Below are 41,704 nucleotides of genomic sequence, written 5' to 3' on the forward strand. Positions count from 1 at the left end.
CCGCCGCCCCACGCCCCCCGGCCCGCCGATCCCGTCCGGCGAGCGGAAGGCTGTCCGGCCGTGCGGCGCGCCGGGTGGCCATCGCCGCCAGCGTCACCGCCGCCAGCCCGGCCGCCGTCGTCACGGCGTGCACGCGGATCCGGCCGCGCCCGGCCCCGGTGACCGCGCGCCACCCGGGCCCGTGCAGGCGCCGCATCAGCGCGTCGTCGGCGTTGCCCCGCTGGAAGCGCACGCTGGCCCAGAACCCGTCCCGGCGGACCGGATGAGCCGTCATCCGCTCGCCGCGCACGAGCCCGTACCCCGCCCGCGTCACCCGCAGCGCGAGGTCGGCGTCCTCCCGGTACGCCCGCGGGAACCGCTCATCGAACCCGCCGACGGCCTCCAGCACGGCCCGCCGGTAGGCCATGTCGGCCGTCACCCACAGCCCGTCCATGAGCCCGGCCGTGTGCCGCTCGCCGTCGGCAGGCCGGCGATCGGACGGCAGCGGCACCACGATGCGCCCCTGGCTGCCCGCCACGTCCTCGGGCAGGTCCACCAGGTCCTTCCAGATCGCCTCGGCCCACCCCGGCTGGGGGATCACGTCGTCGTCGAGGAACACCACCCAGGGCGTGTCCGCCGCCCGCCAGCCGGCGTTGCGGGCGGCCGCGGGCCCCCGGCCACCAGATCGGACGACTCGTGCATGCTCGGGTAGATCAGACAAAACGGCGAGTGGCGTCACGCCCTGCTCCTTCGAGTGGCTGCCACCGCCAGAACGGAAAGTACCCACGCGAGCGCGATCCGTAACCGCGTGGCGATCGTCCACCACGATCACCGGCACCCCGGAGTCCACCGCCGCCAGAGTGTCCCGCAGCGTGGGCCGTCCGATGGTGGGGATCACGACGGTGATCACGAAGCGAGCACCTCCCCGCGCCGCACCAGGTACGGCCCGAGGACGAGGACGTCCACCGGTGCGGACCCGAAGCATTCGAGCGCGTCACGGGGATCGTCGACCATGGGCCGCCCGGCGGTGTTCAGGCTCGTGTTGACGATCACCGGCAGCCCCGTGCGGGCCTCGAACTCCGTCAGCACCCGCGCCATCAGCGGCTCGGCGGCGGGGGAGACGGTCTGGATGCGCGCGGTCCCGTCCACGTGCACGACGGCCGGGATGCGCGCCGCCCAGTCCGGTTGCACGTCGTGCACGAACAGCATGTACGGCGACGGCACGGGGCCGCGGCCGAAGATCTGGCGGGCCCGCGACTCCAGCACCATCGGCGCGATCGGCCGGAACTGCTCGCGCCCCTTGACGTCGTTGAGCCGCTCGGTGTTGCCCGCGTACCCCGGATGAGCCAGCAGCGACCGGTGCCCGAGTGCGCGCGGCCCGTACTCGGCCCGTCCCTGGAACCAGGCCACGATCTTGTCGGCGGCCAGCTCGGCGGCCACCGCCGCGGCCAGGTCGGCGGGCCGGGAGTGCGGCACCTTGGCCACGTCCAGCCACGCCCCGAGCTCCTCGTCGGTGAAGCCGCGCCCCAGCGCCGCGGTCGGCATGGGGCCGGCCGGCTCGCCGTAGGCCTGCGCCAGGTGCAGTGCCCCGCCGAGGGCTGTCCCCGAGTCGCCCGCCGCGGGCTGTGCCCACACCTCGTCGAACGGCCCCTCGGCCAGCAGCCTGGTGTTGGCCACGCAGTTCAGCGCGACGCCGCCGGCCAGCGCGAGCCGCCGCTCGCCGGTCCGCCCGTGCAGCCAGCGCACCAGCTCCATGAGCACCTCCTCCAGCCGGGCCTGCACGCTGGCGGCCAGGTCGGCGTGGTCGGAGGTCCACGGGGTGCCCTTGGACAGGGCTTTGGCGTACACGTTCCAGTCGACCGGCTCGACGCGGAACCCGCCGTCGCCGGTCGTGTAGATGACCTCGCGCAGCGCCTCCAGGTGACGGGGCTCCCCGTAGGAGGCCATCGCCATCACCTTGTACTCGTCGCTGGAGCGCAGGAAGCCCAGGTGCTCGGTGACGTCCTCGTACATGAGGCCGAGCGAGTGCGGCAGCTCCTGCGTGGCCAGCGCCTCCAGCTCGCCGTCGCGGTAGCGGCCCGCCAGGTGCGAGACGTTCTCGCCCCGGCCGTCGCACACCAGCACCGCGCAGTCGCGCCCCTGCGTTGACCACTGGGCGGCCAGCCCCGCCGAGGCGGCGTGGGCCACATGATGCGGCACGTACGCGACCCGCCCCGGGTCCAGGCCCGGCAGCGCGGTGGCCAGGAACAGGGGAGCGCGCACCGCGTACTTCGTGCGCAGGTCCTCCCACTCGCCCTCCGGCCGCCGCACGACCAGGGAAGGGTCGTAGGAGTAGGCCACGACATCGATGTCCTCGGGGGCGAGACCGGCCTCGCGCAGGCACCAGGCGGCGGCCTGCTCGGGCAGCTCCCACGCCGAGAACGCCAGCGGCCGCTTGCCGTGCTTGCGGCGGCTGAAGCGCTCCTCCTCCGCCGCGGCGACGATCCTCCCGTCGGCCACCAGGGCGGCGGCCGGGTCGTGGAAGATCGCGTTGATGCCGAGAAATCTCATGCTTCCTCCCCCACGCGATGTCGAGAACCGCTACCGAGAGAAGCGGTCCCCAAACATCCGGCAAGCCCAGGAGATGCGGAAACAGGCGCAGTCGCCTGCACTTGGTCACGCTAAGTAGTTGTTTGCCGGGATTGCCCCCGGGTAGCTGCCGGACATGCGACGGAGGTGAAAGGTGTTCGAAAAGCGACGTCCCGGCGCCGTGCTCTTCGACCGGGACGGGACCTTGATCAGGGACGTGCCCTACAACGGCGATCCGCGCCGTGTGGAGCCCATGCCGGGGGCGGAGGAGGCGCTGTGCCGGCTGCGCCGCGCCGACGTGCCGGTGGCCGTGGTGACCAACCAGTCCGGCGTGGCCAAGGGCCTGGTGTCCCCCGACGAGATGGACCAGGTGAACGCCAGGGTGGAGGAGCTGCTCGGGCCGTTCGACGCGTGGGCGATCTGCGTCCACGACGACGCCGACGGCTGCACCTGCCGCAAACCCGCGCCCGGACTCGTGATCAGGGCCGCCGCCGTGCTCGACGTCAGCCCCCGCGACTGCGTGGTCGTGGGCGACATAGGCAGAGACATGGAGGCGGCCAGGGCCGCCGGAGCCAGGGGCATCCTGGTCCCCACCGAGGTGACGCGGCCGGAGGAGATCGAGCAGGCCCCCGAGGTCGCCGACGACCTGACCGACGTCGTGGACCGCGTGCTCAGCGACGTCGAGAGCCCTGTGCCCGCCGGAGCTCGCGTCTCGGCGCCGTGGGCCCGCGCGATGGGCTGGAGCCGCTGGTGAGGATCCTCATCTGGCACGTGCACGGCTCGTGGACCAGCGCCTTCATCCGGGGCGGGCACGAGTACGCGCTGCCTCTCGTCCCCGGCCGTGGTCCCGACGGCCGGGGACGCGCGGACACCTTCGACTGGCCGGACGCCGCCCGCGAGGTCCCGTGGGACCGGCTCCGCCACGAGCCGGTCGACGTGGCCGTCTACCAGCGGCCGCACGAGATCGGCCTGGCCCGGGAATGGCTCGGCCGCGACGTGCCCGGCGTGTACGTCGAGCACAACACCCCGGCCGGCGACGTGCCGCGCACCCGGCACCCGCTGGCGGACCGGAGCGACATCACGCTGGTCCACGTCACCCACTTCAACGAGCTGTACTGGGACAACGGCAGGGCGCCCACGCGCGTCATCGAGCACGGCGTCCCCGACCCCGGCCACCTGTACACGGGCGAGCTGCCCCGGGCCGCCGTCGTGGTCAACGAGCCGGTTCGCCGCACCAGGGTCGCCGGGACCGACCTGCTGCCGCGCTTCGCCGAGCGGGTGCCGCTCGACGTGTTCGGCATGAAGGTGGCCGGGCTGCCGTACGGAACCCACGAGGACCTGCCGCAGCACCTCATGCACGCCGAGCTGGCCCGCAGGCGCGTCTACCTGCACCCGTACCGGTGGACCTCGCTCGGGCTGGCCCTCATCGAGGCCATGACCCTGGGCCTGCCGGTGGTGGCGCTGGCCGCCACCGAGGCGATCGAGGCGGTGCCGCAGGAGGCCGGGGTGCTGTCGACGAAGGTGGACGTGCTGGCCGGCGCGCTGCACGCGTTCGTCGAGGACCCCGAGAGCGCCGCGCAGGCGGGCAAGGCGGCGCGGGCGGCGGCGCTGGCCCGCTACGGGCTCGGCAGGTTCCTGTCCGACTGGGACCGGCTGCTCGCCGAGGTCCGATGAGAAATCTGCTGAGTCGACCGCCGATGTGGTGGGCCGCGTTCACGGTCCACCACAGGTAGCAGGGACCGCACCTACCGCCTGGACCAGGCACGACAGCGGGGCGGCAGTCCAGCGAGCAGGTTTCTTGCTGGTATGACCCCCGAACGCATGGGTAGGCGCGAAGGTCATGATGATGATGCTCGACTGGACCCGCAGGGCCGCCTGCCTCGACCTGGACCCGGAATTGTTCTTCCCGATCTCCATGGAAGGGCCGAGTCAGTCGCAGGTCGAGCGGGCCAAGGCGGTGTGCGACGGCTGCCCCGTACGTGAGCCGTGCCTGGAGTACGCGCTCGCCACGCGGCAGGCGTACGGCGTGTGGGGTGGCACCGACCCGGTGCAGCGGCGTGAGCTCACCCTGCCGGCAGAGCCGCCGCGAGAAACCGTTCCCGCTCGGCCGCTTCGAGGTGGTCGCTGAACAGCACGCCGTCGAGGTGGTCGGCCTCGTGCTGCAGCACCCTCGCCAGCATGCCCAGCGCCCTCATCGTGATCGGCTTGCCGAACATGTCGCGGCCACGCGCCGTGACCATGTAGGAACGTTCCAGCGGCCACCACACGCCGGGCGCCGACAGGCACGCCTCGTCGGCGGTGACCCGCCGCTCCGACAGCTCCAGCCGCGGATTGACCAGATGGCCTGATCTGCCGTCGTACGCGTAGACCACCACCCGCACCGGCTCCCCGATCTGCGGGGCCGACAGCCCGGCTCGGCCGGCTCCCGCCCGCATCGTGGCGGTCAGCGACTTGACCAGCCGCCGCAGCTCCCGATCGAAGTCGCGGACCGGCTCCGCGACCGAACGGAGCACCGGATCATCGAACGTGCGAATAGGCCGGACCGTCACCCGTCACTCCCCGATAGGCGGCGTCGTCACGACGAACGTTTCCCGCGATCGCGCGAGCCAACCGCGAAGGTCCTGCCTTGTAGCACAGCGGTAACAGAAGAGACTCAGGGGCGAAACCACCCGAAAGCAGTATCGGAGGGTGATCTCACTTGCGTCACACGCGCCTGTGATGCCTGGCCGAGTGCTCGGGGCCCGGCCAGGCATCCTTGAACACCTGGAGGTGACGGTATGAGTGCGCTCCCCCTAGAGGGCATCTCGTCCCCGGAAACAGCGCCCGACGCGCTGTCGGGCTTCACCATCGGCGTGACCGCCACGCGGCGCCGCGAGGAGTTCGGCGCGCTGCTGGAGCGGCGCGGCGCGCGTGTGGTCAGCGCGCCCGCGATCCGGCTGGTCCCCCTGGCCGAGGACACCGACCTGCTCGCCGCCACCAGGCTCGCCCTGGAGGCGCCGCTCGACGACGTGGTGGTCACCACGGGCGTGGGCTTCCGCGGCTGGATGGCCGCCGCCGAGGGCTGGGGGCTGTCGGCCGACCTCGGCGAGCACCTGACCACGAGCCGCCTGCTCACCCGCGGGCCGAAGGCCAGAGGAGCGGTGCGGGCCGCCGGGCTCAACGACTACTGGACCCCCGCCACCGAGTCGTGCCAGGAGGTCAAGCAGTACCTCCTCGCCCAGGACCTGCGCGGCCGGCGCATCGCGGTGCAGCAGCACGGCGAGCCGCTCAGCGAGTTCGTGGCCGAGCTGCGCCAGGCGGGCGCCGAGGTGATCGAGATCCCGGTCTACCGGTGGCTGCCGTACCGCGACATCTCGCCGCTGCGCCGCCTCATCAGCCAGACGATCTCCGGCTCGGTCGACGCGGTGGCCTTCACCAGCGCGCCCGCCGTGCACGCCATGCTGGGCGCGGCGCGCGCGGAGGGGCTGGAGGAGGCGCTGCTGGCGGCGTTCAGCGGGTCCGTCGTGGCCGCCTGCGTGGGGCCCGTCACCGCCGAGCCGCTGGTCTCGCGCGGCGTGCCGACGCTGCAGCCGGAGCGCTCGCGGCTCGGCGCGCTGGCCCGCGCCCTGGCCAGGCACCTGCCCGAGCACGGCGTCACCAGGCTCCTGGCGGGCGAGCACCAGCTGGAGATCCGCGGCCACGCCGTGGTCGTGGACGGCGAGCTGCGCCCCCTGCCGCCCGCCCCCATGGCGGTGCTCAAGCGGCTGGCCGACAAGCCGGGGCACGTGGTGTCCCGCGCCGAGCTGCGTACCGTGCTGCCGGGCAGCATCGCGCGCGACTCGGCCGAGCACGCCGTGGAGATGGCCATCACGCGGCTGCGCCGCGCGCTCGGCCCGAGCGGGATCGTCGAGACGGTCGTCAAGCGCGGCTACCGGCTCGCCTGCCAGTACGAGGTGGGGATGTGACGCCGGCACTCGTCCTGGCCGCACACGGAACACGCAGCTCCGCGGGGGAGGAGACCCTGTCCGCCCTGGCGGAGACGGTCAGGAGGGCCCGTCCCGGGCAGCGGGTCGAGCTCAGCTACCTGGAGATCAGCTCGCCCCTGCTGTCCGACGTGCTCCCCGCCGTACCCGGCCCCGTGGTCGTGGTGCCGCTGCTGCTGGCGGGCGGCTACCACGTCCACATCGACCTGCCCGAGGTGATCGCCGAGCACCGCCCCGACGCGGTGGTGGCCGGCTGGCTCGGCCCGCACCGGCTGCTGACGTCGGTGCTGGCCCGCAAGCTCGCGCGGGCGGGGCTGCGCGCCACGGACGCGGTCGTGCTCGGCGCGGCCGGCTCCTCCGACCCGGCCGCCCTCGCCGACGTCCGCGCCGCCGCCCACCAGCTCGCGGTACGCCTGGCGCGACCGGTCACGGCGGCCTTCGCCTCGGCCGGCTCCCCGTCGCTGGAGGAGGCCATGGAGCGGCTCGGCTCGACGCCGGCCGCCCGCGTGGCGATCGCCTCGTACGTGCTCGCGCCCGGCTTCTTCCACGACCGCCTGGCGGCGGCGGGCGCGGGACTGGTGAGCGAGCCGCTGGGCGCCGACCCGGACGTGGCGGCGCTGATCTGGCACCGCTACGACGAGGCCCTGCGCGGCCGCCGCACCGTGCCGCAGACCGCCCGGGCGTCGTCGTAGGGCTTGGGTCGCCCTAGGACGAACTGGTCCTACGGCGGCCTAGGGCGTCAAGCTACGGCGGGCGTGGCCGGGACGGGCTCGAGACGCAGCTCGCGCACGATCTCCCGGGCGCTCGCCTCACGCGACGGGCTCGCGTCGGCGCCGACGAACATCTCGATGTAGGCCCGGTGGAAGCAGCCCGCGATCAGCAGCCGGGCGCTGGCGTCCGGGTCGACGTCGGACCGGACCCGTCCCAGGCGCTGCTCGGCCGCCAGGTAGGCGGCCAGCGGCGCGGTCTCCGTATAAGGGCCGAGCCCGGTGTCCTTGATGGCCTGGCGGAAACGGACCGTCACGTTGGGCGAGGTGAACGCGGGCAGCGCCGCGCTCTGCACATCGATGTAGTAATCAATGCCCGCTCGCGCAATCGGCAGAAGATTGTCTGATACGCACCCTTTTCCAGTGCTGTGGGCTAGATCGTGAAGGATGCTAAGCCAGAGCGGAAGCCGGTCCTGGAGCAGGGCGAGGAAGTGGTCCACAGGACCGCCTGTGCGGTCCTCCCTGAGGGAGACGGCCATCTCCAGGATGCGCCGCCGGGTGTCCTGACTTCTTTGGTGCGGGTCTACATGGGAAGTCGCCATCGCGTGCCTAACGTGCGCGGTCAGTGGGTAGGCATCACGGCGCGAAGCCGAGTTTTTTGCGTTTATCGGGATAGAAGGCGTGAGTCTGGGGTCCCAACTTGGTTGCAATCTTGTATGGTCCCCGATTATTACCCGAAATCGCGAAAAATTGTCGGTTTTAATCCCTGAGGGTTAGCTGTCAGTGTCGCGGCGGGAGAGGCTCGCGGTGCTGCCGTGGACGTCAGCCGTCGGTGTCGCTGTCGCGTCGGCGCAGGTAGCGCTCGAACTCGGCGGCGATCGCGTCCCCGCTGGCCTCGGGCAGCTCGACGGCGTCCTTGCGCTCCTCGAGCTCCTTGACGTACTCGGCCACCTCGGTGTCCTGCGAGGCCAGCTCGTCGACGCCGTGCTCCCAGGCGAGGGCCTCCTCGTCGAGGTCCCCGAGCGGCATCGGCATCTCCAGCACGTCCTCCATGCGGCGCAGCAGCGCCAGCGTGGCCTTCGGGTTGGGCGGCTGGGCCACATAGTGCGGCACGGAGGCCCACAGCGAGATCGCATCGAGCCCGGCCTGGCCGAACGCGTGCTGCAGCACCCCGACGATGCCCGTCGGGCCCTCGTAGCGGCTCAGCTCGAGGCCGGTCGAGCGGGCCAGCGTCGCGTCGGTCGCGCCGCCGAGGATGGGCACCGGGCGGGTGTGCGGCGAGTCGTTGAGCAGCGCACCCAGCATCACGGCCAGCTCGACGCCCAGCTCGCGGCAGATCTCGATGATGTCGGCGCAGAAGGAGCGCCAGCGCATGTTGGGCTCGATGCCGCGCAGCAGCACGACGTCGCGCTCGCTGCCCGGGGGGCGGGCGCGCAGCAGCCGCGTCGTCGGCCAGACGATCGACTGGGTCAGCCCGTCGTTCATCTCGACCACGGGACGCGTCACTTGGAAGTCGTAGTAGTCGTCGGGGTCGAGCGCGATGAGGGGCTCGGCCTTCCACGCTGATTCGAGATGGGCGATCACGCCGCTGGAGGCCTCGCCCGCGTCGTTCCACCCCTCGAACGCGGCTATGAGCACCGGGTCGACGAGCTCGGGGAGCCCTTCGAGCTCAATCACGTGTCGCCTCCTCTCTCCATCGTCCCGCTTAGCCTATGCGGTAAGGAGGCGTCAGCGTCACCGATCTCCCTTCGAACGCCCCGCCCCGCATGCCCGGGCCGCCGCCTCCACCGGATCCCGGCCCAGCGGCGAAACCGGCCGCCCCCTCCGATGCCGCTCCGCCCACAAGGCCCCGAACGCGGGCGTGTCGAGCCAAACGGCACCCCACATTGCGCCCGCCGTTCTGGTGCCGCCCGCTGCCTTCATGTCGCGCCGCGTGCGGTCCTTCCTGCCGCGCCGTCCGCCGTCTCCGTGTGCCGCGTCCGGTGTCCTTCACGCGGCGTGATTCCCTCCTCACGATGCGCTCGCGCAGATTCAGGGTTGGGCGGCATCCCGCGCGTGTGCCGGGTCAGCGTCCGCCCTCGGTGGTGTGCACGATCAGCACGTCGCAGGAGGCACGGTGGGAGACGCCCGAGGGCACGGAGCCGAGCAGCCGTCCGGCCAGGCTGTTGAGCCCGCGGTTGCCCACCACGATCAGGTCGGCGCGGTGCCTGGCGGCCAGCGTGACGAGCACGTCCACGGCGTCGCCCTGCTCGGCGGTCAGCAGGACGTCGGTGGCGCCCGCCGCGATGGCATGCTCGCGCGCCGCCCGCAGCGCGTCGTCGGCCGGGGTGGAGCCGCTCACCTTGTACGCGAGCTCGCCGAGCCGATCGGCGGCCGCCGCGCGCTCGCTCTCCCGCATGGGCAGGTACGCGCAGGCCAGGACGAGGACGGCGCCGGTGGCAGCGGCCAGGGACGCCGCCGCGGAGACGGCACGGAAGGAGGAGGCCGACCCGTCGGTGCCGACCAGCACGGTGCGATAGGCCATGGAGACCCCAATTGGACGCGACGTTCAATTGACTACCGGCAGACTAGCGCCCCCTCGCTCACGCGAGCACCGCCCGTACCATCTCCCATCCGCACATACCGCCACGACCCACTCGAACGATCTTCATGGTGGGTTCGAACAGGGCCCGGGGCGCACCCGATAAGCTCTATGCCCATGAGCATCTCCCCGTCCTTCCGAGAAGTGTTGTCTCAACGCGTGATCGTCGCCGACGGCGCGATGGGCACGATGCTTCAGGCCCAGGACCCGACGCTCGATGACTTCCACGGTCACGAGGGCTGCAACGAGGTGCTCAACGTCACCCGGCCCGACATCGTGCGCGGCGTCCACGACGCTTATTTCGCCGTCGGCGTCGACTGCGTCGAGACCAACACCTTCGGCGCCAACCTCGCCGCCCTCGGCGAATACGACATCTCCGATCGCGTCTTCGAATACTCCGAGGCCGGCGCCAGGATCGCCCGCGAGTCCGCCGACCAATGGTCCACTCCGGACCACCCGCGTTTCGTGCTCGGCTCGATCGGCCCCGGCACCAAGCTGCCCACGCTCGGCCACCTGCCCTATTCCAGCCTCCGCGACGCCTACCGCGACAACGCGGCGGGCCTGATCGCGGGCGGCGCCGACGCGCTGATCATCGAGACCTGCCAGGACCTGCTCCAGGTCAAGGCCGCCGTCATCGGCGCCAAGCGGGCCGCCGAGGCGGCGGGCCGCGACGTGCCGATCATCGCGCAGGTGACGATCGAGACCAACGGCGCGATGCTGCTCGGCTCCGAGATCGGCGCCGCGCTGACCGCGATCGAGCCGCTCGGCGTCGACATCATCGGCCTCAACTGCGCGACCGGCCCCGCCGAGATGAGCGAGCACCTGCGCTACCTCGCCCGCCACTCCCGGCTCAAGCTCAGCTGCATGCCCAACGCCGGCCTGCCGGTGCTGACCGCCGACGGCGCCTACTACCCGCTCTCGGCGCAGGAGCTGGCCGACGCGCACGACACGTTCACCCGCGACTACGGCCTGTCCCTGGTCGGCGGCTGCTGCGGCACCACGCCCGAGCACCTGCGCCAGGTGGTGGAGCGGGTGCGCGGCAAGGAGGTCGCGCGCCGCCGCCCGCACCCCGAGCCGGGCGCGTCCTCGCTCTACCAGACCGTGCCGTTCCGGCAGGACACCTCCTACCTGGCCATCGGCGAGCGCTGCAACACCAACGGCTCCAAGGCCTTCCGCGAGGCCATGCTGGCGGGCCGCTGGGACGACTGCGTGGAGACGGCCCGCGACCAGGCCCGCGACGGCGCCCACATGCTCGACCTGTGCGTCGACTACGTCGGCCGCGACGGCGTGGCAGACATGAAGGAGCTGGCCTTCCGCTTCGCCACCGCCTCCACCCTGCCGATCATGCTCGACTCGACCGAGCCGGCGGTGCTGCAGGCCGGGCTGGAGATGCTCGGCGGCCGCGCCGCCGTCAACTCCGTCAACTACGAGGACGGCGACGGCCCCGACTCCCGTTTCCAGAAGATCATGCGTCTCGTACGCGAGCACGGCTCCGCCGTGGTCGCGCTGACCATCGACGAGGAGGGCCAGGCCCGCACCGCCGACTGGAAGGTACGCGTCGCCACCCGCCTCATCGAGGACCTGACCGGCAACTGGGGCATGCGGGTCGAGGACATCATCGTCGACTGCCTGACCTTCCCCATCGCCACCGGCCAGGAGGAGACCAGGCGCGACGGCTTGGAGACCATCGAGGCCATCCGCGAGCTCAAGCGCCGCTACCCGGGCGTGCAGACCACGCTGGGCCTGTCCAACATCAGCTTCGGCCTCAACCCGGCCGCCCGCATGGTGCTCAACTCGGTGTTCCTCAACGAGTGCGTCAACGCCGGGCTCGACTCCGCCATCGTGCACGCCTCCAAGATCCTGCCGATGGCGCGCATCCCTGACGAGCAGCGCCAGGTCGCGCTCGACATGGTCTACGACCGCCGCCGCGACGGCTACGACCCGCTGCAGAAGTTCATGGACCTGTTCGAGGGCGTGGACGCCGCCGCGGTGCGCGCGGGCAGGGCCGAGGAACTGGCCGCGCTGCCGCTGTGGGAGCGGCTCAAGCGGCGCATCATCGACGGCGAGCGCAAGGGCCTGGAGGCCGACCTCGACGCCGCGCTGGAGCAGCGCCCCGCCCTGGAGATCATCAACAACGTGCTGCTCGACGGCATGAAGACGGTGGGCGAGCTGTTCGGTTCCGGGCAGATGCAGCTGCCGTTCGTGCTGCAGTCGGCCGAGGTCATGAAGGCCGCCGTCGCCTACCTCGAGCCCCACATGGACCGCGTCGAGGGCGAGACGAAGGGCCGCATCGTGCTGGCCACCGTCAAGGGCGACGTCCACGACATCGGCAAGAACCTCGTCGACATCATCCTGTCCAACAACGGCTACCAGGTGGTCAACCTCGGCATCAAACAGCCGGTCTCGGCCATCCTGGAGGCCGCCGACGAGCAGAAGGCCGACGTCATCGGCATGTCGGGGCTGCTGGTGAAGTCGACGGTCATCATGAAGGAGAACCTGGAGGAGATGAACTCCAGGGGCCTGTCGCAGAAATATCCCGTGCTCCTCGGCGGCGCCGCCCTGACCCGCGCCTACGTCGAGCAGGACCTGGCCGAGCAGTTCCAGGGTGAGGTGCGCTACGCCCGCGACGCGTTCGAGGGGCTGCGGCTGATGGACTCGTTCATGGCCGTCAAGCGCGGCGTCGCCGGCGCGACGCTGCCGCCGCTGCGCGAGCGGCGCGTCAAGACCGGTGCCGTGCTCGCCCGCACACCGGTCGAGGAGCTGCCCGCCCGCTCCGACGTGGCCGCCGACAACCCGGTGCCGACCGTGCCCTTCTACGGCGACCGCGTCGTCAAGGGCATCTCGCTGTCCGACTACTCCGCCTTCCTCGACGAGCGGGCGCTGTTCCTCGGCCAGTGGGGGCTCAAGCCCACCAGGGGCGGCGACGGGCCCGGCTACGAGGAGCTGGTCGAGACCGAGGGCCGGCCGCGGCTGCGCATGTGGCTGGAGCGCATCCAGACCGAGGGCCTGCTGGAGGCCGCCGTCGTCTACGGCCACTTCCCGTGCGTCAGCGACGGCGACTCGCTGATCGTCCTCGGCGACGACGGCGACGAGCGCACCCGCTTCACCTTCCCGCGCCAGCGCCGCGACCGTCACCTGTGCCTGTCCGACTTCTTCCGGTCCAAGGACTCCGGGGAGGTCGACGTGGTCGGCTTCCAGGTGGCCACCATGGGCTCGAAGATCTCCGAGGCCACGGCCGAGCTGTTCGCCAAGGACGCCTACCGCGACTACCTGGAGCTGCATGGCCTGTCGGTGCAGCTCACCGAGGCGCTGGCCGAATACTGGCACGCCAGGGTCCGCGCGGAGTGGGGCGTCGGCGGCGACGAGTCGCTCGACGACATGCTCAAGGTCAACGTCCGGGGCTGCCGCTACTCCTTCGGCTACCCGGCCTGCCCCAACCTCGAGGACCAGGTGCAGCTGTTCCAGCTGCTCAGCCCCGAGCGCATCGGCGTGACGCTGTCGGAGGAGTTCCAGCTCCACCCCGAGCAGGCCACCTCCGCGCTGGTCGCCCACCATCCCGAGGCCAAATACTTCAACGTCTGACCCGCCCCGGGTCGCTCGCCGTTCACGGTCGGACGGCGAGAATGCCGGGCACGCACCGCCGATCGGGGGCCGCGAGGGAGTGCCGTCGTCTGGAGGAGCGGCGGGAGCGGAGCGACCAGAGCGGGGGAAGGCGGCGGCGTATGGCGACCGAGCCGCCGAACGGAGTGAGGCCATGAGCAGGTGGCGGCGTATGGCGATCGAGCCGCCGAACGGAGTGAGGCAATGAGCATGGAAGCCGTCTTCTTCGACATGGACGGGCTGCTGGTCGACAGCGAGCGGGTCTGGCTGGAGATCGAGACCGAGGTGATGGCCAGGCTCGGCGCCCGCTGGACGCCCGAGCATCAGGCCCACCTGGTCGGCGGGTCCATGGAGCGGACGGTCGACTACATGCTCGCCGTGTCGGGCTCCGACGTGCCCGCCGCCACCGTCCGGGAGTGGATGACGGGCGGCATGGTGGCGCGCCTGGCGGCGGGGGTACGCGTGATGCCGGGCGCCGCCGAGCTGCTCGACGCCGTCCGCGCCGAGGGGTTGCCCGTGGGGCTGGTCACCTCCTCGCTCAAGGACATCGCCGACGCGGTGCTCAAGAGCGTCGGCAGGGACCGCTTCGACGTCGTCATCACTGGTGACGACGTCTCCCGTACGAAGCCGGACCCGGAGCCGTACCTGACGGCCGCGGACCTGCTCGGCGTGCGGCCGGTCCGCTGCGTCGTCCTGGAGGACTCGCCGAACGGCGTGGCGGCCGCGACCGCGGCCGGCTGCGCCGTGGTGGCGGTCCCCAGCCTCCTGCCCATCGAGCTGGCGCCCGGCCGCCTGGTGGTCTCCTCCCTCACCGCGGTCACGGTCGCGCACCTGCGCGCCCTCCTCCCGGCCTGACTGAGGCCGCCGCCCTCCCTCACCGAGGCGCCGTCCGTCGCCCAGACCGCCCCCCACCGCCGGGAGAATCCCCGGGCCGCTCCGTGTCGCGGGGAGAACTCCCGGGCCGCTCCGTGTCGCGGGGAGAACTCCCGGGCCGGTCCGCATCCCCGGAGAATCCCCGGGCCGCCCGACCGCCGTCCCCTAAGGGAAAAGTGGTTCCAGCGGAGGAGGCGGGCGGGCGTTCGCGTGCCAGGATGGAGGCAGGAGCCACTACGAGGGGGCGGCAAAAATGGAGACCTTCAACGCGATCGCATGGCTGCCACTGTGTGCCGGGGTGACCGCCGTCGGATTGGTGCTCAGCTTCATGGCGTTCCGCCGCAGGGGAGCGGCGTCGGGGATGCGGATGGCGGCGTGGGCGCTGCTGCCGCTGGCCGCCTATCTGACCGGGGCGCTGCAGGCGGTGTGGACCATCGGCACCACCGTCGTCGGCTTCGTGACGAGCCTGGTGTTCAACCCGATCGTGTGGGCCGGCGTGGCCGTCGCGGGGCTGTCGGTGGTGCTGTTCGTCGTGTCCGGCGTCCTGCGCGGCAGGAAACTGGCCGCCGGCAAGAAGCGGGCCGATTCCGACACTCCCGCGCGGCAGCAGCCCGTTCAGCCCACCGCGAACAAAGCGGCCGCCGCGGCGCAGCCGAAGCCTGCGGTAACCGGCAGGAAAGAGGGCAAGAGCGAGGACGATTTTTCGGACATCGAGGACCTTCTCAAGCGTCGCGGCATCAGCTGAAACCCCGGCCACATCGGGGTTCTGTCACAGTTCCGAGACGCAAACGGAACGTCTCCCGGACATCTCGTTCAAGATCAATACGAATGAGTTTCGCATCAATCACAGATTAGCCACATAGCGGCCTGAGGGACTAGTCATAGCAGCTCAGGCCATAGATTCTGCCTCCTGAGGTCGCGACACGCGGTCTAAAGTCAGTAGACATCAGACAACGTCGTCTGGAATCCAGGGGGCAATTCGGCATGACCGCACCGCTAGACGTTTCCGGTTCCGCCGCAGAAGCGCATCCGGAGTCGGTGCTCGCGGGAGCGGGCAAGGCCATCCAGGGCCGATCCCTCACCGGGATCGCCTGGATGCGGTTGAGGCGAGACAAGGTGGCGCTCACCGGCGGCGTGTTCGTCGTCTTCCTGATCCTCGTGGCGATCTTCTCCTCGCCCATCATCTCCGTGCTCGGCCACCCGCCGCTGGAGTTCCACCAGGATCAGATCGACCAGAGCACACTCCTGCCCAAGGGCGACTTCGGCGGCATGGGCACCGAATACCTGCTCGGCGTCGAGCCGGTCAACGGCCGCGACATCTTCAGCCGCATCGTGGCCGGCGCGGGCATCTCGCTGCTGATCGGCTTCCTCGCCACCATCCTGTCGGTCATCATCGGCACCACGCTGGGCGTCGTCGCCGGCTACTTCGGCGGCTGGGTCGACCAGGTGATCGGCCGCCTCATGGACGTCTTCCTCGCCTTCCCGCTGCTGGTCTTCGCGATCGCGCTGGCCGGCGTCGTCCCCGACAAGGGGTTCGGCCTGGAGGGCAACGGGCTGCGCATCGCGATGCTCGTCTTCATCATCGGCTTCTTCAGCTGGCCCAGCATCGGCCGCATCGTACGCGGGCAGGCCCTGTCGCTGCGCGAGCGCGAGTTCGTCGACGCCGCGCGCAGCCTCGGGGCGCGCCACGGCTACATCCTGTTCCGCGAGGTCCTGCCCAACCTCCTGGCGCCGATCCTGGTCTACGCGACCCTGCTCATTCCGACCAACATTCTGTTCGAGGCCGCGCTCTCGTTCCTGGGCGTCGGCATCAACCCGCCGACCCCGACCTGGGGCGGCATGCTCTCGGAGGCGGTGCGCTTCTACACGCTCCCGCATTTCGTGCTCTTCCCGGGCCTGGCGATCTTCATCACGGTCCTGGCGTTCAATCTGTTCGGCGACGGGCTGAGGGACGCCTTCGACCCGCGCGCGCACTGACCTTCGCCAACGCTCCATCCCCCAACTCACTCACAAGGGGTTAGTCAATGAGAAGGAAATCCGCACTGGCGGCGGCCGCGACAGCGGCGCTCGCCTTGGTGCTCTCCGCCTGTGGCGGCGGAGGTGGCGGCACGCCGCAGCAGCCCGCCCAGTCGGCGACCGGCGGCGCCGCGCAACCCGCGTTCAACGCCGGGCTCACCCAGGTGTTCAACCCTTCGACGAAGAAGGGAGGGACGCTGAAGGCGGCGCACTCCTCTGACTGGGACAGCCTCGACCCGGGCGACACCTACTACGGCTACTCGTTCAACTTCGGCCGCTTCTACTGGCGGACGCTGACGATGTACAAGCCGGGTCCCGGCCCCGAGGGCAACACCGTCGTCCCCGACCTCGCCGAAGGGCTGGGCACGCCCAGCGCAGACGGCAAGACCTGGACGTACAAGATCAAGAGTGGCCTGAAGTTCGAGGACGGCTCGCCGATCACGGCCAAGGACGTGGCCTACGCGGTGGCGCGGTCGTTCGACAAGGAGACCTTCGCGCACGGCCCCTCCTACCTCAACGAGCTGCTCGAGTGGCCGAAGGACTTCAAGGGCGTCTACAAGTCCCCTGACGTCGACTACAAGTCGGCCGTCGAGGCGACCGACGACACGACGGTCGTCTTCCACCTGAAGAAGCCGTTCGCGTCCATGGACTACATCGTCCAGATGCCGATGACGGCCCCGGTGCCGAAGGCCAAGGACACGGGCGCGAAGTACAGGGAGAAGGTCGTCTCCTCCGGCCCGTACAAGTTCGAGACCAACGAGATCGGCAAGCGCTTCGCCCTGGTCCGCAACGACCAGTGGGACCCCGCCACCGACCCGAACCGTCCCGCGCTGCCGGACCGGATCGAGGTCCAGCTCAACGTCAACGCCGACGACCTCGACAACCAGCTCATCGCCGGCAACATCCACCTGGACATCCCGGGCACCGGCATGCAGCCGGCCGCGCTGGGCAAGGTCCTGCCGGACCCGGCGCTGAAGGCCCGTACGGACAACCCGACCATCGCCAGGCTCTGGTTCGTGTCCGTCATCCCCGACACGCCTCCGCTGGACAACGTGAACTGCCGCAAGGCCGTCCAGTTCGCCGCAGACCGCGTGGCCAACCAGACCGCCTTCGGTGGCGAGCTCGCCGGCGGCGAGATCGCGACGAACGTCATGCCGCCGCCCATCGTCGGCCAGGAGAAGTTCGACCTGTACGCGACCCCGGAGAACAAGGGCGACGTGGCCAAGGCCAAGGAGATGCTGACCGCCTGCGGCCAGCCCAACGGCTTCTCCACGACCATGTCCTTCCGCGCCGACCGCCCGCGCGAGAAGGCGCTGGCCGAGGCCATGGAGCAGGCGCTGAGCAAGGTCGGCATCAAGCTCACGCTCAAGGGCTTCCCGGCCTCCAGCTACTTCTCCGAGTACGCGGGTAACGTCGAGTACGTGAAGAAGAACGGCATCGGCCTGGCCACCCACGGCTGGGGCTCCGACTGGCCTGACGGCTACGGCTTCATGCAGGCCATCGTCGATGGCCGTACCATCCGCGCCGCGGGCAACTACAACCTCAGCGTCAAGGTCGACGAGGTCAACACGCTGATCGACCAGGCCTCGGCCGAGCTCGACGCCACGGCCCGCGAGAAGCTGTGGGTCGACGTGGACAAGAAGGTCATGGAGGACGCCTCCATCCTTCCCGTGGTGTGGGCCAAGTCGCTGCTCATGCGCGGCCAGGGCGTGACGAACATCGCCTACAACGAGGGCCAGAGCATGTACGACTACGTGATGCTCGGCGTCGAGTGACCAGGCGAGCTTCGGGGATCTAGCGAAGGCAGGTGAAGGCATGAGTGGCCCACCCCGGCGGGCGGGCCACTCGGCCGGTAGCGGTGCTCACATACATCATCAGACGACTGATCGGCGCGATCGCGATGCTGATCGTGATCAGCATGGTCACCTTCGGCATCTTCTTCGTCGTGCCACAGTGGGCCGGGGCGACGCCCGAGGCCCTCGCCTCGCGGTACGTGGGCCGCGCGGCCACACCCGAGACGGTGCAACTGGTCGCCGAGCGGCTGGGTTTCTACGACCCGGTGGTCGTGCAGTACGGCCGGTTCGTCAAGGGCATCGTCGCCGGCGCCGAGTACGACTACGGCGCGGGGGTCGAGCAATGCCCGGCACCGTGCTTCGGCTACTCCTTCATCAGCGGGCAGCCGGTCTGGCCCGACCTGATCGACCGCATGCCGGTCACCTTCTCGCTGGCCATCGGCGCCGCCTTCATCTGGGTGGTGGTCGGCGTCAGCGTCGGCGTGCTGTCCGCGCTGCGCCGCGGCAGCTTCTTCGACCGGCTGACGATGGGCACCGCGCTGGCCGGCGTGTCGCTGCCCATCTTCTTCACCGGCATGATCTCCCTGGTCGTCTTCAGCTACGGCCTGGGCTGGACCCCGCCGGGCGGCGCCTGGACGCCGATCACGGAGAACCCGGCGCAGTGGGCGTACGACCTGCTGCTGCCGTGGATCACCCTGGCGTTCCTGTTCGCCGCCGGCTACGCCCGGCTCACCCGGGCGGGCATGCTGGAGACCATGGGGGAGGACTACATCCGCACCGCCCGCGCCAAGGGCCTGCGGGAGCGGCAGGTGGTCGTCAAGCACGGGCTGCGCGCCGCGCTGACGCCGATCCTCACCCTCTTCGGCATCGACTTCGGCCTGCTCATCGGCGGCGCCGTGCTCACCGAGACCACCTATACTCTGCCCGGGCTCGGCCAGTACGCCATCCTGGCCATCAGAAACCAGGACCTGCCGCAGGTCATGGGCTTCGTCCTGATAGCCGCGTGCTTCGTGGTGGTCGCGAGCCTGATCGTCGACATGCTCTACGCCGTGGTCGACCCGAGGGTGAGGTTGTCGTGAGCTTCCTTGACGTCAAGGACCTGAAGATCCACTTCCCGACCGACGACGGCCTGGTCAAGTCCGTCGACGGGCTGTCGTTCAGCGTCGAGCGCGGCAAGACCCTGGGCATCGTGGGAGAGTCCGGCTCCGGCAAGAGCGTGACCAGCCTCGGCGTGCTCGGCCTGCACAAGGGCGGCCGCGCCAAGATCTCCGGGGAGATCTGGCTCGACGGCGAGGAGCTCAACGGCGCCTCGGCCGAGTACGTACGCCGCCTGCGCGGCAAGAAGATGGCGATGATCTTCCAGGATCCGCTGTCGTCGATGCACCCCTACTACACGGTCGGCCACCAGATCATCGAGGCCTACCGCATCCACCACGACGTCTCCAAGCAGGTGGCCCGCAAGCACGCCATCGACATGCTCGGCCGCGTCGGCATCCCCGAGCCGGCCGGGCGCGTCGACAGCTACCCGCACGAGTTCTCCGGCGGCATGCGGCAGCGCGCCATGATCGCGATGGCGCTCTCGTGCGACCCCGAGCTGCTCATCGCCGACGAGCCGACCACCGCGCTCGACGTGACCGTACAGGCCCAGATCCTGGACCTCATGCGCGACCTGCAGCGCGAGTTCAACTCCGCACTGATCATCATCACCCACGACCTGGGCGTGGTCGCCGAGCTGTCCGACGACATCCTCGTCATGTACGGCGGCAAATGCGTCGAATTCGGCGCGGCCGAGGACATCTTCTATCGCCCCGAGCACCCCTACACGTGGGGCCTGCTGGGCTCCATGCCCCGCCTCGACCGCGAGCGCACCGAACGGCTCCTGCCCATCAAGGGCTCCCCGCCGTCGCTGATCAACGTGCCGCCGGGGTGCGCCTTCCACCCCCGCTGCCCGTACGCCGAGCGCACCGAGGGCAAGGCCCAGACCGAGGTGCCGGCGTTGGCCGAGACCGAGGGCGGCCACCTGGTGCGCTGCCACATGAGCAGGACCGAACGGCGGAGCCTGTGGGAGAACGAGATCAAGCCAGTGCTGGAGACCCAGTGAGTGAAACCGAACTGCTTCTTTCGGTGCAGAACCTGGAGAAGCACTTCCCCGTGACGAAAGGCCTGTTCAAAAGGCAGGTCGGCGCCGTCAAGGCGGTCGACGGGATCAGCTTCGACGTGTTCAAGGGCGAGACGCTCGGCCTGGTTGGCGAGTCGGGCTGCGGCAAGTCCACGACGGGACGGCTGGTCACCAGGCTGCTCGAACCCACCGGCGGCAAGGTCGTCTTCGAGGGCCAGGACATCACGCACATGAGCCAGGGCAGGCTCCGCCCGCTCCGCCGCGACATGCAGATGATCTTCCAGGACCCGTACTCGTCGCTCAACCCCCGGCACACGGTCGGCGCCATCGTCGGCGCCCCGTTCCGCATCCAGGGCGTCCAGACCGAGCACGGCATCAAGAAGGCCGTCCAGGACATCCTGGAGCTCGTCGGGCTCAACCCCGAGCACTACAACCGCTATCCGCACGAGTTCTCCGGCGGCCAGCGGCAGCGCATCGGCATCGCCCGCACGCTCGCGCTCAAGCCCAAGCTCATCATCGCCGACGAGCCGGTCTCCGCCCTCGACGTGTCCATCCAGGCGCAGGTCGTCAACCTGCTCGAGGACCTGCAGAACGAGCTCGACCTGACCTACGTCGTGATCGCCCACGACCTGTCCGTGGTGCGCCACATCAGCGACCGGGTCGCCGTCATGTACCTGGGCAAAATCGTCGAGATCGCCGACCGCAAGCAGCTGTACGCCTCGCCCATGCACCCGTACACGAACGCCCTGCTGTCGGCCGTGCCCGTGCCCGACCCGAAGGCCCGCAAGGAACGCGAGCGCATCCGGCTGACCGGCGACGTGCCCAGCCCGCTCAACCCGCCGCCGGCGTGCCGCTTCCACACCCGCTGCTGGAAGGCGCAGGAGGTCTGCCGGACGGTCGAGCCGCCGCTGGAGGAGCTGGCCGGCGGCCACCGCGTCGCCTGCCACTTCCCGGAGAACGCCCCCGAGGTCCCGGCCGCCGCGGCGGCGGCCAGGGAAGGCTGACCCAATCGCGCCGGGCCGCGCTCAGGACAGCGCGCCCGGCGTGATCAGCCCCGTCTCGTAGGCCAGCACCACGGCCTGCACGCGGTCGCGCAGTCCCAGCTTGGTCAGCACGTTGCCGACGTGCGTCTTGACCGTCGTCTCGCTCACCACGAGCTTGGCCGCGATCTCCGCGTTGGACATGCCCTTGGCGATCAGCCGCAGGACCTCCAGCTCCCGCTCGGTCAGCCGGTCCAGCCGCGCGGGAGCGGCCTGCTCGTACGCCGACGGCAGCCGCTTGGCGAACCTGTCCAGCAGCCGCCTGGTCACGCTCGGCGCCACGATCGCGTCGCCCGCCGCCACCACCCGGATCGCCTGCACCAGCTCGTCCGGCGGCACGTCCTTCAGCAGGAACCCCGACGCGCCGGAGCGCAGCGCCTCCACGATGTACTCGTCCAGGTCGAACGTCGTCAGCACCAGCACCTTCGGCACGTGCGCCGTCGGCGCCGCCTCCCGCACGATCCTGCGCGTCGCCTCGATGCCGTCGATCCCGGGCATCCGGATGTCCATCAGCACCACGTCCGGCAGCAGCGCCCGCGTCTGCTCCATCGCGTCCTTGCCGTCCCCGGCCTGGCCCACCACCGTGAGGTCGGGCTCGGCCTCAAGGATCAGGCGGAACCCGGTGCGCAGCAGCGGCTGATCGTCCACCAGCAGCACTCTGATCGTCATTGGCCGTCCTTCAACGGGAACCTCGCCCGCACCTCGAAACCGCCCCCCGCTAGCGGACCGATGCTCAGGATTCCACCATAGAGTGCCACGCGTTCGCGAATACCCACCAAACCGTGCCCTGACCGCTTGGAGAGCCCCGACCCGCCGGCCCCGTCGTCCTCCACCCGCACGTCCAGCTCACGGGGCTTGTGCCGGACGGTCACCACCGCCTCCGCTCCTACTCCCGCGTGCCGCAGGCTGTTCGTCAGCCCCTCCTGGATCAGCCGGTACGCCGCCAGGTCCACCCCCGCCGGCAGCGGCCGCGACTCGCCTTCCACCAGCAACCGGGTCGGGAGCCCCGCCTCCCGCATCTGCTCCACCAGTGCCGGCAGGTCCTGCAGGCCCGGCTGCGGGCCCAGCTCGGCCCGGGCGTCGGTACGCAGCACGCCGACGATGTTGCGCATCTCCGTCATCGCCATCCGCCCCGTGTGCTCGATCGCCGACAGCGCCTCGCCCGCCAGCTCCGGATCGGAGGCCAGCACCCGGCGCGCCGCCGAGGCCTGCACGATCATCACGCTGACGTGGTGGGCGACCACGTCGTGCAGCTCCCGCGCGATCCTGGAGCGCTCCTCGGCGCGCGCCGCCCGCGTGTCGGCCGCGTGCGCGCGTTCCAGCCGGTTCGCCCGGTCTCTGAGCTCCTCCAGGTACGCCCGCCGCAACCGCAGGCTGCGGCCCGCGCCCCACACCGCCACCAGCACCACGGCGACCACCACGTGATCGCTCCAGCTCGTCACCCTGATCGGGCCCGCCACGGCGCCGAAGGCGTAGGCCGTGAGCGACACCAGCAGCCCGCACAGCGCCACCGCCAGCCCGCGATGGGACGCCACGGAGAACAGCAGCACCAGCCCGGCCAGGCCGGGCACCCCGCCGCCGTACCCGAACGCGGTCAGCAGCGTCTCCGGCACCAGCCCGGCGCACAGCGCCGCCAGCGGCCACCGCCGGCGCACCGCCAGCGGGACGCAGGCCAGCACCACGAGCGCCGTCCCGAACGCGTCGGGGGCCCGCGTGCCCTCGACGATCAGGCCGTCGATCTCCAGGCGCTCGGCATCGTAGAGCATGAACAGCACCACCGTGGCCGCGGCCACCACCCCGGCTAGGACCGTGTCGTGGAGCCTGGTTCGGTCGATGCGCACCGCTTCACTGTAAGACCAGGTGAGAACCCACAACCTCCTCCCTCGGGAGGATTAGCCCCATACACCCCTTAGCGGCCACGCCCCCTCCAGACCGGACTTCCCGCCCCGACCGGCACATCCAGCACCGGGCTCCTGTCCGGCCCGCCGACCCGCCTCGGACCCGGTCGTCTCCCCTTCCCGGCGGCTGTTCCGCACAGGGCGGCCGCCGCGAGTCGCGGTCCGTGGAGGCGCGGACATCGCGCCGCGCCCACCCGACCTGGGGCGGGCTGCGTGCGGCCCGCTTGTCCCCGGTGCGGGCACCCGGCCGGCGCGCCGGCCGCCCCTACAGCTCGTCGGTGGCCGCGCGCCGGTTGCTGCGGACCGTGTCGCCGGGCTGGCGGTCGGGGACCGGGGGAGGGGTGCCGCCGAACTCCGGGCACAGGGCCTGGTGGTCGCACCAGTCGCACAGCCGGCTCCGCCGCGCCCGCCATTCCCCGGTCTCCAGCGACCGCTCGATCGCCGCCCACAGCGCCATCACCTTGCGCTCGGTGGCCAGCAGGTCGGCCTCGTCCGGCGCGTACCGCAGCACCTCGCCCGCGCCGCCCAGATAGACCAACTGCAGCAGCCGCGGCACCTGCCCGCGCAGCCGCCACAGCACCAGCGCGTAGAACTTCATCTGGAACAGCGCCTTGGCCTCGAAGTCCCGCCCCGGCGCGCTGCCCGTCTTGTAGTCGACCACCCGGACCTCGCCGGTGGGCGCCACGTCGAGCCGGTCGACGTAGCCCCGCAGCATCAGCCCCCCGTCCAGCACCGCCTCCACGTAGAGCTCGCGCTCGGCGGGCTCAAGCCGCGTCGGGTCCTCCAGCGTGAAGTAGCGCTCCAGCATGCCGCGCGCCTGCGCCAGCCACTCGGCCTGCTCGGCGTCGTCGGCGAACATCTCCGCGTATTGCGTGTCCTCGGCCAGCAGCCGCTCCCACTGCGGCTCCAGCAGCTCCAATGCCGACTGCACCGAGCGGCGCGGCGCCGGCAGGTCGTAGAGACGCTCCAGGACCGCGTGGACCACCGTGCCGCGCACCGCCGCCGGCGAGGGTTTCTCCGGCAGCTGATCGATCACCCGGAAGCGGTAGAGCAGCGGACAGGTCATGAAATCGCCCGCCCGGGACGGGGAGAGAGCTCCGATGATCACCGGCTCGGTCAACGTCATGCACGGCACTCTAGGTCACGACCCCGACAGAATAACGCCCGCGGAACGAGGATCACGTGCCACGGCGCGTAACATCAAGGCAGCAACACCACGTACCAATGGGAATTCCGCCATACGGACCGCCGCCGGGCGCGGCCGTCCGGCGAGCGGGTTCCCGCCGGCAAGGACGTACAAGGAGTTCGGTGAGCGAGCAGAGCCCGCGGCGGGAGTTCTCCGGCATTCGGATGGGGAAGCCGTTCGGCATTCCGGTGTACGTCTCATGGACGTGGTTCATCGTCGCCGGCTTCATCACCGTGATGTTCGGGCCCCAGGTGCAGCAGAGGCTGCCCGAGCTCGACAGCACCGCCGCGTACGCGGTGGCGTTCGTGTTCGCGGTGCTGCTTTACGTCTCGGTGCTGCTGCACGAGCTCGCGCACAGCGTCCTGGCCAAGTGGTACGGCCTGCCGGTGCGCAGGATCACCCTCTACCTCCTCGGCGGCGTGTCGGAGATCGAGAAGGAGCCGCCCACGCCGGGCAAGGAGTTCACGGTCGCCGCCGCGGGGCCGGTGCTCTCGCTCGGCCTGGCCGGGCTCGGCCTGGCCGCCGACGTCTACGTGATCAACGACGGCGGCATTCTCGAGGTGCTCGTCTGGCAACTGTGGTTCGCCAACCTCATCGTCGGCGTGTTCAACCTGCTGCCCGGGTTGCCGCTCGACGGCGGCCGGATGCTGCGCGCCGGGGTGTGGAAGCTCACCAAGAACCCCGGCTCCGGCACCATCGTCGCCGCCTGGGGCGGCCGGGTCCTGGCCGTGCTCCTCGTCGTGTTCCCGATCGCGACGGCCCTGACCGGCGAGCAGGAGATCGACACGTTCGGACTGGTGTGGCCGCTGGTGCTGGCCTCGTTCATCTGGATGGGCGCCTCCCAGTCGCTGCGCGTGGCCAAGATCCGCGCCAAGATCCCGCAGGTCGACGCACGGGCCCTGGCGCGCCGGGCGATCCCGGTGACCGCCGAGACGCCGCTGGCCGAGGCGCTGCGGCAGGCCGCCGAGGTACAGGCCGGCGCCATGGTCGTGGTGGACCACGACGGCAAGCCCCTCGCGATCGTCAACGAGGCGGCCGTGCAGGCCACCCCCGAGCACCGCCGCCCCTGGGTGAACGTCGCCTCCCTCGCCAAGTCCCTCGAGCCCACCATGGTGCTCGCCGCCGACCTGACCGGCGAGCCCCTCATCGACGCCATGCGCGAGGCCCCGGGCAGCGAATACCTGCTCGTCGAGCGCGGCGGCGAGATCTACGGGGTGCTCGCCACGGCCGATGTGAACCGAGTTTTCACCGGCGTCTGATTTGTCCCACTCGTTTAAGCGGCGGCCCGCGGATAGGGTCGTGTCCAGCAGTTTCGGGTGGCCGGATCGGACTCCGGCGATTTCTGCGATGCGACGACTGGCCGATAGTGTGCTGTTTGGCCAAACTTGCACAGTTAAGGGGTTTGTTGCGGTCCACCGGTCCACCGAATCGAGACGACAGGGCCGCGGCACGGCCTCGTCGACTGGGTATGCGTATGGCTGGTGGCCAGCACGGCAGTGCGGGTGCCGTAACATCGCCGGCTTCCGGGGAGGAGAGTTGAGTGACCGAGCGCAGCGAGGGCACCAATGAGCGCAGCACGGTCGTCATGAGGGAGGACGCATGACCGACCAAGGCTTCGGAGTGGTGCGTCCCCTTCCTGGAAATGGGCTGGTCGCCTACGTGGGCGGGCTGCTGCTGGTGTGCGACGCGGGCGAGGCCGCCGCGGACGACCTGCTCGAGGCGCTGCGCGAGACGGCCGCGTCCGGCGGCGACGGCAGGGCGCTGGCCCGCCGCGCCGCGCAGGTCCTGGCCGCCAACATGGCGGGCGACCCGGCCACGTGCGCGGTCGCCGGCCCCGTCGGCGGCGGCGTGGCCGTGCTGGTCAGCGGCTCGGCCGCGGCCACGATCGCCACCTCGTCGGGCGAGACGCGGCTGGCCGGCAGCGACTCCCTGACGTGGGCCGACCGGCTCGTCACCGGCACCGTCGAGCGGGTCGAGCTGAGCCTGCCCGGCGCAGGCAGCCCCCATCCCGCCGTTCGCTTCGAGGGCGGCGTGATCCACGGCGGCGGCCTCGTCGGCGACCTCACCGACGAGCCCTCCGCGCCTGCCCCGTCCCGCCCGCTGACCAGCGAGATGCCCGCCACGGCCTTCCACATCGAGGCCGACCTGATCCAGCCGCCGCCCCAGCAGCAGCAACCGCAGCAGGTCGAGCGGCCCCCGTACCCGCTGGCCGGCCAGCCGCCGGTCATGCCGGGCCCGCCCTCAGGCCCGCAGCCCGCGCCCATGGACCAGCCCTCCTACCACTCCCAGGACCAGCCCTCCTACCATTCCCAGGACCAGCAGCCCTACCACTCGCTGGACCAGCCCCCCTTCCACCCGCAGGACCAGCCGCCCTTCCAGCCGCCGCAGGAGCAGCAGGCCCCGCCGCCGTTCGTGCCGCACCAGGAGCAGCCGCCGCCCTACCACCCGCCGCAGGAGCAGCCGCCGCCCCTGCCGGAGCCGCAGCAGCAGTTCCCGTCGTACGACGAGCCGCAGCCCTCCGGCAACGGCGCAGCGGAGCAGCAGGTCCCGCAGCACATGGGCCCGCCCGACCACTTCGACCAGCCCGTGCTCGGCCCGCCCGACCACTTCGACCACCCGGGACCGCCGCCCCAGGAGCAGCAGCCCGACCACGGCGACCGCCCGCTGGTCTACGGGGTCGACTGCAAGAACGACCACTTCAACGACCCCCGCGTGCCCTACTGCGCCGTCTGCGGCATCGCCCTGGTGCAGCGCACCCTCGTCCCCTACAAGGGCCCGCGTCCCTCGCTGGGCGTCCTCGTCCTGGACGACGGGACCGCGCTGCCGCTGGAGACCGACTACCTGCTGGGACGCGACCCGGAGCGGGCGCCCGAGGTGGCCGGCGGCACGGCCAGGCCCGCCAAGGTGACCAGCCCCGACGGGTCGGTCTCGCGCCGGCACCTGCGGGTGGCGCTGGACGGGTGGGACGTCAACCTCGTGGACCTGGGCTCGGTCAACGGCACCCAGATTCAGCCGCCGGGCGACCCCAACTTCTACGACATCCCGCCCAACGAGGCCGTCACCATCGCCCCGGGCACCACCGTCCGGGTGGGCGTCTCCCGCACCCTCCGCTTCGAAGCACACCGGGGGTAGGGCCAGGCGACGTACGACCGCGTCCCCGGGCTTGAGGAGCGTTCCTCACGCCCGGGGACGCGGGCGTTCAGGGGTGAAGTAGAGGGCCTGGGCGCGCGTCCGTGGTCGTTCAGGGGCCGGGTGCGGTCAGGAACTCGCGGGCACCGCGCAGCCGGGTCCGTAGCCGCCGCTGCGTCGCCGTGCAGTCCAGGCGCACGTCGTACGGTCCGGGGAGGGCGGTGCCGGCGCGGCGGCCGGTCGGCAGGCGGGCCGGGTCCAGGCCGTCCCTGCGGGCGATCAGCACCCCCAGCTCGTACCGGCTCACCGCGTCGGCGCCCGCCACGTGCCACATCCCCGGGTCCCCGCGTACCGCCAGCTCCATGAGCGCCGCCGCGAGGTCGGCGACGTGCACGGGACACCTCACGTCGTCGGTGAACAGCACCCCGTCCGCGCGCCCCTTGGCCAGCGCGCGCACGAAGGACTCGTGCGGGGATCCGCCGCCTCCGACGATCAAGGACGTCCGGGCGATCGCGGCGCCGGGCGCGATGGCCCGGACCGCCGTCTCGGCCGCCGCCTTCGCGGCCCCGTACGGGCTGACCGGGTCGGGCACGGACGTCTCGTCGTAGCCGGGCGCTGAGCCCGAGAAGACGGCGTCGCTGGAGACGTGCACCAGCCGCCCGCCCGCCTCCGTGACGGCCAGGGCGACGTGCGCCGCGCCGTCCGCCGTGGCCGTCCAGTCCGCCTGGCGGTACGCCGCGTTGATCGTCACCTCTGGCCGGAACGCGCCGGCGACCGCGGCGGCGTCCGCACGAGAACGCACGTCCAGAGGCAGCCACGCGACTCCCGGACACGTTCCCGGCCGGGTGAGGTAGGTCGCGCCCACGTCGTGACCCGACGCCGCGCACAGCCGCAGGAGCTCGCCGCCGAGAAAGCCGCTCCCGCCGACGATGAGAACCTTCACGAATCGCCAACCTACTTCAATGCCGCCCCCGCCGAACGGCCTGTTCCCTTAGCCCATCATGACACAAATGGGACATAACTCCGCGAGGCGTCTCTGACCATGATCGCGGCGTCGGCCGAAAAGGCGGTCGCCGGCCGATTCCGGAAGGGCGGAGCCTCCATGGAGAGGGCCGCCGGGCCGGGCCGAGGTCCGGAATGGCCGGGAACCAGGGCCTGACGCCGCCGGGCGCGGCGCGGGGGGAGAGGCGGCGAAAGGACGCATTGCCGCCTTTTAAGTAAAATTATCTTGACTGACCGATATAAATTGTTAAATAGCCGGAAAAGCATCATAAATGGTGCCGTGGAGCCGGTATTCGACCGGCATTAAGCGGGGAATTCCAGCCCGTCAACCGGCCGACCTTTTCTGTGTGATCCGGACGGCCCCAATCGGAGCGGACGCGGCTACGCCGGTCGGAAACTCCGTACGCCCCGTAACAGACGTACCGCCGCCTCCAGCCCGCTGGCCGCCTCCAGCGCCCGCCCGGCCGCCGTCGCGAACCGGCTCAGCAGATGCTCGTCGCCGTCCCCGAACCCGCGCCCCGCGACCCACACGAACGTGTGGTCCCGCGCAACCAACGGCACCGGAGTGGCCAGGAAGCCCGGCTCGCCCACGGTCGTGTCGTGCGCCAGCCGCACCGTCTCGGCCGACAGCGTCAGCTCCTTCAGCACCCCGGATTCGGCCAGCCAGCGCCGCACGCGCAGCGGGTCCCCTGGAGGGGCGTGCACGTGGAGCGAGAGCGCCTCCTGCCGCAGCGCGTCCACGCGTACGAACCCCGCGTACGCGGTGCCCGCGACGGCGGCGGCGGCGCGCGCCAGCCGATCGATCAGGTCCGCCGCCTCCAGGCAGGAGAACGCGGCGACGAGTTCGCGCATGGCGACATCGGCACGGTTGTATGGCATCGCGGTGATCCCTCTGGCGGTGGCGGGAGAGATCGCGCAACCCGATCGCGCGACACTCTAGTGCGGGTGCCCCGACTATCACCCCCGACGCCGCCCTTGACTAGCCCTCAACAGGAAATTGGGATTTTTGCCCATTTCGGTCCGCGGACCGGGCGCGCCGTATGGGCCGCCGCCGGTACCACGACGACGGACGCGGCACGAGGGCTCAGGGGCGCGCTAGGACGGCCGCAGCCGCGCCCACGCCACGTCGTCGACCCGCCGGCCGCCGGGCTTCGGGAACAGCTCCCGGTGCACTCCCTCCTTGCTGAACCCGGCCCGCTCCAGCACCCGGTGCGAGGCGGTGTTCCCCACCTCGGTACCGGCCACGATCCGGTGCAGCGCGGTGTTCGCGAACGCCCAGTCCGCCAGCAGGTTGACCGCCCGCGTCATGAAGCCCTTCCCCCGGAACGCCGGCACCAGCGAATAACCGATCATCGCCTGCCCCAGCGACGGCAGCACCTGCGTCAGCTGCAGATGCCCCGCGAACGCCCCGGAGGCGGCGTCCCTGATGGCCAGCTCGATCCGCTGCCCCGACACCCACCAGTACCCGGTGTACCGGCACCGCCGCTCGTCGTCCGCCAGCGTGCTCGCCGGCGCCATCGAGTAGGCCGCGACGGTCGGGTCGGCCAGCATCCGGTGGAAGTCCCCGGCGTCCTGCACGGCCAGCGGCACCAGCCGCACCACGCCGTCGGACAGCTGACCGCCCTCGAAGAACGGCAGGTACGGCGCCCCCGAGGCCACCGCGTCGCCCCGCAGCCTGCCGAAGGCCACCATGTCGACGTAGCGCCCGTCGCGCAGCCGCTTGGCGTCCCGCCGCAGCCCCTCCTCGAGGAAGCCAGCCTTGTACGCCACCCGCAGGCTGGCCACGTTCTCCACCGCGGCCTGCAGCTCGACCCGGCGCACCCCGTGGTCGAACAGCCAGTCGGGCACCGCCCTGGCGGCCCTCGCGGCCACGTTCTTGCCCCGGGCCCACGGCGCCACCAGGTAGCCGATCTCGGTCACGCCCCAATGGTCCGGCGGCCGGGCGGAGATGGAGCCCACGTATTGGCCGTTCTCGGTGATCGCGAACTCCGCGCCGCCGCCCTCCCACTTCGCCTCGGCCATGTCGAAGTAGTCGCGGGCGTCCTGCGGCCCGTACGGCGAGGGCAGCAGCGGGAGGAACCAGGCCGTCACGGGATCGTTGCACGCCTTCACGATCGCCTCGGCGTCCCCCGCCACGGGAGGCCGCAGAATCAGGGGGCCGGTGGAGATCACGTCGCGCGGGAGCATCCCCCATAGATATCGCGCGTACGGACGCGCTGGAAACCCCAGTACCCTTGCGACCATGGGTTTCCGCAGGCATGGGCCTTTCCGGGCGGGGGATCAGGTGCAGCTCACCGACCCCAAGAACAAGCGCCACACGATCACGCTCAAGGAGGACGGCGTCTTCCACACCCACAAGGGCGCCATCCCGCACAGTGACCTGATCGGGCAGCCCGAAGGCTCCGTCGTTCGCTCCTCCGGCGGCACCCAATACCTCGCCTTCCGCCACCTGCTGCAGGACTACACGCTCGCCATGCCGCGCGGCGCGGCGGTCATCTATCCCAAGGACGCCTCGATGATCGTCGGCATGGCCGACGTCTTCCCCGGCGCCCGGGTGATCGAGGCCGGGGTCGGCTCGGGCGCGCTGACGTGCTTCCTGCTGCGGGCCGTCGGCCCCGAGGGGCACGTGACCTCCTACGAGCGCCGCGAGGAGTTCGCCGACGTGGCCCGCAAGAACGTCGAGAAGTTCTACGGCGACCCCATGGACGACAACTGGCGGCTGGTCGTCGGCGACCTGGTGGCCTCGATCGACGAGGTCGACGTCGACCGGATCATCCTCGACATGCTCGCCCCGTGGGAGTGCGTCGACGCCGCCGCCAAGGCGCTCACGCCGGGCGGCGTGATCTGCTGTTACGTGGCCACGACCACCCAGATGTCCAAGACCGTCGAGGCGATTCGCGATCACGGGTGTTTCACCGAGCCGCATGCGTGGGAGACCCTGGTTCGCGACTGGCATGTCGAAGGGCTCGCCGTAAGACCGGATCATCGGATGATCGGCCACACGGGGTTCCTCGTCTCCGCCCGCCGCATGGCGGACGGGGTGGCGCCGCCGCCGAGACGCCGCCGACCGAAGGGGACCACCGAAGAACTATGACAATTTGGCCACGAGGGTGCGTTCGTGCGTGACACGGGAACAGATCGCCGTGTTCATATGCTGGGAGTATTAAACGCTCTATTGGGGATTATTCACCGAACACTGAATGTCACTCTACGAACACTGCCCGGCCAGGTTACGGAGGGGCCCGAGATAGGTAAGGTCCTTAGTAGTCGCCCTCGACTGGGAAGGAGGTGACGGGGCGTGGCAGCTCGCGATGATGCTGAGGCTCGAGCCGCGCAGCGCGAACGGGAGGTCGCTGATCTTTCAACACAGGTCTCCTTCCTCCAGGAGGAGATCACCGCGCTGAGGCGGAAGCTGGCCGAGTCACCCCGTCAGGCCAGGGTCCTCGAAGAGCGTCTCCATGAGGCACAGGCGAATCTGGCGGCCGTGACCGGCCAGAACGAACGCCTTGTGGCAACCCTCAAGGAGGCCAGGGACCAGATCGTCGCTCTCAAGGAGGAGGTCGACCGGCTGGCGCAGCCGCCATCCGGCTTCGGCACCTTCCTCGAGGCCAGAGAAGACGGCACGATCGAGGTGTTCACCGGCGGCCGCAAGCTGCGGGTGAACGTCAGCCCTGCCGTCGACGCCGACTCGCTGCGGCGTGGCCAGGAGGTCATGCTCAACGAGGCGCTCAACGTGGTCGAGGCTCTCGGCTACGAAGAGGTCGGCGAGATCGTGATGCTCAAAGAACTGCTCGACGAGGGCAAGCGGGCCCTGGTCATCTCGCACGCCGACGAAGAACGCGTCGTGCGACTGGCCGAGTCGCTGGTCGGCCAGCCCATCAGGGCCGGCGACTCGCTCCTGCTCGAACCTCGCTCCGGCTACGTCTACGAGCGCATACCCAAGTCCGAAGTCGAAGAGCTCGTCCTCGAAGAGGTCCCCGACATCTCCTACGAGGAGATCGGCGGCCTCATGCGGCAGATCGAGCAGATCAGGGACGCCATCGAGCTGCCCTACCTGCACGCCGACCTGTTCCGCGAGCACAAGCTGCGCCCCCCCAAGGGCGTGCTGCTCTACGGCCCGCCCGGTTGCGGAAAGACGCTCATCGCCAAGGCCGTCGCCAACTCCCTGGCCAAGCAGGTCGCGGAGAAGACCGGCCAGTCCGGCAAGAGCTTCTTCCTCAACATCAAGGGCCCGGAGCTGCTCAACAAGTACGTCGGCGAGACCGAGCGGCACATCCGCCTGGTCTTCCAGCGCGCCCGTGAGAAGGCCTCAGAGGGCACCCCGGTGATCGTGTTCTTCGACGAGATGGACTCGATCTTCCGCACCCGCGGCTCCGGCGTGTCGTCCGACGTCGAAAACACCATCGTGCCCCAGCTGCTGTCGGAGATCGACGGTGTCGAGGGCCTGGAGAACGTCATCGTCATCGGCGCCTCCAACCGCGAGGACATGATCGACCCGGCGATCCTGCGGCCCGGCCGCCTGGACGTCAAGATCAAGATCGAGCGGCCGGACGCCGAGGCGGCCAAGGACATCTTCTCCAAATACCTGATCCCCGACCTGCCCCTGCACCCGGAGGACCTGTCGGAGCACAGCGGCTCCCGCGAGGCCACCATCAGCGGCATGATCCAGAGTGTCGTCGAGCGCATGTACACCGAGAGCGAAGAGAACCGCTTCCTCGAGGTGACCTACGCCAACGGCGACAAGGAAGTCCTCTACTTCAAGGACTTCAACTCCGGCGCGATGATCCAGAACATCGTCGACCGGGGCAAGAAGATGGCCATCAAGCAGTTCCTCGAGAGCGGCCAGAAGGGCCTGCGGGTGCAGCACCTGCTCACGGCCTGCGTGGACGAGTTCTCCGAGAACGAGGACCTGCCCAACACCACCAACCCCGACGACTGGGCCCGCATCTCCGGCAAGAAGGGCGAGCGGATCGTCTACATCCGCACGCTCGTCTCCGGCAAGCAGGGCACCGAGGCCGGCCGTTCCATCGACACCGTCGCGAACACCGGTCAATACCTGTAGAACCACGAGAGCGGGAGGGCCACCGTGCCCTCCCGCTCTCGCGTGCGAACCACAGGCCCGCGACACGGCCGATACGCATGCGTGTGCACGCCGACGAGGCGCACACTGGCCCTGTGACCACGCTCAAACGGGTAGACGTGCACGTCGAAGGCATCGTGCAAGGCGTCGGCTTCCGGCCCTTCGTTCGCTCCCTCGCCAACCGCCTCGGCCTCGCCGGACGGGTACGCAACGACGTCGACGGCGTGTTCATCGAGATCGAAGGCGCGCACGCCGGAGTCGAGGAGTTCCTCACCGCCCTCGAACGCGACGCGCCCGCCCTGTCCGAGATCGAGCGGGTCACCGTCGTCAGCGGCGAACCGGCCGGGCACAGCGAGTTCACCATCGCCGCCACCGGCCCCGCAGGGCTGTGCCGCGCCCTCGTCTCCGCCGACAGCGCCACCTGCGACGACTGCCTGCGCGAGCTGGCCGACCCCGCCGGCCGCCGCCACCGCTACCCGTTCATCAACTGCGCCAACTGCGGGCCCCGCTTCACCATCGTCCGCGGCGTCCCCTACGACCGGCTGCTGACCACCATGGCCGGCTTCGCCATGTGCCCCGCGTGCGCCGCCGAATACCACGACCCCGGCGACCGGCGCCACCACGCCCAGCCCACCTGCTGCCCCGCCTGCGGGCCCCGGCTGCGGCTCCTCGACGCCCACGGCACCGAACTGCGCGGCGACCCCGTCTCCTGCGCGGTCACCCTGATGCGCGACGGCCACGTCGTCGCCATCAAGGGACTCGGCGGCTTCCACCTCGCCGTGCCCGCCTCCCACGAGCAGGCCGCCGCCACGCTGCGCGGCCGCAAGCACCGCGAGGACAAGCCGTTCGCCGTCATGGCCGCCGACCTCGATCAGGCCCGGCGGCTGTGCGAGATCGACGACGCCGCCGCCGGCCTGCTCACCGGCCGCGCCCGGCCCATCGTGCTGCTGCCCCGCCTCGACGGCGCCCCCGTCGCCGCCTCCGTCGCACCCGGCAACCGCAGCCTCGGCCTCATGCTGCCGTACACGCCGCTGCACCACCTGCTGCTCGCCGAACTCGCCGGACCCATGGTCCTCACCAGCGGCAACGTCTCCGGCGAGCCCATCGCCTACGACGACGCCGACGCCCTCACCAGGCTCAATGGCATCGCCGACGCCTTTCTCACCCACGACCGCGCCATCCACATCGGCACCGACGACTCCGTCGTCCGCCCCATGTCCGGCAAGATCACCGTGCTGCGCCGGGCCCGCGGCTACGCCCCCGAGCCGCTCCCGCTGCGCCGGCCCGTGCCCCGTCCCGTCCTCGCCTGCGGCGCCGAGCTCAAGAGCACCTTCTGCCTGGCCCAGGATCGGCGCGCGTTCCTCTCCCAGCACATCGGCGACCTGGAGAACCACGAGACGCTCCGCTCCTTCGTCGAGGGCATCGACCACTTCTGCGGCCTGTTCGACATCCGGCCCCAGATCGTCGCCCACGACCTGCACCCCGAATACCTGTCCACCAAGCACGCCAAGGAGATCCCCGGCGTCGAGCTCGTCGCCGTCCAGCACCACCACGCCCACATCGCGTCCTGCCTCGCCGACAACGGCGACCCCGGACCCGTGATCGGCGTCGCCTTCGACGGGCTCGGCCACGGCGCCGACGGCACCATCTGGGGCGGCGAGTTCCTCCGCGCCGACCTGGCCGGCTTCGAACGCCTCGGCCGCCTCGCCCCCGTCCCCATGCCAGGCGGCACCGCCGCCATCAGGCAGCCGTGGCGCATGGCCGCCGCCTACCTCCGCCACGACCACCCCGAGCTGGACGTGGCCCGCCGCCACGCCGACCGGTGGGCCGGCGTCCTCGCCCTCGCCGACAAGGGCGTCGACGCCCCTCTCACGTCCAGCGCCGGCCGCCTCTTCGACGCCGTGTCCGCGCTGCTCGGCGTCCGCGACGCCATCACCTACGAGGGGCAGGCGGCGATCGAGCTCGAACAGCACGCCGACCCCGCGGAAACCGGCGCCTACCCCGCCTCCGTCACCGCCGGCGACCTGCTCACCGTCGAGGGCGGCGACCTGATCCGCGCCGCCGCCGAGGACCTGGCCGCCGGAGTGCCCACGAGCGTCATCGCGGGCCGCTTCCACAACGGTGTCGCCGACGCCATCGTCCGCTCCTGCGCGGCCCTCAGAGACGCCACAGGGCTGTCGGCGGTCGCGCTGTCCGGCGGGGTCTTCCAGAACGTGCTCCTGCTGGAACGCACCGTGGAGCGGCTGCGAGGGGCCGCGTTCCGGGTGCTCACGCACGTACGCGTGCCGCCCGGCGACGGCGGCATCAGCCTGGGCCAGGCCGCCGTCGCCGCCGCCCGCGACCGCACCTGACAGCCTCGGACGATGCCGCCCCGCGTGGCACTGCGGCCCCGGGACCCGGCCGGCTCCTAGCATGGCGATCATGGAGTACCTCAACCCCGGACGCGCCCCGTACACCGCGCAAGACCGCGCGCTCATCGGGACCGAGCACGCCCGCCAGGCCCGCGCCCACTTCGCCGGGCACCCCGCCTACCGGCCCACGCCCGTCCACACCATCCCGGGCCTGGCGGGGACACAGGCGGTCTACGTCAAGGACGAGAGCGGGCGCATGGGGCTGGGCAGCTTCAAGGCGCTCGGCGGCGCGTACGCCGTGCACCGCCTCGGCGGCGGGACGCCGTTCGTCTGCGCCAGCGCCGGCAACCACGGCATCTCCGTCGCCTCCGGCGCGCGCGAGGTCGGGACGGCGTGCGTCGTCTACCTCAGCCACGGAGTCCCGGAGGCGTTCGCGCGGCGGCTGCGCGCGCTCGGCGCCGAGGTCCGGCGCAGCGGCGACGACTACGAGGCCAGTATGGCCGCCGCCCAGCAGGCCGCACAGGAGCACGGGTGGCGGCTCGTCGCCGACAGCTCCTGGGACGGCTACACCGACGTCCCGCTCGACGTCATGCGCGGCTACACGGTCCTGTTCGACGAGCTCACCGACCCCGGCACGGGCGCCGATGCCGGTGCCCACGCCGGAAACGGCCCCGGCGCGGTCCTTGAGCCGCCCACCCACGTGTTCGCGCAGGCGGGCGTCGGCGGGCTGGCCGCCGCGGCCGCCGGATACGTACGCGACCGCTGGGGCGAGCAGCCGAAGATCGTCATCGTCGAGCCGGAAGGCTCCCCCTGCCTGATCGAAAGCGCCCGCGCCGGCCGGCCCGTCCGCGTCCAGGCCGGCCGCACCACCCTCGGCAGGCTCGACTGCCCCGAACCCTCGCTCATCGCCCACCGCCTCCTGGCCCACCTCGCCGACCTGTACATGACCATCACCGACGACCAGGCGGCCGCCGCCGCCCACCGGCTCGCCGGCCACGGCGTCGCCCTGTCCGAATGCGGCGCCGCCGGAGCCGCCGGCCTGCTCGCCCTCAGCCCCGCCACGCGCGCCGCGATCGGCCTCGGCAGCGACTCACGCGTGCTTCTGGTGGGAACAGAGCGCCCAGTGGAACCGAAGTGACACAAATTACGTCTAAGGGGCGTGCATCAACCTAACCGGCCGAAGCATGCTCGGGGAGACGGCCGGTTGGCCGAACTCGACCTCCTGCGATTCCTCGCAGCCCTGGCCGTCGTCGCCTTCCACTTCCTGGTCGCGTACGCCTCCGTCTGGGGAGACAGGCCCGCCGAGCTGTTCCCCGCCCTGGCGCCCATCGCCGGGCTCGGCATCCTCGGCGTCGAACTGTTCTTCATCATCAGCGGGTTCGTCATCCTCATGACCGTCTGGGGACGCGGGCTCGGCGGCTTCGCCCGGTCCCGGTTCGCCCGCCTCTATCCCGCGTACTGGCTCAGCCTCGGCGCCGTCGCCGCCCTCTACGGCCTGACCGGCGTCAAAGTGCTCGACCCAAAACTTTCACCAGGTGAATACCTGCTGAACGCCACCATGTTCCAGCGGCTGTTCAAGGTCACCGACGCCAGCGGCGTCTACTGGTCGCTCTGGGCCGAGCTCCGCTTCTACCTGCTGATGGCCATCCTCGTGATCATCGGCGTCACCTACGGGCGCGTCCTGGCGTTCGCAGGCGTCTGGCTGGCCGCCGCCCTGGCCGCCCGGCTGCTCGGCAACGACCTCCTCAACGAGATCGTCATGCCGCACTACGCCCCCTACTTCGTCGCCGGCATGGCCCTGTACCTCATCCACAAACACGGCAACACCTGGCTGCCCTGGCTCTACGTGGCCGCCGGATACGCCATGTCGATCCCCTCCGCGCTCGACCGCGTCCACCGGCGCATCGACGCCGCCGGATTCAAGAACATGCCCGTCACCGACACCAGCGTGATCATCACCATCACCGTGATCTTCGCCCTGATGGCGCTCGCCGCGCTCGGCCTCCTCAGGCTCAAACCCTCCAAAACGCTCACCGCGCTCGGCGGCATCACCTACCCGCTTTACCTGTTCCATGGCGTCGTCGCCGCCGCCCTCATCCCGGCGCTCACCGGCGACCTGCCCCCCTGGGCCGTCGCCACCATCGCGACGCTGGTAGCCGTACTCCTGTCGTATCTGGTGTACTCCTTTGCCGAACGCCCCATCCAGCGACTTCTCAAGCCTCGCAGAACCCCGCAAAGCCCATCAGCTCCCGCCGTACAGGTGGAAAAGGCGTCGGTGCCATAACTCTGTGGCCTCGGGGCACTGTGAAGGGCATAGGCTCGGGCATATAAACGGCGGATAGGCAGATCCGGACGAACAGAGGATGTTGCATGACGGTGCGTCGGGTGATGGGCATCGAGACCGAGTACGGCATCTCCGTACCAGGTCAGCCAGGCGCCAACGCGATGGTGACCTCCTCACAGGTCGTGAACGCCTACCTGGCCGCCTCAGCGGCCCGCGTGCGCAGGGCACGATGGGACTTCGAAGAAGAAAACCCGCTGCGCGACGCGCGCGGCTTCGACCTGGCCAGAGAAGTCGCCGACACCAGCCAGCTCACCGACGAGGACCTCGGCCTCGCCAACGTCATCCTCACCAACGGCGCCCGCCTCTACGTCGACCACGCCCACCCCGAATACTCCTCACCCGAATGCACCAACCCCCGCGCCGCCGTCATCTGGGACAAGGCAGGCGAGCGCGTCATGTACGACGCCGCCACACGCGCCTCCGCCATCCCCTCCAACGCGCCCATCCAGCTCTACAAGAACAACACCGACGCCAAAGGCGCCTCCTACGGCTGCCACGAGAACTACCTGATGCGGCGCGCCACCCCCTTCGCCGACATCGTCAGGCACCTCACCCCCTTCTTCGTCTCCCGGCAGGTCGTCGTCGGCGCCGGCAAGGTCGGCATCGGCCAGGACTCCCGCGGCGAAGGCTTCCAAATCAGCCAGCGCGCCGACTTCTTCGAAGTCGAAGTCGGGCTCGAGACCACGCTGAAGCGGCCCATCATCAACACCCGGGACGAGCCGCACGCCGACCCCGAGAAATACCGCCGGCTCCACGTCATCATCGGCGACGCCAACATGTCCGAGATCTCGACCTACCTGAAACTCGGATCCACCGCGCTCGTCCTCGCCATGATCGAAGAAGGCTTCCTCACCCGCGACCTCGCGATCGAAAGCCCCGTCCAAGCACTCCGGGCCGTCTCACACGACCCCAGCTGCCGCTACGAGATCCCCATGCGCGACGGCCGCAAGCTCACCGCCATCCAACTCCAGATGGAATACCTCGAACAAGCGAGAAAGTACGTCGAGGAACGCGGCACCGCCCAGGACGAGATGAACAAAGACATCCTCGACCGCTGGGAATCCGTCCTCACCCGCCTCGCCGAAGACCCCATGCAGCTCTCCCACGAGCTCGACTGGGTCGCCAAACTCGAACTCCTCGAGGGCTACCGCAGCCGCGACGGCCTCCCCTGGACCCATCCCCGGCTCCAACTCGTCGACCTGCAATACTCCGACATCCGGCCCGACCGCGGCCTCTACAACCGGCTCGTCGCCCGCGGCCGCATGCAACGCCTCGTCACCGAAGAAGAAGTCCAGCGCGCCGTCGAAAGCCCCCCGAACGACACCCGCGCCTACTTCCGCGGCCGATGCCTCAGCCAATACAGCGAATCCGTCGCCGCCGCCTCCTGGGACTCCGTCATCTTCGACATCCCCGGCAGGGAGTCGCTCCAGCGCGTGCCCACACTCGAGCCGCTGCGGGGCACCAAAGCCCACGTAGGCGAGCTCTTCGACCGCTGCCGCACCGCCGCAGACCTCGTCGCCGCCCTCACCGGCGGAGACTGACCGCCCCCTCCTCAGAGCAGGCCGATCCCCAGCGTCAGCGTGCCCACCGCCAGACACACACCCCCCACGACCGTCAGCCAGATCAACCTGCTCGGCTTCGTGTCGCTCGGACGCACCACCGACAGGAAGAAACCCAGCGGCATCAGGATCGGCGCCGCCACGATCAGCGTGCGCGTCAACCCCTTCACGGCCTCCGGCAAACTCGCCTGGTCCACGTACAGCATCGCCACCAGGCCGAACAGGACCAGCACTCCCGCATGCGCGTGCCCGGCCCGCCACAGGCCGCGCCGGACCGGGTTGTCCAGGTAGCCGGGGACGTTCCGCATCAGGAACGACAGCAGCGAGACGCCGCCGAAGGCCACCAGCGGGACTGTGATGAGGAGCACACCTGCGGTGCTCAGAGATGATGGGGACATCGGAATCTCCTTGTGGGTACGGGGTTCCAGTATTAGATAGTTGTGCTATCTGGTCAACCTGGCAAGATCGCTGGGCGATCGGCGCGAAATGTCGGCCGGTTCGGGGAAGATATGCCTTAGAGGCAGTCCCCCAAGTGGAGGTAGGACATGGCTACCAAGGACACCGGCGGTCAGAAGCAGACCGGGCGGCGCGAGTCTGAGGTCGAGGAGACCGAGGCCTCGGCAGCGCCTGACGTTCAGGAGCGGCAGGAGAAGCTCAGCGACGACGTCGACGCGATTCTGGACGAAATAGACGAAGTTCTCGAAGAGAACGCAGAGGAATTCGTGCGCAGTTACGTGCAAAAGGGCGGAGAGTAGGGCAAAACGGACATCGAAAAGGGGTGAATCGGGTGGAAGCGCCGGACGGAGTTAAGTGGTGCCCGGACTGTGGCGAGACCAAGGTGGTCTCCGAGTTCGGGCGCAATAAGCGCATGGTCGATGGGCTGGCGCGATATTGCAGGGTCTGCTTCCGGAAGCGTTCCACTCAGAGCTATCGCAAACGCATGGAAGAGCAAGGGAAAACCGTGCGTGAGCGGGTTGAAGTCCCCGAAGGGCAGAAGTTCTGTCCTCGTTGTTCCGAGATCAAGACCCATGCCGAATTCGGCAGCAATCGGTCTAGTAAAGATGGGCTCACTGCCTACTGCCGGGCGTGCCACACGGTAGTGGTGCGCGAGAACAAGATCAAGAATCACGGGAGCGATCGGAATTACAAGCTAAAGCTCCGTTACGGCATCACCGAGGACGACTTTGAGCGCATGCTCGCCCGGCAGGGCGGGCTCTGCGCCATCTGCCGGGCCGTGCCGGGCACGTTCGTCGACCACAGCCACCAGACCGGCCAGGTCCGGGGCGTTCTCTGTTTCAACTGCAACAACGGGCTCGGCCACTTCGGCGACAACACGGTCTTGCTGGAGTTGGCCGCCCTCTATCTGGGCGGGGAGATTCTCTGGCCGGAGTTCGTGATCCTCCCGGAGCGGCGTGGTGCTGATTCCGTGGCGAGGACGCGGGGTTATCACCTGGCTCAGCGTTATCGGCTGCGGCATGAGGATGTCGAGCGGATGGTCTCGGCGCAGCATGGGTTGTGTGTGGTGTGCTGGGATCGGCCGCCGGAGCATGTGGATCATTGTCATCGGACCGGTGATGTGCGGCATGCGTTGTGCTTGCCGTGCAATACCGGGATCGGGCAGTTCCGGGATGATGCGGCGGTGGTGTGGCGGGCGCTTTCGTATGTCGAGGCGACGATTCTCGGCCAGTGTGGCGAGGTGGAGGTGTCGGACGAGGAGTTGCGGGAGTTGTTCCAGGATGAGGAGCGGCTTTGTGCCGATTTCTACGCCAGGGCCAGCAGGGTGGGCTGAGTCCGGTTACTTCTCGGGCATGGTGTATTCGACTGCGACGCCGAGCAGGCGGACGGGGCGGTCGAGGTCGAAGCGGGTGAGGATGGCGACTGCCGTGTCGGCCAGTGCGCGGGGGTCGGTGGTGGGGG

36 protein-coding genes are annotated in these 41,704 nt (G+C 70.4%); 23 read left to right on the forward strand and 13 right to left on the reverse strand.

Annotated features, from left to right (window positions below; translation table 11 throughout):
* Window positions 1-889: glycosyltransferase family 2 protein (locus tag EJK15_RS38970; protein WP_240777490.1), on the reverse strand; the 889-nt coding region annotated here is incomplete at its 3' end.
* The gene (locus tag EJK15_RS38975) at window positions 886-2,529 is read right to left on the reverse strand and encodes a carbamoyltransferase family protein (protein WP_138715496.1); all 1,644 of its coding nucleotides are present in this window, start codon (window positions 2,527-2,529) and stop codon (window positions 886-888) included. The genes EJK15_RS38975 and EJK15_RS38970, both read right to left, overlap by 4 nt.
* Before the next feature lie 172 nt (window positions 2,530-2,701).
* Here EJK15_RS38975 and EJK15_RS38980 point away from each other — a divergent pair, with 172 nt between their 5' ends.
* The 3 genes from EJK15_RS38980 (at window position 2,702) to EJK15_RS38990 (ending at window position 4,675) form a co-directional block, all read left to right on the forward strand.
* The gene (locus EJK15_RS38980; protein WP_240777491.1) at window positions 2,702-3,301 is read left to right on the forward strand and encodes a D-glycero-alpha-D-manno-heptose-1,7-bisphosphate 7-phosphatase; all 600 of its coding nucleotides are present in this window, start codon (window positions 2,702-2,704) and stop codon (window positions 3,299-3,301) included.
* On the forward strand, window positions 3,298-4,221 hold the full coding sequence (locus EJK15_RS38985; RefSeq protein ID WP_171074778.1) for a glycosyltransferase: 924 nt from the start codon (window positions 3,298-3,300) through the stop codon (window positions 4,219-4,221). The genes EJK15_RS38980 and EJK15_RS38985 overlap by 4 nt, the downstream gene beginning before the upstream one ends.
* 166 nt (window positions 4,222-4,387) lie before the next feature.
* Window positions 4,388-4,675: a WhiB family transcriptional regulator gene (locus EJK15_RS38990; protein WP_276615476.1), complete on the forward strand. Its 288-nt coding sequence runs from the start codon at window positions 4,388-4,390 to the stop codon at window positions 4,673-4,675.
* Here the strand turns inward: EJK15_RS38990 and EJK15_RS38995 are convergent.
* The gene (locus EJK15_RS38995; RefSeq protein WP_138715498.1) at window positions 4,611-5,096 is read right to left on the reverse strand and encodes a peptide deformylase; all 486 of its coding nucleotides are present in this window, start codon (window positions 5,094-5,096) and stop codon (window positions 4,611-4,613) included. The two genes, EJK15_RS38990 and EJK15_RS38995, sit on opposite strands and share 65 nt — an antisense overlap.
* A 228-nt stretch (window positions 5,097-5,324) precedes the next feature.
* Between EJK15_RS38995 and EJK15_RS39000 the strand changes: the two genes are divergently transcribed.
* Together EJK15_RS39000 and EJK15_RS39005 are read left to right on the forward strand one after the other, a co-directional pair.
* A complete protein-coding gene (locus EJK15_RS39000) occupies window positions 5,325-6,491 on the forward strand; it encodes a uroporphyrinogen-III synthase (protein ID WP_138715499.1) in 1,167 nt (388 codons plus the stop codon).
* Window positions 6,488-7,201, forward strand: a complete 714-nt coding sequence (locus EJK15_RS39005; RefSeq protein ID WP_138715500.1) for a sirohydrochlorin chelatase — start codon at window positions 6,488-6,490, stop codon at window positions 7,199-7,201. Before EJK15_RS39000 ends, EJK15_RS39005 begins: the two co-directional genes overlap by 4 nt.
* A gap of 47 nt (window positions 7,202-7,248) precedes the next feature.
* Here the strand turns inward: EJK15_RS39005 and EJK15_RS73195 are convergent, their stop codons facing one another.
* From EJK15_RS73195 to EJK15_RS39020, 3 genes are all read right to left on the reverse strand, one after another.
* Window positions 7,249-7,572, reverse strand: coding sequence for a TetR/AcrR family transcriptional regulator C-terminal domain-containing protein (locus EJK15_RS73195; RefSeq protein ID WP_138715501.1), 324 nt, complete (start codon window positions 7,570-7,572; stop codon window positions 7,249-7,251).
* A gap of 466 nt (window positions 7,573-8,038) precedes the next feature.
* The gene (locus tag EJK15_RS39015) at window positions 8,039-8,893 is read right to left on the reverse strand and encodes a PAC2 family protein (protein WP_138715502.1); all 855 of its coding nucleotides are present in this window, start codon (window positions 8,891-8,893) and stop codon (window positions 8,039-8,041) included.
* A 388-nt stretch (window positions 8,894-9,281) separates the two neighbouring features.
* Window positions 9,282-9,740, reverse strand: a complete 459-nt coding sequence (locus tag EJK15_RS39020; protein ID WP_138715503.1) for a universal stress protein — start codon at window positions 9,738-9,740, stop codon at window positions 9,282-9,284.
* Between the two features lie 174 nt (window positions 9,741-9,914).
* Between EJK15_RS39020 and metH the strand changes: the two genes are divergently transcribed.
* From metH to EJK15_RS39060, 8 genes are all read left to right on the forward strand, one after another.
* The gene (gene metH / locus EJK15_RS39025) at window positions 9,915-13,379 is read left to right on the forward strand and encodes a methionine synthase (protein WP_138715504.1); all 3,465 of its coding nucleotides are present in this window, start codon (window positions 9,915-9,917) and stop codon (window positions 13,377-13,379) included.
* Window positions 13,380-13,601: 222 nt separating this feature from the next.
* On the forward strand, window positions 13,602-14,252 hold the full coding sequence (locus tag EJK15_RS39030) for an HAD family hydrolase (protein WP_338089912.1): 651 nt from the start codon (window positions 13,602-13,604) through the stop codon (window positions 14,250-14,252).
* A 271-nt stretch (window positions 14,253-14,523) separates the two neighbouring features.
* Complete coding sequence (locus EJK15_RS39035; RefSeq protein ID WP_138715505.1) at window positions 14,524-15,015, forward strand: cellulose synthase; 492 nt, start codon at window positions 14,524-14,526, stop codon at window positions 15,013-15,015.
* Between the two features lie 239 nt (window positions 15,016-15,254).
* The gene (locus EJK15_RS39040; RefSeq protein ID WP_138715506.1) at window positions 15,255-16,247 is read left to right on the forward strand and encodes an ABC transporter permease; all 993 of its coding nucleotides are present in this window, start codon (window positions 15,255-15,257) and stop codon (window positions 16,245-16,247) included.
* Between the two features lie 47 nt (window positions 16,248-16,294).
* A complete protein-coding gene (locus EJK15_RS39045; protein WP_171074780.1) occupies window positions 16,295-18,061 on the forward strand; it encodes an ABC transporter substrate-binding protein in 1,767 nt (588 codons plus the stop codon).
* Between the two features lie 83 nt (window positions 18,062-18,144).
* Window positions 18,145-19,158 (forward strand): ABC transporter permease, encoded by a 1,014-nt coding sequence (locus tag EJK15_RS39050; RefSeq protein ID WP_138715507.1) that lies wholly within the window; start codon window positions 18,145-18,147, stop codon window positions 19,156-19,158.
* On the forward strand, window positions 19,155-20,180 hold the full coding sequence (locus EJK15_RS39055) for an ABC transporter ATP-binding protein (RefSeq protein WP_138715508.1): 1,026 nt from the start codon (window positions 19,155-19,157) through the stop codon (window positions 20,178-20,180). Before EJK15_RS39050 ends, EJK15_RS39055 begins: the two co-directional genes overlap by 4 nt.
* The gene (locus tag EJK15_RS39060; RefSeq protein ID WP_138715509.1) at window positions 20,177-21,202 is read left to right on the forward strand and encodes an ABC transporter ATP-binding protein; all 1,026 of its coding nucleotides are present in this window, start codon (window positions 20,177-20,179) and stop codon (window positions 21,200-21,202) included. Before EJK15_RS39055 ends, EJK15_RS39060 begins: the two co-directional genes overlap by 4 nt.
* A gap of 21 nt (window positions 21,203-21,223) precedes the next feature.
* On the opposite strand, the gene EJK15_RS39065 is transcribed toward EJK15_RS39060, so the two are convergent.
* The 3 genes from EJK15_RS39065 to EJK15_RS39075 form a co-directional block, all read right to left on the reverse strand.
* Complete coding sequence (locus EJK15_RS39065) at window positions 21,224-21,907, reverse strand: response regulator (protein WP_138715510.1); 684 nt, start codon at window positions 21,905-21,907, stop codon at window positions 21,224-21,226.
* The gene (locus EJK15_RS39070; RefSeq protein WP_138715511.1) at window positions 21,904-23,079 is read right to left on the reverse strand and encodes a sensor histidine kinase; all 1,176 of its coding nucleotides are present in this window, start codon (window positions 23,077-23,079) and stop codon (window positions 21,904-21,906) included. Before EJK15_RS39070 ends, EJK15_RS39065 begins: the two co-directional genes overlap by 4 nt.
* A gap of 322 nt (window positions 23,080-23,401) precedes the next feature.
* A complete protein-coding gene (locus tag EJK15_RS39075; RefSeq protein WP_138715512.1) occupies window positions 23,402-24,262 on the reverse strand; it encodes a RecB family exonuclease in 861 nt (286 codons plus the stop codon).
* A 182-nt stretch (window positions 24,263-24,444) separates the two neighbouring features.
* Between EJK15_RS39075 and EJK15_RS39080 the strand changes: the two genes are divergently transcribed.
* Window positions 24,445-25,581, forward strand: coding sequence for a site-2 protease family protein (locus EJK15_RS39080; RefSeq protein WP_138715513.1), 1,137 nt, complete (start codon window positions 24,445-24,447; stop codon window positions 25,579-25,581).
* Window positions 25,582-25,921: 340 nt separating this feature from the next.
* On the forward strand, window positions 25,922-27,454 hold the full coding sequence (locus EJK15_RS39085; protein WP_138715514.1) for an FHA domain-containing protein: 1,533 nt from the start codon (window positions 25,922-25,924) through the stop codon (window positions 27,452-27,454).
* 109 nt (window positions 27,455-27,563) lie between these two features.
* Here the strand turns inward: EJK15_RS39085 and EJK15_RS39090 are convergent, their stop codons facing one another.
* The 3 genes from EJK15_RS39090 to EJK15_RS39100 form a co-directional block, all read right to left on the reverse strand.
* The gene (locus EJK15_RS39090) at window positions 27,564-28,394 is read right to left on the reverse strand and encodes an SDR family oxidoreductase (protein WP_138715515.1); all 831 of its coding nucleotides are present in this window, start codon (window positions 28,392-28,394) and stop codon (window positions 27,564-27,566) included.
* Between the two features lie 440 nt (window positions 28,395-28,834).
* The gene (locus EJK15_RS39095; RefSeq protein WP_138715516.1) at window positions 28,835-29,332 is read right to left on the reverse strand and encodes a hypothetical protein; all 498 of its coding nucleotides are present in this window, start codon (window positions 29,330-29,332) and stop codon (window positions 28,835-28,837) included.
* 216 nt (window positions 29,333-29,548) lie between these two features.
* Window positions 29,549-30,640 carry a GNAT family N-acetyltransferase gene (locus EJK15_RS39100; protein ID WP_138715517.1) on the reverse strand — a complete coding sequence of 364 codons (1,092 nt, stop codon included), beginning with the start codon at window positions 30,638-30,640 and terminating at the stop codon, window positions 29,549-29,551.
* Window positions 30,641-30,695: 55 nt separating this feature from the next.
* Here EJK15_RS39100 and EJK15_RS39105 point away from each other — a divergent pair, with 55 nt between their 5' ends.
* The 6 genes from EJK15_RS39105 (at window position 30,696) to dop (ending at window position 39,769) form a co-directional block, all read left to right on the forward strand.
* Window positions 30,696-31,547, forward strand: a complete 852-nt coding sequence (locus EJK15_RS39105) for a tRNA (adenine-N1)-methyltransferase (RefSeq protein ID WP_138715518.1) — start codon at window positions 30,696-30,698, stop codon at window positions 31,545-31,547.
* A 204-nt stretch (window positions 31,548-31,751) separates the two neighbouring features.
* A complete protein-coding gene (gene arc / locus EJK15_RS39110; protein ID WP_138715519.1) occupies window positions 31,752-33,515 on the forward strand; it encodes a proteasome ATPase in 1,764 nt (587 codons plus the stop codon).
* Window positions 33,516-33,628: 113 nt separating this feature from the next.
* Entirely contained in the window at window positions 33,629-35,884 is a 2,256-nt protein-coding gene (hypF, locus tag EJK15_RS39115) for a carbamoyltransferase HypF (protein ID WP_240777492.1), read from the forward strand.
* Between the two features lie 70 nt (window positions 35,885-35,954).
* Window positions 35,955-37,022 (forward strand): pyridoxal-phosphate dependent enzyme, encoded by a 1,068-nt coding sequence (locus EJK15_RS39120; RefSeq protein ID WP_138715521.1) that lies wholly within the window; start codon window positions 35,955-35,957, stop codon window positions 37,020-37,022.
* Window positions 37,023-37,088: 66 nt separating this feature from the next.
* Window positions 37,089-38,168, forward strand: coding sequence for an acyltransferase family protein (locus EJK15_RS39125; RefSeq protein WP_240777493.1), 1,080 nt, complete (start codon window positions 37,089-37,091; stop codon window positions 38,166-38,168).
* 86 nt (window positions 38,169-38,254) lie between these two features.
* The gene (gene dop / locus EJK15_RS39130; RefSeq protein WP_138715523.1) at window positions 38,255-39,769 is read left to right on the forward strand and encodes a depupylase/deamidase Dop; all 1,515 of its coding nucleotides are present in this window, start codon (window positions 38,255-38,257) and stop codon (window positions 39,767-39,769) included.
* Between the two features lie 11 nt (window positions 39,770-39,780).
* Here the strand turns inward: dop and EJK15_RS39135 are convergent, their stop codons facing one another.
* Entirely contained in the window at window positions 39,781-40,185 is a 405-nt protein-coding gene (locus EJK15_RS39135; protein WP_138715524.1) for a hypothetical protein, read from the reverse strand.
* Window positions 40,186-40,332: 147 nt separating this feature from the next.
* On the opposite strand from EJK15_RS39135, the gene EJK15_RS39140 reads away from it, so the two are divergent.
* Both EJK15_RS39140 and EJK15_RS39145 read left to right on the forward strand, forming a co-directional pair.
* On the forward strand, window positions 40,333-40,542 hold the full coding sequence (locus EJK15_RS39140; protein WP_138715525.1) for a ubiquitin-like protein Pup: 210 nt from the start codon (window positions 40,333-40,335) through the stop codon (window positions 40,540-40,542).
* Between the two features lie 32 nt (window positions 40,543-40,574).
* On the forward strand, window positions 40,575-41,576 hold the full coding sequence (locus EJK15_RS39145) for an endonuclease domain-containing protein (protein ID WP_138715526.1): 1,002 nt from the start codon (window positions 40,575-40,577) through the stop codon (window positions 41,574-41,576).
* Window positions 41,577-41,704: the final 128 nt, after the last annotated feature.

It is taken from the genome of Nonomuraea basaltis (assembly GCF_005893125.1).
Lineage (GTDB): Bacteria > Actinomycetota > Actinomycetes > Streptosporangiales > Streptosporangiaceae > Nonomuraea > Nonomuraea basaltis.

Coding starts and splice junctions, on each gene's coding strand:
- EJK15_RS38975 (WP_138715496.1), bottom strand. CDS start 2,529: ATGAGATTTCTCGGCATCAACGCGATCTTCCACGACCCGGCCGCCGCC.
- EJK15_RS38990 (WP_276615476.1), top strand. CDS start 4,388: ATGATGATGATGCTCGACTGGACCCGCAGGGCCGCCTGCCTCGACCTG.
- EJK15_RS39000 (WP_138715499.1), top strand. CDS start 5,325: ATGAGTGCGCTCCCCCTAGAGGGCATCTCGTCCCCGGAAACAGCGCCC.
- EJK15_RS39020 (WP_138715503.1), bottom strand. CDS start 9,740: ATGGCCTATCGCACCGTGCTGGTCGGCACCGACGGGTCGGCCTCCTCC.
- metH (WP_138715504.1), top strand. CDS start 9,915: ATGAGCATCTCCCCGTCCTTCCGAGAAGTGTTGTCTCAACGCGTGATC.
- EJK15_RS39030 (WP_338089912.1), top strand. CDS start 13,602: ATGAGCATGGAAGCCGTCTTCTTCGACATGGACGGGCTGCTGGTCGAC.
- EJK15_RS39035 (WP_138715505.1), top strand. CDS start 14,524: ATGGAGACCTTCAACGCGATCGCATGGCTGCCACTGTGTGCCGGGGTG.
- EJK15_RS39040 (WP_138715506.1), top strand. CDS start 15,255: ATGACCGCACCGCTAGACGTTTCCGGTTCCGCCGCAGAAGCGCATCCG.
- EJK15_RS39045 (WP_171074780.1), top strand. CDS start 16,295: ATGAGAAGGAAATCCGCACTGGCGGCGGCCGCGACAGCGGCGCTCGCC.
- EJK15_RS39065 (WP_138715510.1), bottom strand. CDS start 21,907: ATGACGATCAGAGTGCTGCTGGTGGACGATCAGCCGCTGCTGCGCACC.
- EJK15_RS39075 (WP_138715512.1), bottom strand. CDS start 24,262: ATGACGTTGACCGAGCCGGTGATCATCGGAGCTCTCTCCCCGTCCCGG.
- EJK15_RS39085 (WP_138715514.1), top strand. CDS start 25,922: ATGACCGACCAAGGCTTCGGAGTGGTGCGTCCCCTTCCTGGAAATGGG.
- EJK15_RS39095 (WP_138715516.1), bottom strand. CDS start 29,332: ATGCCATACAACCGTGCCGATGTCGCCATGCGCGAACTCGTCGCCGCG.
- EJK15_RS39100 (WP_138715517.1), bottom strand. CDS start 30,640: ATGCTCCCGCGCGACGTGATCTCCACCGGCCCCCTGATTCTGCGGCCT.
- EJK15_RS39105 (WP_138715518.1), top strand. CDS start 30,696: ATGGGTTTCCGCAGGCATGGGCCTTTCCGGGCGGGGGATCAGGTGCAG.
- EJK15_RS39120 (WP_138715521.1), top strand. CDS start 35,955: ATGGAGTACCTCAACCCCGGACGCGCCCCGTACACCGCGCAAGACCGC.
- dop (WP_138715523.1), top strand. CDS start 38,255: ATGACGGTGCGTCGGGTGATGGGCATCGAGACCGAGTACGGCATCTCC.
- EJK15_RS39135 (WP_138715524.1), bottom strand. CDS start 40,185: ATGTCCCCATCATCTCTGAGCACCGCAGGTGTGCTCCTCATCACAGTC.
- EJK15_RS39140 (WP_138715525.1), top strand. CDS start 40,333: ATGGCTACCAAGGACACCGGCGGTCAGAAGCAGACCGGGCGGCGCGAG.